General features: G+C 61.2%; 47 protein-coding genes. 40 read left to right on the forward strand and 7 right to left on the reverse strand.

Annotated elements, in window-relative coordinates; genetic code table 11:
- The first annotated feature begins 291 nt into the window (after window positions 1-291).
- Window positions 292-780, forward strand: a complete 489-nt coding sequence (locus MHK00_RS09600; RefSeq protein WP_250411549.1) for a hypothetical protein — start codon at window positions 292-294, stop codon at window positions 778-780.
- Window positions 781-879: 99 nt separating this feature from the next.
- Here the strand turns inward: MHK00_RS09600 and MHK00_RS09605 are convergent, their stop codons facing one another.
- Window positions 880-2,382, reverse strand: a complete 1,503-nt coding sequence (locus tag MHK00_RS09605; protein ID WP_250411551.1) for an FAD-binding oxidoreductase — start codon at window positions 2,380-2,382, stop codon at window positions 880-882.
- An 11-nt stretch (window positions 2,383-2,393) separates the two neighbouring features.
- Entirely contained in the window at window positions 2,394-3,701 is a 1,308-nt protein-coding gene (locus tag MHK00_RS09610) for a class I SAM-dependent methyltransferase (protein WP_005322771.1), read from the reverse strand.
- Window positions 3,702-4,076: 375 nt separating this feature from the next.
- Between MHK00_RS09610 and secY the strand changes: the two genes are divergently transcribed.
- The 12 genes from secY (at window position 4,077) to eccB (ending at window position 13,816) form a co-directional block, all read left to right on the forward strand.
- Window positions 4,077-5,402: a preprotein translocase subunit SecY gene (gene secY / locus MHK00_RS09615; RefSeq protein ID WP_005322770.1), complete on the forward strand. Its 1,326-nt coding sequence runs from the start codon at window positions 4,077-4,079 to the stop codon at window positions 5,400-5,402.
- Entirely contained in the window at window positions 5,402-5,947 is a 546-nt protein-coding gene (locus MHK00_RS09620) for an adenylate kinase (RefSeq protein WP_005322769.1), read from the forward strand. The genes secY and MHK00_RS09620 overlap by 1 nt, the downstream gene beginning before the upstream one ends.
- 2 nt (window positions 5,948-5,949) lie before the next feature.
- Window positions 5,950-6,744 carry a type I methionyl aminopeptidase gene (gene map, locus MHK00_RS09625; RefSeq protein WP_250411552.1) on the forward strand — a complete coding sequence of 265 codons (795 nt, stop codon included), beginning with the start codon at window positions 5,950-5,952 and terminating at the stop codon, window positions 6,742-6,744.
- Window positions 6,745-6,809: 65 nt separating this feature from the next.
- Window positions 6,810-7,661 carry a L,D-transpeptidase gene (locus MHK00_RS09630; protein WP_005328012.1) on the forward strand — a complete coding sequence of 284 codons (852 nt, stop codon included), beginning with the start codon at window positions 6,810-6,812 and terminating at the stop codon, window positions 7,659-7,661.
- Window positions 7,662-7,924: 263 nt separating this feature from the next.
- Window positions 7,925-8,143, forward strand: coding sequence for a translation initiation factor IF-1 (infA, locus tag MHK00_RS09635; RefSeq protein WP_004566852.1), 219 nt, complete (start codon window positions 7,925-7,927; stop codon window positions 8,141-8,143).
- Window positions 8,144-8,326: 183 nt separating this feature from the next.
- Complete coding sequence (rpsM, locus tag MHK00_RS09640) at window positions 8,327-8,695, forward strand: 30S ribosomal protein S13 (RefSeq protein WP_005322765.1); 369 nt, start codon at window positions 8,327-8,329, stop codon at window positions 8,693-8,695.
- Between the two features lie 3 nt (window positions 8,696-8,698).
- A complete protein-coding gene (rpsK, locus tag MHK00_RS09645; RefSeq protein ID WP_005322764.1) occupies window positions 8,699-9,103 on the forward strand; it encodes a 30S ribosomal protein S11 in 405 nt (134 codons plus the stop codon).
- Window positions 9,104-9,124: 21 nt separating this feature from the next.
- Complete coding sequence (gene rpsD, locus MHK00_RS09650; RefSeq protein WP_005322762.1) at window positions 9,125-9,730, forward strand: 30S ribosomal protein S4; 606 nt, start codon at window positions 9,125-9,127, stop codon at window positions 9,728-9,730.
- Between the two features lie 114 nt (window positions 9,731-9,844).
- A complete protein-coding gene (locus tag MHK00_RS09655) occupies window positions 9,845-10,855 on the forward strand; it encodes a DNA-directed RNA polymerase subunit alpha (RefSeq protein ID WP_005322760.1) in 1,011 nt (336 codons plus the stop codon).
- 72 nt (window positions 10,856-10,927) lie between these two features.
- Complete coding sequence (gene rplQ, locus MHK00_RS09660) at window positions 10,928-11,425, forward strand: 50S ribosomal protein L17 (RefSeq protein WP_005322759.1); 498 nt, start codon at window positions 10,928-10,930, stop codon at window positions 11,423-11,425.
- Window positions 11,426-11,561: 136 nt separating this feature from the next.
- Entirely contained in the window at window positions 11,562-12,455 is an 894-nt protein-coding gene (truA, locus tag MHK00_RS09665) for a tRNA pseudouridine(38-40) synthase TruA (RefSeq protein WP_005328013.1), read from the forward strand.
- 74 nt (window positions 12,456-12,529) lie between these two features.
- Window positions 12,530-13,816 (forward strand): type VII secretion protein EccB, encoded by a 1,287-nt coding sequence (eccB, locus tag MHK00_RS09670; protein WP_150851298.1) that lies wholly within the window; start codon window positions 12,530-12,532, stop codon window positions 13,814-13,816.
- Here eccB and MHK00_RS09675 read toward each other — a convergent pair.
- Both MHK00_RS09675 and eccD read right to left on the reverse strand, forming a co-directional pair.
- Window positions 13,806-14,948, reverse strand: a complete 1,143-nt coding sequence (locus MHK00_RS09675) for a S8 family serine peptidase (protein ID WP_436232076.1) — start codon at window positions 14,946-14,948, stop codon at window positions 13,806-13,808. The two genes, eccB and MHK00_RS09675, sit on opposite strands and share 11 nt — an antisense overlap.
- A 5-nt stretch (window positions 14,949-14,953) precedes the next feature.
- A complete protein-coding gene (gene eccD, locus MHK00_RS09680; RefSeq protein ID WP_250411556.1) occupies window positions 14,954-16,381 on the reverse strand; it encodes a type VII secretion integral membrane protein EccD in 1,428 nt (475 codons plus the stop codon).
- Window positions 16,382-16,535: 154 nt separating this feature from the next.
- On the opposite strand from eccD, the gene eccCa reads away from it, so the two are divergent.
- The 11 genes from eccCa (at window position 16,536) to MHK00_RS09740 (ending at window position 28,197) form a co-directional block, all read left to right on the forward strand.
- On the forward strand, window positions 16,536-20,255 hold the full coding sequence (gene eccCa, locus MHK00_RS09685) for a type VII secretion protein EccCa (RefSeq protein ID WP_250411558.1): 3,720 nt from the start codon (window positions 16,536-16,538) through the stop codon (window positions 20,253-20,255).
- Entirely contained in the window at window positions 20,256-21,392 is a 1,137-nt protein-coding gene (locus tag MHK00_RS09690; RefSeq protein WP_250411560.1) for a type VII secretion-associated protein, read from the forward strand.
- 142 nt (window positions 21,393-21,534) lie between these two features.
- Entirely contained in the window at window positions 21,535-21,849 is a 315-nt protein-coding gene (locus MHK00_RS09695; protein WP_005328030.1) for a WXG100 family type VII secretion target, read from the forward strand.
- A gap of 69 nt (window positions 21,850-21,918) precedes the next feature.
- Window positions 21,919-22,206 carry a WXG100 family type VII secretion target gene (locus tag MHK00_RS09700; RefSeq protein ID WP_005322746.1) on the forward strand — a complete coding sequence of 96 codons (288 nt, stop codon included), beginning with the start codon at window positions 21,919-21,921 and terminating at the stop codon, window positions 22,204-22,206.
- 405 nt (window positions 22,207-22,611) lie between these two features.
- The gene (gene rplM / locus MHK00_RS09705) at window positions 22,612-23,055 is read left to right on the forward strand and encodes a 50S ribosomal protein L13 (RefSeq protein ID WP_204610199.1); all 444 of its coding nucleotides are present in this window, start codon (window positions 22,612-22,614) and stop codon (window positions 23,053-23,055) included.
- Window positions 23,055-23,588: a 30S ribosomal protein S9 gene (rpsI, locus tag MHK00_RS09710; RefSeq protein ID WP_204610198.1), complete on the forward strand. Its 534-nt coding sequence runs from the start codon at window positions 23,055-23,057 to the stop codon at window positions 23,586-23,588. The genes rplM and rpsI overlap by 1 nt, the downstream gene beginning before the upstream one ends.
- 401 nt (window positions 23,589-23,989) lie before the next feature.
- Window positions 23,990-24,316: a type II toxin-antitoxin system HicB family antitoxin gene (locus tag MHK00_RS09720; protein ID WP_005322743.1), complete on the forward strand. Its 327-nt coding sequence runs from the start codon at window positions 23,990-23,992 to the stop codon at window positions 24,314-24,316.
- Between the two features lie 48 nt (window positions 24,317-24,364).
- Window positions 24,365-25,708 carry a phosphoglucosamine mutase gene (gene glmM / locus MHK00_RS09725; protein WP_250411565.1) on the forward strand — a complete coding sequence of 448 codons (1,344 nt, stop codon included), beginning with the start codon at window positions 24,365-24,367 and terminating at the stop codon, window positions 25,706-25,708.
- Window positions 25,709-25,853: 145 nt separating this feature from the next.
- A complete protein-coding gene (locus tag MHK00_RS09730; protein ID WP_239193036.1) occupies window positions 25,854-26,135 on the forward strand; it encodes a hypothetical protein in 282 nt (93 codons plus the stop codon).
- On the forward strand, window positions 26,132-27,937 hold the full coding sequence (locus MHK00_RS09735) for a hypothetical protein (RefSeq protein WP_250411567.1): 1,806 nt from the start codon (window positions 26,132-26,134) through the stop codon (window positions 27,935-27,937). The genes MHK00_RS09730 and MHK00_RS09735 overlap by 4 nt, the downstream gene beginning before the upstream one ends.
- Window positions 27,937-28,197, forward strand: a complete 261-nt coding sequence (locus MHK00_RS09740) for a hypothetical protein (RefSeq protein WP_250408740.1) — start codon at window positions 27,937-27,939, stop codon at window positions 28,195-28,197. The genes MHK00_RS09735 and MHK00_RS09740 overlap by 1 nt, the downstream gene beginning before the upstream one ends.
- Window positions 28,198-28,201: 4 nt before the next feature.
- Here MHK00_RS09740 and MHK00_RS09745 read toward each other — a convergent pair whose 3' ends face one another.
- Window positions 28,202-29,035, reverse strand: coding sequence for a dienelactone hydrolase family protein (locus MHK00_RS09745; RefSeq protein WP_250411569.1), 834 nt, complete (start codon window positions 29,033-29,035; stop codon window positions 28,202-28,204).
- A gap of 203 nt (window positions 29,036-29,238) precedes the next feature.
- Between MHK00_RS09745 and MHK00_RS09750 the strand changes: the two genes are divergently transcribed.
- The 12 genes from MHK00_RS09750 (at window position 29,239) to MHK00_RS09805 (ending at window position 44,103) form a co-directional block, all read left to right on the forward strand.
- A complete protein-coding gene (locus tag MHK00_RS09750; RefSeq protein ID WP_250411571.1) occupies window positions 29,239-32,043 on the forward strand; it encodes an FAD-binding and (Fe-S)-binding domain-containing protein in 2,805 nt (934 codons plus the stop codon).
- Between the two features lie 96 nt (window positions 32,044-32,139).
- Complete coding sequence (gene glmS, locus MHK00_RS09755) at window positions 32,140-34,011, forward strand: glutamine--fructose-6-phosphate transaminase (isomerizing) (protein ID WP_005322735.1); 1,872 nt, start codon at window positions 32,140-32,142, stop codon at window positions 34,009-34,011.
- Window positions 34,012-34,203: 192 nt separating this feature from the next.
- Window positions 34,204-35,727: an ABC-F family ATP-binding cassette domain-containing protein gene (locus MHK00_RS09760; protein WP_250411573.1), complete on the forward strand. Its 1,524-nt coding sequence runs from the start codon at window positions 34,204-34,206 to the stop codon at window positions 35,725-35,727.
- An 82-nt stretch (window positions 35,728-35,809) separates the two neighbouring features.
- Window positions 35,810-36,913 carry an alanine racemase gene (gene alr, locus MHK00_RS09765; RefSeq protein WP_250411588.1) on the forward strand — a complete coding sequence of 368 codons (1,104 nt, stop codon included), beginning with the start codon at window positions 35,810-35,812 and terminating at the stop codon, window positions 36,911-36,913.
- Window positions 36,903-37,403, forward strand: coding sequence for a tRNA (adenosine(37)-N6)-threonylcarbamoyltransferase complex ATPase subunit type 1 TsaE (gene tsaE, locus MHK00_RS09770; protein ID WP_250411575.1), 501 nt, complete (start codon window positions 36,903-36,905; stop codon window positions 37,401-37,403). The genes alr and tsaE overlap by 11 nt, the downstream gene beginning before the upstream one ends.
- A gap of 89 nt (window positions 37,404-37,492) precedes the next feature.
- Window positions 37,493-39,082: an aspartate:alanine exchanger family transporter gene (locus tag MHK00_RS09775; protein ID WP_250411577.1), complete on the forward strand. Its 1,590-nt coding sequence runs from the start codon at window positions 37,493-37,495 to the stop codon at window positions 39,080-39,082.
- 163 nt (window positions 39,083-39,245) lie between these two features.
- Window positions 39,246-39,755 carry a hypothetical protein gene (locus MHK00_RS09780; RefSeq protein ID WP_005326856.1) on the forward strand — a complete coding sequence of 170 codons (510 nt, stop codon included), beginning with the start codon at window positions 39,246-39,248 and terminating at the stop codon, window positions 39,753-39,755.
- Window positions 39,755-40,462: a tRNA (adenosine(37)-N6)-threonylcarbamoyltransferase complex dimerization subunit type 1 TsaB gene (gene tsaB / locus MHK00_RS09785; protein ID WP_005326854.1), complete on the forward strand. Its 708-nt coding sequence runs from the start codon at window positions 39,755-39,757 to the stop codon at window positions 40,460-40,462. Before MHK00_RS09780 ends, tsaB begins: the two co-directional genes overlap by 1 nt.
- A complete protein-coding gene (gene rimI / locus MHK00_RS09790; RefSeq protein WP_005326852.1) occupies window positions 40,459-40,947 on the forward strand; it encodes a ribosomal protein S18-alanine N-acetyltransferase in 489 nt (162 codons plus the stop codon). Before tsaB ends, rimI begins: the two co-directional genes overlap by 4 nt.
- 9 nt (window positions 40,948-40,956) lie before the next feature.
- Window positions 40,957-42,000: a tRNA (adenosine(37)-N6)-threonylcarbamoyltransferase complex transferase subunit TsaD gene (gene tsaD / locus MHK00_RS09795; protein WP_005326850.1), complete on the forward strand. Its 1,044-nt coding sequence runs from the start codon at window positions 40,957-40,959 to the stop codon at window positions 41,998-42,000.
- Between the two features lie 91 nt (window positions 42,001-42,091).
- Complete coding sequence (locus MHK00_RS09800) at window positions 42,092-42,520, forward strand: hypothetical protein (protein WP_005326848.1); 429 nt, start codon at window positions 42,092-42,094, stop codon at window positions 42,518-42,520.
- Between the two features lie 122 nt (window positions 42,521-42,642).
- Window positions 42,643-44,103 (forward strand): purple acid phosphatase family protein, encoded by a 1,461-nt coding sequence (locus tag MHK00_RS09805; RefSeq protein WP_250411579.1) that lies wholly within the window; start codon window positions 42,643-42,645, stop codon window positions 44,101-44,103.
- A gap of 31 nt (window positions 44,104-44,134) precedes the next feature.
- Here MHK00_RS09805 and MHK00_RS09810 read toward each other — a convergent pair whose 3' ends face one another.
- Both MHK00_RS09810 and MHK00_RS09815 read right to left on the reverse strand, forming a co-directional pair.
- Entirely contained in the window at window positions 44,135-44,770 is a 636-nt protein-coding gene (locus MHK00_RS09810; RefSeq protein ID WP_250411581.1) for a response regulator, read from the reverse strand.
- Entirely contained in the window at window positions 44,767-45,909 is a 1,143-nt protein-coding gene (locus MHK00_RS09815) for a sensor histidine kinase (protein WP_250411583.1), read from the reverse strand. The genes MHK00_RS09810 and MHK00_RS09815 overlap by 4 nt, the downstream gene beginning before the upstream one ends.
- Window positions 45,910-46,021: 112 nt before the next feature.
- Here MHK00_RS09815 and MHK00_RS09820 point away from each other — a divergent pair, with 112 nt between their 5' ends.
- From MHK00_RS09820 to groL, 4 genes are all read left to right on the forward strand, one after another.
- Window positions 46,022-46,627, forward strand: coding sequence for an ABC transporter ATP-binding protein (locus tag MHK00_RS09820; protein ID WP_005326841.1), 606 nt, complete (start codon window positions 46,022-46,024; stop codon window positions 46,625-46,627).
- Window positions 46,611-47,852, forward strand: coding sequence for an FtsX-like permease family protein (locus MHK00_RS09825; RefSeq protein ID WP_250411585.1), 1,242 nt, complete (start codon window positions 46,611-46,613; stop codon window positions 47,850-47,852). Before MHK00_RS09820 ends, MHK00_RS09825 begins: the two co-directional genes overlap by 17 nt.
- Before the next feature lie 186 nt (window positions 47,853-48,038).
- Window positions 48,039-48,332, forward strand: a complete 294-nt coding sequence (groES, locus tag MHK00_RS09830) for a co-chaperone GroES (RefSeq protein ID WP_005322702.1) — start codon at window positions 48,039-48,041, stop codon at window positions 48,330-48,332.
- An 8-nt stretch (window positions 48,333-48,340) separates the two neighbouring features.
- Window positions 48,341-49,957, forward strand: a complete 1,617-nt coding sequence (gene groL, locus MHK00_RS09835) for a chaperonin GroEL (RefSeq protein ID WP_250411586.1) — start codon at window positions 48,341-48,343, stop codon at window positions 49,955-49,957.
- The last annotated feature ends 184 nt before the right edge of the window (window positions 49,958-50,141 follow it).

The following is a 50,141-nucleotide window of genomic DNA, read 5'->3' on the forward strand; positions in this document are numbered from 1 at the left end:
TGAACTACCAGCCCGAACCAACGACGCAAACCGCGCCACAACAGCAGAATCCGGAACCCATTTCGACTCCACACAATCACCTAACCCATGTCAGGTGTTTCCACGACCGCTAGAAATCAAGCATCCCAGTGCCGCTATATAACGCGGCGCCCGGGCTATGCGCGCCATTGGTGCTGAAAATAATTGACAGCAAACCTTTATTAATAAATAAGGCTCGGGGTATGGCGATTTATATTCACGAATGTTAGAGTCTCCCTTAGTTCAAAATCATCAAACGTTAAGGAGACTCTTATGTCGTCTATTTCTTCCCTGCTCGCCACCGCAATTGCTGCGATTATGCCGTTTGCTGGCTCTACCGGCCCAGTCGATGCTCAGGACCAGCTGTCCCAGCCTGATCCTGCTGAGACCACCCAAACCGCGCCGGCCGAGGCTGGCGAGCAGACCGCTCAGGACCAGCAGCCGGGTGCGCACGCTGAGAAGGGCCGTATTACCGGTGACAAGGAAGATGTCATCAACGGTGAGGGGGAAGGTGCCGACCAGGTCGATCCTGGCTTCAACGGCGGCAACCTGCAGAGCGGCAAGCTAGCCGTGCAGCGCGAGCTGGCGCTTGCTACCCAGGAGGCTGGCCACGAGTTCATGAACATCGAGTTTAAGGATGACCACTCCGCCCACCTGACCTTCCCGGAGACCTATAACCCGGACAAGGACGAGGCCGCTGTGCAGCGCGTCATGGATGCGCTGAAGGTTAACGGCTATGAGAACATCACCGCGGCATATTAGAGCGCGGTCGTCCTAGATAAGGGAAAAGGAAGAGGGTGGAACGCCTAGGAAGGGCGCTCCACCCTCTGTGCGTATCAGGCCGTGCGGGGTGGGGGAGGGCTAGGCCTCGTCCACGGTCTTTTCGTATAGCCCAGGGAAGCGGTCATCCGGGTCGGTAACCGCCTTAATAGTCGAAGGAAGGCTTCCACCGTAGAGCTCTTCAAACTTCTCCCGGGAATAGAAGGCCTCGGAGTAAAGGGACTTGTGCCCGCCTAGCTCGTTGACCTTGGATTCGATGACTTTATTGAACGCGCCATTATTCGGGGCGGATGGATCGACGTGGTCGCCGTCCACGCCGGACCAGAAGCCGACGTTGACCCAGGTCTGTCCGGGACGAAGGGGGTAGAGCGGCCATGGGTCTCCGGAGTCAGAGGCGATGTCGCCGGTGGCTACGAGCTCGTCCACGCCATCGCGCAGACGGATGGGGCACAGCCATACCGGCTGAATATCGGAGGCGTTAAAGAACCAGTGGAGGAATTCCGGCAGGTTCTCCGGTGTGACCTCAATATCCTGCACCACGCGCTCGGCGCGCGGCTTGCCGTGCGGCTTTTTGATGAAGTTATACTCCAGCTCGTACTTGCGGTCGAGGCGGACTAGCTTCCAATAGAAGGAGCTGCGGCGAAGCTCACGCGGCCACACCTTACGCACCTTCGGGTTCTGCGCACCAAAAGCGCGCGAGCACCAGAACCAGTCGGTATCCCAGCGCCAGATGTAATCCCGGATTGTGAGGCGATCGCGGCGGATGCCAGAGGCGTGCTGGAGGCTGCGGTAGTAAATCTTGTCCCGCGTGTAATCGGAGGTTGGGCCCTCTTCATCGGTAAAGCGGGCGAAGACGAGGTAGGCCTCGTCCTCGGAGAAGACCACGCCGTCGAGGCCGTGGACGGGCTCGCCGCGGTGGGTGTGGGAAGAGGCGACGTCGGCAAGCACGCGGCTTGCCTCCTCCACGGTGTGGAACCGCTCTTCGCGCAGCTCTACATAGGCGGGCACGGGTTCCAGCTCAATCTTGAGGCGCACCGCATAGCCCAGCGAGCCATAGGAGTTGGGGAACAGGCGGAAGAGATCGACGTTGTCTTCGCGGGAGCAGGTGAGAATCTCGCCGGTGCCGGTGAGGACATCCATCTCCAGCACGGACTCGTGTGGGAGACCATTGCGGAAGCTGGTGGATTCCACGCCCATGCCAGTTACCGCACCGCCCAAAGTAATGGTCTTAAGCTGCGGGACGACGAAGGGCATGAGGCCATGGGGCAGGGTGGCATCCACGAGGTCCTCATAGGTACACATGCCCTGCACATCGGCCGTGCGAGCAACTGGGTCGACCTCAATGACGCCGCTAAGGCCAGACACGTCGAGGCCCTCCTGCTCCTCGCTGCGGCTGCGGAAGAGGTTGGAGGTCTTCTTGGCTAGGCGTACGCGCTTTCCGGCCGGGACAGCACGGAAGCTCGCCAGCAGCTTATCGACGCCCTCCTGGTGCGCCTGCCACCCCACCGGCTCAATGGGCATGGCATCCACCGGCCGCGGCTGGGCGGCGGCGAGGCTTTCGCGCAGGTTATCAATGAGAGTCATGGCACCCCTCCTTAAAAGCGGCTATCTTCCCACCAGCGGCGCTCAGGCACGCCGGCGCGGGAGCCGGCCTCACCCAGCTTGACGCCGAGGAAGTGGTACAGGTTGATGATATTGCGCTCAAAGCCCCACTCGGAACCGGCCATATAAATGCCATAGAGGCGAGCGGTGGGCAGTCCTACGGTTGCGCAGGCCTCGTCCCAATTCTCCTTCAGATTCTCGCACCAATCATGCAGCGTGCGCATGTAGTCAAAGCGGAGGGACTCGGTGTGGATGACTTCGAAGCCATTGTCCTGCATCGCCTTGGTGACATTGCCGGAGCCAGTGAGCTCGCCGTCCGGGAAGATATAGCGGTCAATGAAGCCGCCCTTGGGGGTCTTGTGATTATCCGGGTAGGTGATGTTGTGGTTGAGCATCAGGCCACCGACCTTCAACTTGCCATGCAGGAACTTGAAGAAGTCGTTGTAGTTCTTCACGCCAATGTGCTCAATAATGCCGATGGCGGAGATAGCATCGAAGCCCTCTTCGGTGATATCGCGGTAGTCCATGAAGCGGACCTCCGCCAAGTCTTGGAGGCCTTCCTCCTCAATCTTGCGCTGGCCCCACTCGGCCTGTTCCTTGGATAGGGTGACGCCGACGGACTTCACGCCGCGGCGCGCCGCGTAGCGCACCATACCGCCCCAGCCGCAGCCCACATCCAAGTGTCGGTCGCCTTCCTTGAGGCGCAGCTTGTCAAAGATGAGGCGGTACTTATTCTCCTGCGCTTCCTCCAGGGTGGCATCCGGGGAGGGGTAGTAGGCGCAGGTGTAGGTCATCGAATCGCCCAAGAAGAGCTCGTAGAAATCATTGCCAACGTCATAGTGATCAGAAATGACATCGGCATCGCGCTGCTTCGAGTGCTTGGAAAGGCCGTCGTGTAGCTTGCGGCGCAACCAGGAAGCCCGCTCCACCTCAGGGACCGGCTGGATCTGGAAGGCGCCCATGGACGCTAGGGAACGAACAACGCGGGCCAGGGTCTTGGCATCCGGCTTCTGGAATTTGTCATACATGGCATGCAGCGCGTCAAAAATGCCATAGGGGTGGGCCGGGTGATCGCCATGCACCGTAATGCCGTCCGTGACATAAGCGCGCGCAAATCCCACGTCGCCGGGGTGGGTAGCGATAAAGGAGAGGCCCTCGAGGCTATTAATAGTCACCTTGTACTGGGCGTCTTCCGGTCCGGTCGCGGACCCATCGAAGGCCTCCCAGCGGAAGGGGTTGGGGCTAGGGACAAATACGTCGATGATCTCAGCAACGGTCATCGGCGTGAATTTCTTGCTCATAAGTACTTCTTTCGAAACATTTGGTTCACACCAATAACGGCCTCGAAGCGCGAAGGGCTGTGAGGTCGGAGATATTTCAGGAGAATTGCGTGTGTGCAATACCCCCTCATGGTAAACCCCAGATGCAAAACGCGCGAAAGGACAAGCAATCATGGTCACACTATTGGGTCTTAATGTGGCTATGCGGGGCAAGGCTGGTAGGGTAATGGGGTCATAAGTGTTCAACCGTCCCTGAAGGAAACCTGAATTTCCCCTAAGCTTTCTGGCGCAGGGGGTGCGGTTTCCTAGGGGTAGATGAGTTTCCACCTCCGTGAATGAATGCGAAACCCTCCCTAGATTTCGCGTTCGGCAGCGGTAGGCCAGGAGGATTTTGTAGTGTCCGCCATTGTCCAGGCTTTTAAGGATGCCGACCTACGTAAGAAGATCATCTTCACCATCGTGATGATCATCGCGTACCGCGTCGGTGCACAGATCCCGTCCCCGGGTGTTGACTATGCGTCTATTGCTGGCCGTTTGCGCCAGTTGACCGAGCAGTCCGGTGACCTTTACTCCGTCATCAACCTCTTCTCGGGTGGTGCGCTGCTGCAGCTGTCGATCTTCGCCATCGGCATCATGCCGTACATTACGGCGTCGATTATTGTGCAGCTGCTGACCGTGGTCATTCCCCGCTTTGAGGAATTGAAGAAGGAAGGCCAGTCCGGTCAGGCCAAGATGACCCAGTACACCCGCTACCTGACCCTCGCGTTGGCGTTGCTGCAATCCTCCGGCATTGTCGCGCTGGCAGACCGCGAGCAGCTGCTGGGCCAGGGTGTACAGGTCCTGGCAGCTGATCGTAACTTCTTTACCCTCATCGTCTTGGTCATCACCATGACCTCCGGCGCTGTGCTGGTGATGTGGATGGGTGAGCTCATCACCGAAAAGGGCATCGGTAACGGTATGTCCCTGCTCATCTTCGCTGGTATCGCAACCCGCCTGCCAACCGATGGTGTAAGCATCCTGCAGAACAATGGTGGACTCGTCTTCGCCATGGTCGTAGCCGGCTTGGTCATCCTGGTTGTTGGCATTACCTTCATCGAGCAGGGCCAGCGCCGCATTCCGGTGCAGTACGCAAAGCGCATGGTCGGCCGCCGCCAGTACGGTGGTTCCTCTACCTACCTGCCGCTGAAGGTCAACCAGGCCGGCGTTATCCCGGTCATCTTCGCTTCCTCCCTTATCTACATGCCGGTTCTTATTACCCAGATTGTGAACTCTGGCTCCCCCGGCACCCCGGATAACTGGTGGCAGCGCAATGTCATCGCGCACCTGCAGGCACCTTCCTCCTGGCAGTACATCGTGCTGTACTTCGTCCTGACCATCTTCTTCGCTTACTTCTATGTCTCGGTCCAGTACGATCCGGCAGAGCAGGCGGATAATATGAAGAAGTACGGCGGCTTTATCCCGGGTATTCGCCCGGGCCGTCCGACCGCGGAGTACCTTGGTTATGTGATGAACCGTCTGCTGTGCGTGGGCGCCCTGTACCTGGCAGTTATTGCCATCCTGCCGAATATCCTCTTGGATCTCGGCGTGGGCCGCTCCTCCGCCAGCGGCACGTCCGCCTTTGGTGGTACGGCCATCCTGATTATGGTCTCCGTCGCTTTGACTACGGTCAAGCAGATCGAGTCCCAGCTACTGCAATCCAACTACGAAGGACTACTTAAGTAATGCGTCTTGTACTTCTAGGACCTCCCGGTGCCGGCAAGGGCACCCAGGCAGCTATCCTCAGCGAGAAGCTAAACGTTCCGCACATCTCCACCGGCGACCTGTTCCGCGCCAATATCGGCGAGGGCACCCCGTTGGGTGTAGAGGCAAAGTCCTACATCGATGCAGGCAAGCTGGTACCTACCGACGTCACTGCCCGCATGGTCGAGGACCGCCTTAACCAGGATGACGCCAAGAATGGCTTCCTGCTGGACGGCTTCCCACGTACCACCGAGCAAGCAGACATCCTGGAGGAGCTGCTGGCTAAGAAGGGCGAGAAGCTCGACGGAGTTCTCAACTTCGAGGTCTCTGAGGATGTTGTGGTTGAGCGCATGATGGCCCGTGGCCGCGCCGACGACAACGAGGAGACCATCCGCACCCGCCTCGGTGTCTACCGCGAGGAAACCTTCCCGCTTATCGAGCACTACGGCGATGCCATCATCTCCATTAAGGCCGAAGGCACCGTGGAGGAAATCAACGCCCGTGCGATGGAAGCACTGGGTAAGTAAGCATGGCTTTTCGACGCCGCAGTAAGCGCATCCCCGCCCGCACCCCGGGCGAGCTAGACGCCATGCAGGCCGCCGGCGAAATTGTTGGCAAGGCACTGCAGGAAGTCCGCGCTGCTGCGGCGTCTGGCGTATCTACCCTCGAGCTGGATGCGGTGGCTGAGCAGACTATTCGCGATGCCGGCGCCTATCCCACCTTCAAGGGGTACGAGGGCTTCCCGGGCTCCATTTGTGCTTCCGTTAATGACGTCATCGTGCACGGCATTCCGGATAAGGAAACCATCCTGGCAGAAGGCGACTTGGTGTCCATCGATTGCGGTGCCACGCTGGACGGTTGGGTAGGCGATAGTGCCTGGTCCTTCGCAGTGGGCGAGCTGGATGCTGATGTCGCGGCCCTCAACAGGGCCACCGAGTATGTCCTTATGGAGGGCATGCAGGCTATGGTTCCGGGCAATCTGCTTACCGACGTCTCCCATGCCCTAGAGCAAGCCACCCGCCGGGCCGAGCAGAAGTTCGGCGTGGATCTGTTCATCGTGGATGGCTACGGCGGTCACGGCATCGGGCGAACCATGCACGAGGATCCTTACCTGGCCAATGAGGGACGCCCGGGCCGTGGCCCGCTGATCCAAGAAGGCTCTGTGCTGGCCATTGAACCCATGCTAACTTTGGGCATAGAGGATTCCGCCGTGCTAGAGGATGACTGGACGGTCGTTACCCTCGATGGCTCCTTTGCCGCTCACTGGGAGCATACGGTGGCCGCGACCGCCGATGGTCCCCGTATTCTTACCCGCCGCTACTGACATTTATTCCCCGATATTGCCTGTTGCACTAGGCATATGCCCCTGAAAGGTTTATACTCACAGCCATGTCTAAATTTAGCTTCCGCAAGATCCGTGCCACGGTTGCAGCGCCCGCAGTCGCTGGCGTGATGGCCTTGAGCACCACCGTTGCGGCTCCTGCCGCTTCCGCCCAGGAGATTCCGAACCTGGATCAGCTCAGCTCCAAGGCAAATTCCGACCTCGCTCAGTTCTCTTCCCAGTCCGGCTTGGACCAGCTCACCGCTGAGGCAAAGAAGCAGCTGGATAACTTCTACGGCCAATCCCGCGAGCAGGCCTGGAATACCCGCAACCAGATCCTGGACCAGGCAGAGAAGTTCTCTCCGGAACTGGCACCTAGCGTCCAGACCGCTGTGGACGGCGCCGTAGAATTCCTCTTCCCAGGCTTGATTGCACAGAAGAATGAGGAAGCGCGCAAGGCCCGCGAGGCCGCTGCTCGCGCCAACGCTGAGCGCGTCGCTGCTGAGAAGGCTCGTTCTGAGGCTGCGGCACGCAAGGCGGAAGCACAGCGTCGTGCTAACCAGTTCGACCGTGGCCCGTGCCCGGCCGATGCGAAGGTTTGTGTCGACCTCAATGGTCGACGCACCTGGCTGCAGGATGGCGGCAAGGTGTCCTACGTGTCCCCGGCAATGTCCGCCGGCATGCGCGGTCAGGAAACCCCGCGCGGCACCTTTCACGTTACCCGCAAGGTAGAGCATGAGATTTCCCGCGAGTTCAACAACGCGCCGATGCCGTACTCCATCTACTTCACCAATAACGGTCACGCCTTCCACTTGGATGACCCGGCTGTTGATTCCAATGGCTGCGTTCACCTTCCGCCAGACGCTGCAAAGCGCTACTGGGATAATGTACAGGTTGGCGATAAGGTCTTTATCTACTAAGGCCCGCGCTTAAGCGAAAGCCTCATCCCCCGAACCGGCTCCCGAGAAGGAGACCTGGTTCGGGGGATTTTGCTGGCTTAGGGTGAGTGGCGGGCGAGTGAGCGGGGCGTCGGAAAGCGCAGCGGTTTGGAAAACGTGTCGCTGCAGCGTATGCTGTTAAGTCGGTGTATAGCGTCAGCGAGGCTGGCGCGGATACGCCACCGCAGTAGACAACAAACATGCAGGTGACGGCGCACTTGTCCGTCGCCAGAAAAGTAGAGGTTATGGCTAAGGAAGGCGCAATCGAGGTAGAAGGCCGCATTATCGAGCCTTTGCCCAACGCAATGTTCCGTGTCGAGCTCGACAATGGACACAAGGTTCTTGCACACATTTCTGGCAAGATGCGTCAGCACTACATTCGCATCCTCCCAGAGGATCGCGTGGTTGTAGAGCTGTCTCCTTATGACCTGACCCGCGGACGCATCGTCTACCGCTACAAGTAAAGACAGTAAGCCTCCTCACCCAAGGGTGAACCTGTAGGTTCACCCTGTCCACCTCAGGCTACGGTGGCCTGAGCCCGCACTGGTAAGCAACCCAAGGATTCCCGGCACGGTCCGGGCGAAGCGTTGCATGGAGCGGGACGGATGGGGAGAAAACCGCCGTAACAACCCGAAAGGACACGCCATATGGCACGTCTAGCTGGTGTTGACCTTCCCCGCAATAAGCGCATGGAGGTCGCTCTCACCTACATCTACGGCATCGGTCCAACCCGTGCCAAGGAACTGCTAGAAAAGACTGGCATTTCTCCTGACCTGCGCACTGACAACCTGGATGATGACCAGCTGTCGGCGCTCCGTGACGCAATTGAGGCTACCTGGAAGGTTGAGGGTGACCTCCGCCGTCAGGTTCAGGCTGATATCCGCCGCAAGATTGAAATCGGAAGCTACAAGGGTCTGCGCCACCGCCGTGGCCTGCCTGTACGTGGCCAGCGCACCAAGACCAATGCGCGCACTCGTAAGGGTCCGAAGAAGACGATCGCAGGAAAGAAGAAGTAATTCATGCCTCCAAAGACTCGTTCCGGCGCGCGCCGTTCCGGCCGTCGCGTCGTAAAGAAGAATGTGGCCCTCGGCCACGCATACATCAAGTCCACCTTCAATAACACCATCGTCTCGATCACCGATCAGACCGGTGCTGTTATCTCTTGGGCATCCTCCGGCCACGTTGGCTTCAAGGGTTCCCGTAAGTCGACTCCGTTCGCCGCTCAGATGGCAGCCGAGAACGCTGCACGCAAGGCAATGGATCACGGCATGAAGAAGGTTGACGTATTCGTCAAGGGTCCGGGCTCCGGCCGCGAGACCGCCATCCGTTCCCTGCAGGCTGCAGGCCTCGAGGTTTCCTCGATCACGGATGCAACCCCACAGCCGCACAACGGCTGCCGTCCGACCAAGCGCCGCAAGGTTTAAGGGAAAGGAAGAGGTAAGAAAATGGCTCGTTACACTGGCCCCGCTACCCGCGTATCCCGCCGTCTTCGCGTCGACTTGGTCGGCGGCGATATGGCATTCGAGCGCCGCCCGTACCCACCGGGACAGGCTGGCCGCAACCGCATCAAGGAATCTGAGTACCTGCTGCAGCTCCAGGAGAAGCAGAAGGCAAAGTACACCTACGGTGTGCTGGAGCGTCAGTTCCGTCGCTACTACGCAGAGGCTAACCGCCTCCCGGGCAAGACCGGCGATAACCTGGTTATCCTGCTCGAGTCCCGCCTGGACAACGTAGTTTACCGTGCAGGTCTGGCACGCACCCGCCGCCAGGCTCGCCAGCTTGTCTCCCACGGTCACTTCACCGTGAACGGCAAGAACATCAACGTTCCTTCCTACAAGGTCACCCAGTACGACATCATCGATGTCCGTGACCGCTCCAAGAAGATGGAATGGTTCGAAGATGCTCAGGACGCCCTCATCGATGCCAACGTACCGGCATGGCTGCAGGTTGTTCCTGATACCCTGCGCATCCTCGTGCACCAGCTGCCCGAGCGCGCTCAGATCGACATTCCGCTGCAGGAGCAGCTCATCGTCGAGCTTTACTCGAAGTAAACTGTTATACCGCACGGCCTGTAATGGCCTGGCGGATAACCAGGAATCTTCAATCCCGAAGATTTTTACCCCTCTACCGGCGTCAAATAGCGGTCGCCGAAAAGGAGAATTTCAATGCTCATTTCCCAGCGTCCTCAGCTCACCGAGGAATTCATCGACTCGTCTCGTTCCAAGTTCGTCATTGAACCGCTCGAGCCGGGCTTTGGCTACACCCTCGGTAACTCGCTGCGTCGTACCCTGCTGTCCTCCATTCCGGGTGCAGCGGTAACCTCCATCAAGATTGATGGTGTTCTCCACGAGTTCACCACCATCAACGGTGTGAAGGAAGACGTTTCTGAGATCATCTTGAACATCAAGAGCATGGTGCTTTCTTCCGACTCCGATGAGCCGGTTGTTATGTACCTGAGCAAGGAAGGCCCGGGCGATGTCACCGCGGGCGATATCCAGCCGCCGGCTGGTGTGGAGATCCACAACCCGGATCTGCACATCGCTTCCTTGAATGACACCGCCAAGCTGGACATTGAGCTCGTCGTCGAGCGCGGCCGTGGCTATGTCCCAGCCGCTCCTACCTCCGGTGAGATCGGCCGCATCCCGGTCGACCAGATTTACTCCCCGGTCCTCAAGGTCTCCTACAAGGTCGAGGCAACACGTGTTGAGCAGCGCACCGACTTTGACAAGCTGACCATCGACGTCGAAACCAAGAACTCGATTTCTGCCCGCGACGCCCTGGCTTCTGCCGGCGGCACCCTGGTCGAGCTCTTCGGCCTGGCTCGCGAGCTGAACAACGCTGCCGAAGGCATCGAGATCGGACCCTCCCCGCAGGAGACCGAGTACATCGCTGCTTATGGCATGCCGATCGAGGACCTGAACTTCTCCGTCCGCTCTTATAACTGCCTGAAGCGTCAGGAGATCCACACCGTGGGCGAGCTCGCTGAATGCACCGAGTCCGACCTGCTGGATATCCGCAACTTCGGCCAGAAGTCGATCAATGAGGTAAAGATCAAGCTGGCTAACCTGGGCCTGGCTCTCAAGGACACCCCTGAGGACTTCGACCCGACCCAGCTCGAGGGCTACGACGCAGAAACCGGTGACTTCAAGGATCCGGCTGCCGAGGATTCCGAGTAAAGAACCCCGCTGACTTGCGGCAATAACCTAATTGCCGCGCGCTCAACTTTTACCGCATACGAGGAGTACACAATGCCAACCCCTAAGAAGGGTGCCCGTCTCGGCGGCTCCGCCAAGCAGCAGGCTCACATGCTGAGCAACTTGGCAGCCAGCCTGATCGAGCACGGCGCTATCAAGACCACCGATGCCAAGGCGAAGGTTCTTCGCCCGTACATCGAAAAGATCATCACCAAGGCTAAGTCCGGCACGATTGCTGACCGCCGCGCAGTCCTGAAGCTCATCCCGCGCAAGGATGTTGTTTCCTACCTGTTCGACGAGGTTGCCCCGAAGTTTGAGAACCGTGAGGGTGGCTACACCCGCACCATCAAGCTGGACAACCGCGCCGGTGACAACGCCCCGATGTCCCAGATCTCCCTCGTTCTCGAGGAGACCGTGACCTCCGAGGCTAACCGCGCTACCCGCGCTGCTGCATCCAAGGCCGCTGAGGCCGAGGAAGCTAAGGCAGACGAGGCTGCTGAGACCGAGGCACCTGCCGAGGAGACCGCAGCTGAGGAGTCCGAGGAGAAGTAATTTCCCTTCGGCCCTAGCGCTTCGCCGCCGCCTTTCCCCATCTGTGGGAGGGCGGCGGCTTTTTCATGTCCGCATCCCAGCAAGGGGGCGTTGCACGGCCGACCCAGCGCCGGTGGGGAGAAGATGCTCCGGTAGCATGAAGCCCACTATGACAGATGCAGCATCGACTTCCCCCGAAGGGCCGGCGGACGGGTTCGTTCGCCTGCGCTTGGACTTGGCTTATGACGGCACGGACTTTCATGGCTGGGCCAAGCAGAAGGGCGGTCTGCGCACGGTGCAAGGCGTATTGGAAGAGAAGCTGGCGATGATTGCGCGCACGGAGGTGCCGCTCACGGTCGCTGGCCGCACAGATGCCGGCGTCCATGCCCGTGGCCAGGTGGCGCACGTGGACGTTCCCACTGAGATGCTGGCGCAGCGCTCGGTGGCGGGGGAGCCGGGGAAGCTGGTGCGTCGGCTAGCAAAGCTTCTGCCAGAAGACGTTCGGGTACACGGGTGCGAGTTCGCACCCGCGGGCTTTGATGCGCGGTTCTCGGCGCTGCGGCGCCACTACGTCTATCGGATTACCACCAATCCGCGCGGCGCGCTGCCAACCCGTGCGCGGGATACGGCCGAGTGGATTAAGCCGGTGGATATCGATGCCATGCAAGAAGCCGCTACCGCCCTGGTGGGCCTGCACGATTTTGCGGCCTTTTGTAAGGCCAAGCCGAACGCCACGACCATCCGTGAATTGCAGGAATTTTCCTGGCGCGATGTTTCTACGCCCGAAGAACCGGAGCTTTATGAGGCCCGCGTGAGTGCCGATGCTTTTTGCTGGTCGATGGTGCGCTCGTTGGTGGGTTGTTGCCTGCGCGTGGGCGAGGGGCGGCGCGATACCGACTTCGCCGCGGCACTGCTGCAGGAGACGAAGCGCTCTTCCAGCATCCCCGTGGCCCCGGCAAAGGGACTCTCGCTCGTCGCCGTTGACTACCCAGCGGCGGACAAGCTAGCCGCGCGCGCCGAGGTCACCCGCGAAAGGCGCAGCGCTGACTAACGCCCAAGTGGCAGCGGTCGCCTACCTGGGATAGCCTGTGTGCTGGGTGTACACAGACTTTTCGGGGGAAAATCATGGCACGTCCGCTGCCTACTACCAAGGCCCAGGTATCGGGTCATAAATTCTTGCGCCGCCGCGTCGAGCATGGGCTCGTCTTAGGCGATATCCGCATGATTCACGATCCTTTGGCTAGGCGCCGCAAAGCGCTCCTTTTCGGCGGGGTCGGCGTCGCCTTCCTTGCGGTGGGCTCTGGCATGTTGGCCTGGCTGCAGCCGAGCCCGCAGCCGGGTGATGCGCCGATTGTGCGCTCGGAGCAGGGCCAGCTCTTTGTGGATGTCAATGACACCTACCACCCGGTTTTCAACCTGGCTTCGGCGCGCATTATCGCCGGGCAGGCGGCCGAGGCGCAGACCATTGGGGATGAGCACCTGCAAGAAGCGCTACTGGGCTCACCGGTGGGTATCTCGGATGCCCCTGGGTACCTCGCGGCGGCAGGCGAGAATCCCCAAGAGCGATGGGCAGCGTGTTTGGCCGGCAAGGATGAGGCGCCGTCTACAGATAACCCGACCAGCATTGGCGGTCACCAGGTAGCGTCGCAGGAGGTTATTGTCCTTGCCGAGCCCGAGCAGAAAAGCCTCGGTGAGGAGCGCGCCGCACTGGTGGAATCCGAGGGCACGCAGTGGCTTGTCACCCAGGAAGGCCGCGTGGCGCTGCCAGATCCCTCCAGCACCGAAGGGCGTGTCGTGCGTCGGGCGGTGGGCGTGGACGATAGTACCCACACTTGGCCCGTGCCACCCGAGCTGCTCAATGCCTTTGCGGAGCTGCCACCGCTGAACTTTCCGGCCGAACCACCCGAGGTCGTCGATACCGGCCAAGGTTTGTGGGCGCGTACGTCCGAGGGCGTAGCTGAGCTCACGCCTACGCAGGCGGAGATACTCACAGGCGTGGGTGCCAAGGAGACAACAGCCACGCCGCAGGAGATCGCCGCGCTTGCCGACGCCCCCTTAAACCTCAACCTTCCCTCCACGTCCTTCCGCTTCCTAAGCCCGGACGATGGCTGGATGTGTGCTGCTAACGAGGGCGGCGGGGTAGTGGTACCTGCCCAAGCGGGCACTGTCGCCTTGGCAGGTGAGTCGGTGGCCCATCGCTTTGGTGGGCTCAACGCTGGTGGCGTAGGCGTAGACAGCGGCCATGGCTATCACGTGGTCTCACCCACGGGGCAGCGGCACGAGGTCAAGGACAAAGAGACTTTGGAAGCCCTTGGCACCGGAGTGGGCGCGCAGGTGCCGTGGGAGATCCTGCGGTTGCTGCCGGAAGGCTCCGCGCTCAACCGTGAGCAGGCGCTGCAGGTTAGTTCTTAGGCCGCAGCCCGCGCCACACCGCCCACGCAGCAAGCGCCAGCGCTAACCCACCCAGCACCCAGGCACTGCGTGTGGGGGCGCGCGAGTCGACTTCGTCGGCGGGGTGGATGGTCATAGCTCGGGTATCGACGCCCGGGCCCGCTTCCACGTGGGTGAGCACGGTGAGCGGGTCGATGAAGCCGTGTCCTGGCTCCGCGGCGTCCTCCAAGCGTTTGCGGAGGGCGGCCGGGCTATCGTCTGGAAAGCGCTGTGCCAAGAGGGCAGCGGTGCCGCTGACCACCGGCGCGGCAAAGGAGGTGCCATGGAACTGCGCCGTTCCGTCTGTGCCTTCCTTACCATCGGCCCATCCACCCGCGGGGTTGAGCGCTAGCGGAATGAATCCTTGCGCAGCAAGCTGAGGGCCGTCAGCCGAATTCAGCGAATAGTCAGCGAGTTCGTGTGAATCCGCGAGGGCGCTTACTGAGAGCACCGTAGGCGAATCCGCCGGAAAGACGCGGTCACCCATCTCACAGCTGCCAGAGGACGCATTGCCGGATGCAGCGATCACCACGGCGCCGGAGTCTTCCGCATGCGCTAAAGCACGATCCAATCGGGAAGTATCGACCTGCGCGGCCACATCCGGCGGGACACAGGAGACAACGGAGATGTTGATGACGCGGGCACCGGCAGCGGCGGCGTCATCGATGGCGCGGGCCAAGGTGTCCAGCGATCCGGTGGTACTGTCTTCCGCTTCCTGGCGATAGTGCGCGCTGGTCTGGCGCACAGCGTAGATTTCTGCACGCGGGGCGATACCGATATCATGACTGGCGATGACACCGGCCACGACGGTGCCGTGCAGGTCGCAATCGCGATGCGGCTCTGGTTCCTCCGGCGCGACAAGATCCGCGCCACTGCTGAGATGCCGCAGTTGGTCGTGACGGGCCACGCCAGTATCGATAACGGCTACTTTGACGCCTTCCCCGGTAGCAAAGGAATGTAGACGGGCCCGGTAGTCTAGCTGATCCTCGCTTGGTTGGGGCGAAAGCGGTGAGGAATGCGCGGCGGCGCATTCGCGGTCCGGTTCGCGCGCGGCCGCGTAGGGAGCAGCGGTCAGTCCTGCCGCGAATGCAACTACTAATGCGGTGGGTAGCACGCGCATTATCCGAGCCCCCTAATGAGCACGAAGATACCGGCTAGGTGTGCGGCCAGCGGCAAGCTAGCGGCAATGGCCAGGGATTCTACGCGCTCAAACCACGCGATGGTGGTGGGCTCGAGCCCCGCCACCTTGGGCGCCCACAGCGGGGCGCTCAGCATGGCGAGGAGAACCAGGCAGGCAACAAGGATTGGTGCCCAGGCATCGGCAAGCCCAGAATCCGCTACCGTGTGGGTAGCGCACAAGCATGTAGCGAGACAGGCGGTCATCGCCAGCAGCATCAGGGCCCAGCTAGCCAACGCACGACCGTGCCGGGCGGCATGCATAACGACGGCACCCGCGGTGGTCACGCAGAGTGCTTGGACGAAGCCCGCGCCGGTGTGCTCAGCACCAAAGAGCACCGCAACGTACTCGGCGAGAGAGTCGGGCGCGCCGTTAGTCGGCGCCAAGGCCGGACCACTGCCCGTCAGCGAGAGGGAAATAAGGGCCGGAATGAGACAGAGTGCCAGCCCACAGCACATTCCCTCATAAGCGCTGCCGGCGCGCCGGGCACGGATATCGACATCCGGCTGGACGGCATCCGAAACAGCGAGGTCTTGGCCGGCCGTGGGCAGCTGCGGGACTTTGAGCCCAGCGGTGGCGACGGTCAGTGCAGGAGCTGCGGCCAGCAGGATTATTCCGGCGATCACCACGCAGGCGGCAGCCGCCGTACCGTGGCTGCCCTGGAGACCCGTACCTGGTCCGGGCAGCAGGTAGCCCAATGCCGCGACCAACGACAGCACCGAGACGGTGAGTGCCACGGCGGTAGTGCGAACCGTGCTCAACCCGGTGACATGGCAGGCAAGCAGCACGATGAGGAGGGCGACGCAGGCGGTGAGTGCGGCAAAGGGGGCTTCGCCAAGCGAGGGCGAAATCACCACCCAGCCACACGCCATGCCGGCCACCAGGCTAAGGTGCACCAGCGATAGGGCCCGGGTCCACAAGGCGAGCAATAAGGCTCCAGCGGTCAACGCCGCCCACGCCGCGAGGGGAAGGGTGCTAACCCACACTAGGACGAAGGCGGCAAGCATTCCTGCCCATGCCCAGACGGTGGGAAGGGCGGCGGTAGTATCCTCCTCAGCCTCGGCGGCGAGCGATTCCGCCGCATCCCGAATCACCGGTGCAGGCCGGCGCTCGCGCGGACTAATAACCAGGATGGAGCCTTCCGTGAGCGCAGTGGCAGCCAATGGGGCGGTGAGATCGATGGCGCGGCCGGAGGCTGTGCTCGCGCGCCAAGGCTCAGAAATGGTGGGCGCATCCACCAAGTCAGTGATTTCCGCCAAAAGCTCTCCCACGCTGGAGCTTAGCGGTAGCGCCACGTCCGCCTCCTTGTGGAAAGCGCCGGCATGAATGCGAACGGTAAGGCGCAAATGATGCGCCGTTGCAGTAGTCATGATGTCCCCCGAAAAATGTATGGATTGTGGGCGTCCCCCTTGCCCAATGCCACATATTGTGGCTTACTAGTGGCGACGTGTCCACCGCAGCGCGGGGAATCTTGGCAGGGGGCCAAGGGCGCTTGGCGCGTGGCTCGGGGGAGGTTATTTAGGCATGCTTGGGATCGGGGATACCCGCGTCATTGAGCCGTTGACCATGCCATTGCGGGATGCTGCGCCGCCGCTGCCCACCGGCAGCATCGAGGCCGAGGAGGTCCCGGAAGCGGTGCGTCCACAACCGGTGCCGCTGGTGCGGCTGCTGCTTCCGGTGGTGATGATTGCGGCGATGCTCGGCATGGTCGCCCTCATGGTGTTAGGCGCTGGGGAATCCCGGCAGATTAGCCCGATGGCCTTGATGTTTCCATTGATGATGCTGGCGAGCATGGCCATGATGTTTGGGCCCAATAACAGCGGGCAGGACCCGGATGAAACCCGGCGCACTTACCTGCGCCACATCAAAGCGTTGCGAGAAAAGGCGCTGCGCAATGCCTCGGCGCAGCGTGCACATGAAAGTTATCGCCACCCGGCACCGGTGGAACTCAGCACTCTAGTCGGCTCGCGCCGTATGTGGGAGCGTGGCCCGGATGACTCGGACGCCCTCGAGGTACGCGTGGGAACTGGACCAACGACTTTGTGCACCCCCATCAACGTGCCGGATTCGGGCGCCACGGAAGACTTGGACCCGGTGTGTGCGGTGAGCATGCGCCAGACCATTAAGGCGGTGGGCACCGTTCCCGATATGCCGGTAGTTATCCAACTGCAGGCCTTTCGCTTCTTGTCCGTGTCCGGAATGGCGTCGACTCGGGGCGAAGAGCCCGCAGATCCCTCCCGCGATATGGTGCGCGCAATGGTGCTGCAGATGGCGTTGGCGCATGGCCCGGAAACCTGCGGTATCGAGGCCATCGGTGGCCAGTGGGAGTGGCTGAAGTGGCTGCCCCATGCGCGCACACCGGAAAAGGCGCGCTTTCGCATCCTCATCGTCGATGGTGTGCTGACCACGGGAACCGAAGACTTCTTCCACGATAATTCCTATACCACCATCATTGAGGTCGGTGGGGCGCCGTCTTCGGCGCTGGGGGTACGCGCCGAGCACGAAGGACTAAGCCTCGTGGCAGGGGAGCAGCTGCAGGTGGTCACCGCGGCAGGGGTGGAAGACCTTGGTTCTCCCGACGGAATGAGTACGGCCGGCGCGACATTGCTCGCGCGCAGTATGGCCTCCTACCGCCGCCCCGATAGCACTTCAGGCAGGCGCGGCAGTGACCTTATGGGCCTTCTGGGCTATCGCGATGTGGAAGAGCTAGCGGCCAGTGGCATGTGGCATGGCCGGGAGGGCTCGGCGCGTCTCATGGTGCCCATCGGCATCGATACGGTGGGCCAGCCCGTCACGGTAGATCTCAAGGAATCTGCCCACGGCGGTATGGGCCCGCACGGCCTGTGCATCGGTGCGACCGGCAGCGGCAAGTCGGAGCTGCTGCGCACCCTTGTCACCGCGCTGGCGGCTACCCATAGTCCGGACGAGCTTAACCTCGTGCTCGTGGATTTCAAGGGCGGCGCGACATTCTTAGGATGCGACCGCCTGCCGCATACCTCCGCGGTGATTACCAACCTGGAGGAGGAATCTACTCTGGTAGAGCGCATGTATGATGCCATCTCCGGCGAGATGAACCGCCGCCAAGAGCTGCTGCGCACCGCCGGAAACTTTGCCAATGTCGGCGAGTACAACGCTTCTGCCACCGCCGTGCGTGAGCACGGGCCGCTTCCGGCCTTGGTCATTGTGGTCGATGAGTTCTCGGAGCTTTTGGGCCAGCACCCGGATTTTGCGGAACTCTTCGTCGCCGTCGGCCGCTTGGGGCGCAGTCTCCACGTGCACCTGCTTTTGGCCTCCCAAAGGCTCGAAGAAGGCCGCTTGCGGGGGTTAGATTCCCACTTGTCCTACCGAATCGGCCTGAAAACCTTCTCCTCAGCGGAATCCCGCCAGGTCTTGGGCGTGACCGATGCCTACCACCTGCCTGGCCAGCCCGGCGCGGGCTACCTCAAATCCGATGCCGAGGCCTTGACCCGCTTCCAAGCTTCCTACGTGTCCGGGCCCCTGCCGCGCCGGGCGCTTGCCGACGCCTCCCTGGACCACCCCGCAGCCTCCCGCGGCCGCGTGCAGCTCTTTGATGGCTGGTCCCAGGAAGAAGACAATGCTAGCGCTGCAGTGGTTCTCGATGACTCCACCACTGTGCTTACCGAGGTCGTGCGCGCCGCGGCGGAAGAGGCCCACCTGCGCGATCAATCGGCGCACCGCATTTGGTTGCCGCCGCTACCGCCGGTTATTGAGCTATCCGCGTTGCCAGGGCTTTCCGGTGCAGATGACGCGGGTGCAACCGCGCCTGCGGCGGACCAGGGACAGCTGCGCGCGCCCATCGGCATTATCGATAGGCCGTATTACCAACGCCAGGATGAGTTGATTATTGATTTCACCCAGCACGGCGGACACATGGCCCTGTGTGGTGGCCCGCAGTCCGGTAAGTCGAGTGCGCTGCGCACGATCGTCTCTGCGCTAGCTCTACGGCATGATCCGCAGGCGGCACGCTTCTACGTCATCGATCTTGGCGGCGGTCAGCTAGCATCCCTGGAGCGACTGCCCCACGTGGCCGGAGTTGCCGGGCGCGAGGAGGGCGAAAAGGTACGGCGCATCGTCGACGAAGTAGCTGGGTTTATCCGCCGTCCAGAACGGTGCGCAACCTTCCTTGTCATTGATGGCTGGCACCACATCGGTACCTCGAATGCGGAGTTTGAAGACATAGCGGAGAAGGTTACCGAGATCGTCGCCGATGGCGCCTCCGCCCACGTGCACGTCATCATTGCCACTTCGCGGTGGACCACGATGCGCCCCGCTATCCGCGATCTCATTGCCAACCGCCTCGAGCTGCGCCTAGGCGAGGCCTTGGATTCGCTCATCGACCGCAAACTACAGCAAAAGCTCCCCAGCGCGCCGGGCCGCGGGCTCACCTTGACGGGTGAGAATATGCTCTTAGCTCGCACCTCCAACCAGGACATCGCTCACATCTGCCGCGTTCATGCGGAGGCTCAGCCGGTTCCTCAGCTCAAGATGCTGCCCGCCGTGCTTACCCCGGCCGCCCTCGCAGCTCAAGGGGATGTGCCCACCGGCGAGATTGCCTGGGGCATCGGCGGGCGCGACCTCGATACGCTGACGTGGAATCCATCGCGCGAGCCGCACCTAGTGGCCATAGGCGCGCAGGGCTGCGGCAAATCCACCTTCTTGGCGCAGATCATGTGCGGCATTAGCGCCTTTGCGCGGGAAGACGCCCGGCTCGTGGTCATCGACCAGCGCCGAGCCCACCTGGGAACCTTGGACCAGAACATGGTTGCGGCGTATGCCGCGACGCAGTCGAGTGCGCAAGAGACCATTGTCGATACAGTCCGGACCCTGGAATCTCGCCTGCCTGGCCCGGACATTACCCCGGCGCAGCTCGCCGCACGAGATTGGTGGCAGGGCCCAGACATTTACCTAGTCATCGATGATGCGGACCTGCTGAGCGATATCGCTCTCTCGCCGCTATTGGAGTTGCTTCCCCATGCCCGCGACATTGGCCTGCACCTTGTTATCGCTCGCAAATCCGGCGGCATCGGCCGTGCCCTCTTTGGCCAATTCTTTTCCGCGGTGCGCGATCTGCAGCCGGCGCTGCTGCTTTTCGACGCCGACCGCGACGAAGGAACCATCTTCGGACTCAAGCCCTGCCACCAACCACCCGGCCGCGGTCAGTGGAGCATCCGCGGTGAAAACCTCGGCGTCGCCCAAGCGGTGTACCTAGAAGGAGAGAAGTAAATGACCACCAATCTCAGCGCGAATGCGCCAACCGACACCCCTATCCCTACTGGTGGGGAGACCACCGCCAGCCCCATTACCGTCACCATCCTGGATGCGGCCACCATCTTTGAAGGGCCCGAAACGGTCTACCGCTATGACCTGCCGGGAACCGGCATTGTGGAAGGCTGGGCCTTAGGCCAAGTCATGGATCAGATATCCAAGATGGCGGGATCGTCCTGGCCCGACGTGGAAGCCTGCGTGGTGGCAGATTCTTCCGGCACGGGCATTGCGCAGGAAGCCACCACCATCATCTGCCGGCAATTGGAAGTCACCGGGGTGCGCCTCATCGACCCAGAACCAGCCATTTCCCCGCTAGCGGCCCCGGACCCACTCGGTCCGCCTCCTCAATCGGTTCCTGAAGTCAGGGATTCAGTCACGGATTCGGCGCCTCCCACTACGGTGATGGAGGCGCCTGCCTACGACGAGCCACTAACCCCACGTTGGACCGACCGCCTGCGCGGTTGGCTCGGAGCCATCGATATCTTTCATGTGGCAATTGCCGTGGTCATCATCGCCGTGGCTGGGGCTTCTTGGTGGGCCATCGGTGCCCAAGCTTCAGACGATGACGACGCCGCTTCGGATACCGCGCACCCGCAACCCCGCGCTGCCGAGCCAAGCGGCGATGGTGCGGCGGAGTCCGCGCCGGCCTCCCCGCAACCGGGAATGCCAGGCGCGTCAGATTCCGGCAGCGACGAATTGAACCCAGGCGAAAAGCGCTTAGACGTGGAAGGAATGTCAGTAGTAGTCCCCAGTGGGTTCCACACCAAGGTAGAAGATGGTCTGGTCACCGCCACCGGGAAAGACCCGAACCTACGCATCCTGCTGGCGGCGGATGAGATGTTTAACGTGCCGGCGGATGCCCTGTTCAAAGAAATTCACGCGCAGGTCGACGAAGATCCGACGCTTCGCGATGCCACCGATGAGGCAGGGCGCCTGACCTATACCGAAGACCCCGGGGACGGCTCCTTGGTGGAATGGACCACTTGGGAAGACCGAGGCCACCAGATGTCCGTGGGGTGCCATACCCGGCATAACTCCAACGCCGTTCAAAAGGCTGCCTGCCGCATGGCCACGGAAAGTCTGGTTAAAAAATAGTCTCAAAAACTTTCCCTCAGCCGGGAACCGTTTGGCGGAAAGTTCAGTCCAATAAAAGTGAGAAAGCACAGATGCGAAGCACAGCTGCTTTTTCGGGGGAAATACACACAATCTCATCCGCCCTAAGGAGGGGCGCACTCTTATGTCTCAGACTTTCAAGACACAAGCCGATGTCATGGTTGCCACCGCTGGCAAAGTCGATAACACCAACGATGAAGTCCAAGGCGAGCTCACCCGCCTGCAGGGCGTCGTCGACTCCGTCCGTGGCAGCTGGGTTGGCCAGGCGCAGGTCTCCTTCGATGACCTGATGCAGCGCTACAACACCTCTGCACAGCAGCTGCGCGAGGCCTTGGCCTCTATCTCTGACAATATCCGCAGCAACGCCCACAACTTCGACAACGTGGAAGCAGAAAACACCCAGGCCTTCTCCAACGTGGGCGGCGGCCTCGCCCTCTAAACCGCTCCGCACAGTTCACTACTCCGCAGCCCAAAAGCTATAGATTCACAGAAGGGAATCCACCACCACATGTCCGAGATCAAGTACGAATTCGGTGCCATTTCTTCCGCCGCAGCCGATATCAACGCCACCTCTGGTCGCATCAACAGCACCTTGGCAGACCTGAAGGCGCGCCTACAGCCGATGGTAAGCACCTGGGAGGGTGAGTCCGCCGTGGCTTATAACCAAGCGCAGGCGAAGTGGGATAAGGCATCGCAGGAACTCAACACCGTGCTCGCCACCATCTCCAAGACGGTTTCGCAGGGCAACGATGCAATGAGCGACGTCAACCGTCGCGCCGCCGCAAGCTGGGGCTAAATCCACACCCTGATTGCACGGTTCCACGCTGTCCCCGTCGGAGCTGCGGTGCCACTGACCACACCCGCGTGGCAGGAGGCGGACGCAGCCGCAGCCTTGGCCACGAAACCAGCGTGGCTACTCCTTTTCTAGCTCTATTCTCTTGCAATCTCTTCCACTCTTTGAAGTCGTACCTTTCTAGTCCGTACCCACGAACCGGCACCTCTCGTTTGAGCCGCGGAAGGTGCCGGTTTCGGTGTTTTGGTCTTTGGGCAGGTGAGCAAGTAGGGTAGGAAACCTATGTGTTCGCTCGTCGGCAAGCAGCTGGCGAAGCGCTCCCTGCAGGTCTCCACCGGCCGCTGTACGGGAGTGAATGGATGCTTAGCGCTGGCCGGCAGTTCCGAGACAGACTTTCAAGGAGTCAAATTGTCTACTTTCCACCCAAAGAGCGGTGACATCACCCGCAAGTGGTACGTCATCGACGCTACTGATGTGGTGCTGGGCAAGCTCGCTTCCACCGTTGCAGACCTGCTGCGCGGCAAGCACAAGCCACAGTTCGCACCGAACGTTGATGCTGGTGACCACGTCATCATCATCAATGCTGACAAGATCCACGTTTCTTCCGTCAAGCGCGGCCGCGAGATGCGCTACCGCCACTCCGGTTACCCGGGCGGCCTGAAGTCCATGACCCTGGGTCAGTCTTTGGACGCCAACCCGGTTCGCGTTATCGAAGAATCCGTTGCCGGCATGATGCCGCACAACAAGCTCTCCCGCGCTTCCATCAAGAAGCTGCACGTCTTCGCAGGCGAAGAGCACCCGTACGCCGGCCAGAAGCCGGAAACCTTCGAGTTTAAGCAGGTGGCACAGTAATGTCTGAGCAGAACATCGACAACAACGTAGCCGACGCTGCTGACATCGCTGCAGCAAGCGCCGCTACCGAAGAGTTCACCAACACCATCGGTGATTCCATCGCACCGGCCGAGACCGAAGAGGTCGAGGCTGCCGCTCCGGTACACGAGGGCCCGATCCAGACCGTCGGTCGCCGTAAGCGCGCCGTCGCACGTGTTCGCCTCGTTGCTGGCTCCGGCCAGATTGTGGTTAACGGCCGCGAGTTCGGCGAGTACTTCCCGAACAAGCTGCACCAGCAGGATATCCTCACTCCGCTGACCCTGCTGGAGCGCGAGAACCAGTTCGACCTCAAGGTCACCGTCAACGGTGGCGGCCCGACCGGTCAGGCTGGCGCCCTGCGTCTGGCTATCGCTCGTGCACTGAACATCTACAACCCGGCTGACCGCACCGCCCTCAAGAAGGCTGGTCTGCTCACCCGAGATGCTCGTGCAGTTGAGCGTAAGAAGGCTGGTCTGCACAAGGCACGTCGCGCACCGCAGTACTCCAAGCGTTAATCTCGCTTATACTGCGCGCGCAAGCGCTACGCAAAGCCGCTGCTTCCTTTGGGAGGCGGCGGCTTTCGTCGTTTTGAGCTTCGGCAGAGGAGGATGACACCTCTGCATGATAGTACTATATGTGGTACTGATTAATTGTGGGTAGCAGCGTAGAAGAAATCTTGGCCAAAATGAAAAGAAGCCCAGTGAACATAGCTTTTTCGGATCTAGTAAGTGTGTGTGACTATTTTTTTGAGCGAAGAAGCAGCAAAGGTACGTCGCACAGAACTTATAAGACGCCATGGCGTGGAGATCCCCGAGTGAATATTCAGAACGCGAAAGGCAAAGCGAAAGCTTACCAAGTTCGCCAAGTTCTTAAAGCGGTGCAAAAACTACAAACCGAGCAAGAAAGAAAATAAAAGATGGACGTCAGCAAATACACCTATCAAGTCTTCTGGTCTGAAGAGGATAATGAGTTTGTGGCGACGGTTGCCGAGTTTCCTTCACTATCGTGGCTGGATTCTGACCGTAGCTGTGCAGAGCAGGAACTTCTGAAGTTGGTTGCGGAAGTAGTAGAAGATATGCAGGTGTCTGGGGAAGTCATCCCACAACCGTTGGGGGCTCGGTCATATTCGGGAAAATTCAACGTTCGAACCTCTCCGTCGCTGCATCGCAAGCTAGTGATGGAAGCAAGGACGGAAGGAATTTCACTCAACGCCTTGATAAACCAGAAGCTTGCCTCCGCCTAAACCGCCCCAACATGCAATCGATGGGCACAGGAGTGCATAATTGATTGCATGACTCGACTTTTTGGAACCGATGGCGTTCGCGGCCTCGCGAACAAGAAGCTGACCCCAATTCTGGCCTTGCAACTAGGCCAGGCCGCTGCGGAGGTATTTACCGCCAAGCGTGAATCCTATGAGCGCCGGCCGCTGGCCATTATTGGCCGCGACCCGCGTGTTTCTGGCGAGATGCTGGATGCAGCGATTGCGTCCGGGCTGGCTTCCCGCGGCGTGGACGTGGTGCGCGTGGGCGTGCTGCCGACGCCGGCGATTGCCTACTTGACGGATGATTATGGCGCGGATCTCGGCGTGATGATTTCCGCTTCCCACAACCCGATGCCAGACAACGGCATCAAGTTCTTCTCCGCAGGCGGTAAGAAGCTGCCGGACGAGGTAGAAGATCAGATTCAGGCCACCATGGAAAACCTCACCGAGGATGGCCCGACCGGCACCAAGTTGGGCCGCATCATCTCGGAGGCCCCGGACGGACGCGAGCGCTACCTCAACCACTTGAAGGAAGTGGTCTCCACCGACCTCAGCGGCATCAAGGTGGTCGTAGACACCGCCAATGGTGCGGCCTCCAAGGTTGCTCCGATCGCCTATGAGGCGGCTGGTGCAGAGGTTATTGCTATCCACAACAAGCCGAATGCCTTCAATATCAATGAGGACTGCGGTTCGACGCACATTGAAAAGGCACAGGCGGCCGTCGTCGAGCATGGCGCCGATCTGGGCCTGGCCCATGATGGCGACGCCGACCGTTGCCTGGCTGTGGATGCCGAGGGCAATGTTGTCGACGGTGACCAGATTATGGCGCTGCTGGCCGTAGGCATGAAGGAGGATAATGACCTGCGCTACAACACTCTTGTAGCAACCGTCATGTCTAACCTGGGCCTGAAGCTAGCCATGCAGGAGCAAGGCATCGAGGTGCGCCACACCGCAGTAGGCGACCGCTACGTGCTGGAAGAGCTTAACCGCGGCGATTTCTCCTTGGGCGGCGAGCAGTCTGGCCACGTCGTGTTGCCAGATGATTGCACGACTGGCGACGGCACGCTTACTGGCCTGTCCATCATGGCGCGCATGGCTAAGTCCGGGAAGTCCCTAAAGGAATTGGCATCGGTGATGACCGTGCTGCCACAGGTGCTCATTAACGTGCCGGTTTCTGATAAGGGTGTCATCATGGACGCCCCTGAGGTACAAGAAGCCATCGCCCAGGCCGAGGAGGAACTCGGCGAAACCGGCCGTGTTCTGTTGCGCCCCTCCGGCACTGAGGAGGTTTTCCGCGTCATGGTGGAGGCCGCCGATAAGGAGCAGGCCCGCAAGGTTGCCGGGAGGCTTTCCGCCATCGTTTCCTCGGTCTAGCGCAACCGCCGGGTGCGGAAGAATTTTGGCATCCTAGGGAACCATTTGGCGCAATCCCCAGTCCAATGAAGGTGAGAACTTTTACCGCATATGGATTTGGGGGAATACACCAGTGTCTGAGGTTTTTCTTCGCCCCTTGGAGGCGATGTCCGCACTACGGCAGGTCGTAGCCGATAACGACGAACAACGCGATGCTCACCGGGCCGAGGTGCCGGATTTTCCGGTGGCCGCGGCTGGACGCAACTTTGGCGGCCACGGTGAGCGCATTCGTGATGTCTTGGCGCGCATCCATGAGCGCGGCGGGCAGAGGTTGGATAATTTATCCGCCACCGCCCACGCCGCCCATGAACAGGTGCGCGCCTTTGCCGATTTTGATGAGTCCTTCGGCAGCTCCTTTGCGCGCGGCGGGGAGGCGGACAGCAAGTGAGTACGCTGACAAAATCCCTGCTGGAGGACTATTCCAACGCGATTTCCCAATTCCAATTCGCATGCTTGGGAAGCTACTCGGGCCCCAGCATGCCGATGAACCTACTGGGGGAGCTAGTCGGTGCGGTGGATGGCATCGCGCCCGAAAACCTGGTGAAAAACACCGTTGCGGCCGTAGGCGGTAACCGCCCGAAGGGAGGCGGGGCTGGACTAGCGGGCTATTTGCAGCAAGATGATTCCGAGGTTGCTCAAGGCGCCATGCGCGAGCACCTGTGCGGCGTGCAGGAAGATTTCGACATTGACCGCCAGGATGCTGCCCATCTCACCAGTTCGGCGGAGCAGTGCTCGGGCGCTATTGCCGACGTCGTCGATGTTTCCGACACCGCCCTAACCGAGCTCATCTCTGCGGTCATCCCACTACTGAATATCTTGTCCATGGTGGCTACCAAGCACCCGCTGGCCAGGTTTATTATCCCGATTCTTTCCACCATCGGCGGGCGCGTTATCGAAGAGACGAATCACAATATCGCTAGCACCTGCCGCGACCGCGATGATGCGATTGAGTCCTGCTATAACGAGTTTGAATCGCGCTGCGAATGCGTCTGTGAGCGCCCAATGCCGGAAGAATGCCCGACGCCGGCTAAACCTACAGGAGGTGCCTGCCCGGCACCGGTAGAACAATGCCCGGAGACTCCTACTCCCACTAAGCCGATGCCGAAGGAAGAGTGCCCACCTCCGCCCTCGCAGCCCACCGAGCCAGCCCAGGTGGAGTGTCCGCCAGAGCCCACGTCTATGCCGGAGCCCGACTCAAAGCAAGAATCCAGCCAGACCACTTCCACGCCGCCACAGCCGACGCCTCCTTCGCCACCACCAGTTCCACCAAGGGAATGCCCCGAGCCCGAGCCGGAGCAATCAGCCAAGACGGAAGTGCACACGGAGACCACTGCAGAACACGGTGCGGGCTGCCACTGCAATGAGTGCACCGAGCAATCATTTACCGAGCGACCAGCGCAGTCCCAGCGCGACGTAGAGATCACCAGGCCGGCACAGGCGGAGATCATTCCGCCGCAGGAGCCGCCAGAACAGTCACAGCAAGTAGAAGAACCGTGCCCGGAACCTGAACCTCAGCCAGAGCCGAAACCTAAACCAGACATGGATACAGAACCTGCTTCTGACTCGGGCGCAGGCGAGGAAACGCTCTGCCCTGAAAATACCGCGGAAAGTACCGAAGAATGTGTGGAAACGACCCAAACCAGCACGGAAGGCTGTGGAATTGAATCCTCCTGCAGTGGCAGTCTCGGCCTAGTCGGAGCTGGAATCGCTTTGGTAGGCGTGGGCCTCATCGTGGAAGGTGCCGCGCAGTGCCTAGAGCACATGTCCGAGGCGGATTGCCCGGTGCAAGAGCCCGAACCGGACCCCGTCCCTGAGCCTCAGCCAGAGCCAGAATCAGATCCCTGCCCGGAACCTGAGCCCGAACCCGAGCCGGAGCCGGAGCCATGCCCCGAACCGGAACCAACTGGCGATGATGGAGTAATGGCACCGCCTCCTGAGCTGTCTCAGGTAGAGGAGCCAACGCCGCCACCAGAGAAGGTCGCACATCTCCAGGCGGCCGGTCCAGCAGAGGCACCGTCACCAGCCCCAGCTTCGGCTCCTGAACCAGCACCGGCACCGGAACCGGCCCCGGCACCGCAGCCGGCTCCAGAAGAAGCGCCGGCACCGGAACCGGCCCCAGCACCGCAGCAGGAGGCGGCACCCGCGCCAGAAGAACCGACCATTAAGGCACGAAAGGCAGGTCAGTGGTAATGAATAACGACTTCGCAGAATTTGCGCAGGGCTTTCGGGAAAGGACGGCTAAACGCCTGCTGGAATTTGAAAAAACGCTGGCGAAAGCGCAAGACGAGCTAGAAAAGTCCGCGGATAAGGCCATGCAGGAGGCGCGAAGGGAGAAGGGGCAGGTGGGGCGTCGGCAAGCGGCGACGGCGCCAAGGCCCCGATATGGCGCTGCCCCGGCACGCTCAAGGAACGCGTCGGGGCAGGTGCAATCTGTGCTGCGGCGGGGCTAATACCTTAGGCGTCGCGGGTGACGCCGGCGCGCTCGGCCAAGTCCTCGCCTACGAGGCTTTCGACCTTCTTGGCGCTCGCCTCTGGATCCGCAAAGGCGTCATAGGTGGAATCGCCATTGAGGGTGGCCAGCAGGAAGCCGGTGAGCAAGCCGCGGGCGATTTCGGTAGGGCCGGACTGGAAGGCGGCGGTGCCGATGGCCAGCTTGCGCAGGCGATCTTCGGTAAAGCCGGCGTGGCTGCCCTTGTCGATGGCGCGGAAGCAGACTGGGCCATTCCAGTTATGGGCCAGCTTGGCGGGGTTGCCGGCATTGAAAATGTCTTCCTGGCCGGCGCCAATGACCAAGCCCGGGGTAGTAATGCGGCGGGCTGCCTGCACCGCAGACGGCGCGGTGATGGAAGGGTAAATCGCGGCGACGGCGGCGACCTTCTGGTTATCCAAGGCGCCAAGCACGGCCGTGCCACCACCCATGCCGTGGCCAATCATGCCGAGCTTGCCCGGGGAGACCGTAATATTGCCAGCGCCAAGCTTTACCCCAGCGGCAATCTGCAGCGCGGATTCCATATCCGCGGCCAGGTTGCGGTGGTTAGGGAAGGGGCCGGTCTCGGAATCGGGGGCTACCACGACGATGCCCCAGCTAGCCAGGTGGCGCAGGGTGGCGTGGTAATCCTTAATCTTGTGCATCCAGTCATGGCCAAAGGCCACGGCGGGCAGGCTTTGGCCCTCCGCAGGGGTATAAACCTTGCCGGTGATTCCGGCATAGTCAAGGTCGCCAACCAAAACTCGGTTGCGACCGCGCTTCGACAACGTTGCTAGATGTTTATTCAAATTCGCAGACACGCATTCCAGGATAGAGGAAGATCACCCGCCAGGCGGGAAAGGGTGCGGGTTTATCTGAGAAATGTCTGCGTAGTATCCAGCCGAGCCGCGGGTGTAGTCGAAAGGCCTTCCTAAGCCCCTCCTAACTTGCGCCCCTGTGGGTAGGGGAGTGCAATGTGTGGGCAACTACATACTCTATTTTCTGGGAAGGCGGGCTGCGGTACATGACTACCGGCGTCGTTGATGCGGAAGAACTTTCTACTCGTTATGGGATGGATGTAAAGACCGAGGTCATTGACCGCGTGGCACATGCCTCCGATGCCTCGCACTACCTGTACACCCCCAAGGCAGTCATCGAGGCTCGCTCCGCCGAGCACGTGGCCGCCATCTTCCGTGCAGGCCGGCAGCAGAATGTTCCGGTCACCCTGCGCTCCGGTGGTACCTCCCTTGCCGGCCAGGCTTCCGGCGATGGCTACCTGGTGGACGTGCGCAAGCACTTCCGCGGCATCGAGGTGCTGGATGAGGGCAAGCGCGTGCGCGTCCAACCCGGCGCGACGGTGCGCCAGGTCAACGCCCGCCTAGGCCTGCGCAACCGCAAGCTCGGCCCGGATCCGGCCAGTGAATCTGCCTGCACCATCGGTGGCGTGGTGGCCAATAACTCCTCCGGCATGGCCTGCGGCACTGAGCTCAATACGTATAACACCCTGGAATCGCTGACCTTCGTGCTGCCTACCGGCACCGTGATCAATACCGCCGATCCGGACGCCGACCGGCAGTTCCAAGAGCAGGAGCCGGAGCTGGTGGACACACTGACCCGCCTGCAGCGTCGCGTGCGCGATAACCAGGAGTCCGTGGATATTATCCGCCGCCACTTCCAGCTGAAAAACACGATGGGCTATGGCCTGAATTCCTTCCTGGATTTTGATAGCCCGGTCAAGCTCTTTGAGCACTTGCTTATCGGGTCGGAAGGAACCCTGGCCTTCATCGCTGAAGCGGTATTCCGCACGGTGCCGATTTCTAAGCTGACCACCACCACGGTAGCGGTATTTGATGATCTCACCGCTGCCACCAAGTCCCTGCCGGCTCTGCTGGATACCGGGGCGGCCACCTTGGAGCTAATGGACTCCGCTTCTATTCGCGTGGGCCAAGGCTTTGACAAGGTTCCGCAGGCCATCACCGGTTTCGATGCGGACAAGCAGGCCGCACTGCTCATTGAGTACCACGCTGACGCGGAAGAAGAACTGCGGGAGAAGGAGGGCAAGGGCTCGCAGCTTCTGCGCGAGCTGCCGCTGCAATCGCCAGCCGCCTTCTCGGCCGATGCCGCTTCGCGCAATACCGCATGGAACTTCCGCAAGGGCCTCTACGCCCAAGTAGCAGAGGCACGCCCCTCCGGTACGACGGCCCTTTTGGAAGACATCGTGGTACCCGTCGGCGATCTGGCGGATACGTGTTCTTCCCTGCAGGAACTCTTTGCCCGCTATGGCTATGACGATGCCGTGATCTTCGGCCACGCCAAGGACGGCAATATCCACTTCCTGCTCACGGACCGCTTTGAAGGCGATGACGCCATCGGTCGGTATAACGACTTCAACGAGGGCATGGTGGACTTGGTTCTCTCGGCTGAGGGCAATCTCAAGGCTGAGCACGGCACCGGCCGCGCCATGGCGCCGTATGTGCGCCGCCAGTATGGCGACGAACTCTACGCGGTCATGCAGGAACTCAAGCGGGCTTGCGATCCCACCAATACGATGAATCCGGGCGTTATCTTGGACGATGACCCGGATGCGCACATCAAAAACATCAAGCTCAACCCCACCGTGGAAGAGGAAGTGGACCGCTGCGTGGAGTGCGGCTACTGCGAGCCGGTCTGCCCGTCGCGTGATCTCACGCTTACCCCACGCCAACGCATTGTGGTGCGCCGCGCCCGCAAGCGCGCGGAAGAAGCCGGCGATAGCCAGCTCGTAGCCGAGCTGGATGAGGCCTATGAATACATGGGCATCGAGACCTGCGCGGTGGATTCCATGTGCCGCACCGCCTGCCCGGTAGGTATCGATACCGGCAAGTTCATCAAGCGCCTGCGCCGTGAGGAGGCCCAACCAGCGCAGCAGAAGCTGTGGGGCGCTGCCGCCAAGAATTGGCAGGTCGTTAGCCAAGGAGCCGGGCTGGCGCTTACCGGCGCGCACCTACTGCCCACTGAGTTGGTCAAGAAGGTCACCGACGTGGGCCGCAGCCTCATCGGCACCGATAACCTGCCGCAGTACCAGCCGGAGCTGGGCAAGGGCGGCAAGTCCCGCGGCCGCTTGGCCGGGCGCGTGGGTGACCGCTACGCGCAGACCACCGGCATTTACCTTCCTGCCTGCGTGAACACCATGTTTGGCCCGCAGGGTGGTGGCAAGGGCACTACCGATTCCTTCGTGGTTCTCTTGGAGCGCGCCGGGGTAGCGCTGGAGGTTCCGGAGGGCATCGACAAGCTCTGCTGTGGCACCCCATGGGCGTCCAAGGGCATGCAGGCCGGCCACGATGCGATGGAGCAGCGCGTGCGCGATATCGTCATGGAGGCCACCGATGGTGCGCGCCTGCCGGTCATCGTGGACGCCAGCAGCTGCACCGCCGGATTTAAGGACATGCTGGAGTCGGTAGGCATTACCGTCATCGACGCCATTAGCTTTACGGCCGATACCCTCCTGCCGCAGCTTGCGGTCAAGAACCCCGCGGCCTCCGTGACCGTGCACCCCACCTGCTCTGCCTTCCAGCTGGGCATGATGGAAGACGTGGAGAAGGTAGCCCGCGCCGCAGCGGCCGAGGTACACATTCCCACTGACTGGAATTGCTGTGGCTATGCCGGCGATCGCGGCATGCTCCACCCGGAGCTAACCGACGCCGCAACGCGCGCCGAAGCAGCGCAAGTCAAGGAAATCGGGGCGCAGTATCACGCCTCGACCAACCGCACCTGCGAGCTCGGCTTGACCCGTGCTACCGGCGAGGATTATCACCACATTCTGGAACTTTTGGAGCAGGCGACGCGCTAGTTTTCCCAGCGCACTAGCGGGCGGGGCGCTATGCCCCCGCTTGCCGACGCCCCGCCCGCCTAGAGGTTTCTTCCCCGTGCTGTAAAATCAGCAACCATGTGTGGAATTGTTGGATATATTGGTCACGCTGGTGGTGACCGTGATTACTTCGCCCTCGACGTAGTCTTGGAAGGGCTGCGCCGTTTGGAATACCGCGGCTATGACTCCGCTGGCGTAGCAATGTACGCCGATGGGGACATTAGCTGGCGCAAGAAGGCCGGTAAGGTCGCTGCGCTGGATGCTGAGATTGAGGCCCGCCCGTTGCCAGACTCCGTGCTGGGCATTGGCCATACCCGCTGGGCTACCCATGGTGGCCCTACCGACCTGAATGCGCACCCGCACGTGGTCGATGGCGGCAAGCTGGCCGTGGTGCACAACGGCATCATTGAGAACTTTGCCGAGCTCAAGTCCGAGCTTTTGAACAAGGGCTACAACTTCGTTTCCGAGACCGACACTGAGGTTGCCGCTACGTTGCTGGGCGATGTCTTCCACAACGAGGCCGCTGGTGACCTCACCAAGGCAATGCAGCTGACCTGCTCCCGCCTCGAGGGCGCATTCACCCTGCTGGCCATCCACGCCGAGCAGGCCGATCGCATCGTTGCCGCTCGCCGCGACTCGCCGCTGGTTATCGGCCTGGGCGAGGGCGAGAACTTCCTCGGCTCCGACGTATCTGGCTTCATCGATTACACCAAGTCCGCCGTGGAGATGGACAACGACCAGGTCGTGACCATCACCGCCGACGAGGTAGAAATCACCGATTATGCGGGCAACCCTGCACAGGGGAAGCCTTTTGAAATCAAGTGGGATGCCGCCGCTGCCGAAAAGGGTGGCTTCGATTCCTTCATGGAAAAGGAAATCCACGACCAGCCCGCCGCTGTGCGCGATACCCTGCTCGGCCGCTTCGATGAACAGGGCCAGCTGGCTCTCGATGATCTGCGCATCGATGAGACCGTGTTGAAGTCCATCGACAAGATCATCGTCATCGCTTGCGGTACCGCCGCCTACGCCGGCCACGTGGCACGCTATGCCATCGAGCACTGGTGCCGCATTCCTACCGAGGTCGAGCTCGCCCACGAGTTCCGCTACCGCGATCCGATCGTGAACGAAAAGACCTTGGTTGTCGCCCTGTCTCAGTCCGGTGAGACCATGGATACCCTGATGGCCGTGCGTCACGCCCGCCAGCAGGGCGCCAAGGTTATTGCCATCTGTAATACCCAGGGCTCGTCCATCCCGCGCGAATCCGATGCCGCGCTCTACACCCACGCCGGTCCGGAAATCGCTGTGGCCTCCACCAAGGCCTTCCTGGCACAGATCACCGCCACCTACCTGCTTGGCCTCTACCTGGCTCAGCTGCGCGGCAATATGTTCGCCGATGAAATCCAGAGCGTTCTGGCTGAGCTGCGCCACATGCCGGACAAGGTTCAAAACGTCATCGACGAAGAGGACCAGGTGGCCAACCTGGCCAACTCCATGAAGGATGCGGAATCCGTGCTCTTCCTGGGCCGCCACGTTGGCTTCCCTGTAGCTCTTGAGGGCGCGCTCAAGCTCAAGGAGATCGCCTACCTGCACGCCGAGGGCTTTGCCGCCGGCGAGCTCAAGCACGGCCCGATTGCACTGATTGAGGAAGGCCAGCCGGTCTTCGTCATCGTGCCGTCCCCGCGCGGCCGCGACTCCCTGCACTCCAAGGTTGTCTCCAATATCCAGGAGATCCGCGCCCGTGGTGCCATCACCATCGTGATTGCGGAAGAGGGCGATACCGCCGTGGAGGATTACGCTAACCACGTCATCCGCATCCCGAAGGCGCCGACCCTCATGCAGCCGCTGCTGGCCACCGTGCCGCTGCAGATCTTTGCCGCCCATGTAGCAAAGTCCAAGGGCTACGACGTGGACCAGCCGCGTAACCTGGCCAAGTCCGTGACCGTGGAGTAATCCACGCCGAACGGTACTAGCTAAGCCCCCTTACTTGCCGCGTTTCTTGCGTGGGAGGTAAGGGGGCTTTGGCATTTCTTTGAAGCTTGAATCTGTTATGCTATTGGGAGCAATTGTTGTCGGTGAAAGGAGTAGGCAGTGCTCGTCCGTCGTGTTTTTGCGTAAAACACTAAAGGAAGAACGGATTTAAGCATGCCTATTTTATTGAACGACCTTTCCCTTGTATGGCCCAATGGTACAACCTGCTTCAGCGGCCTAAACGGTGCCTTTTCTGGCCCTTTAACTGCGCTCATTGGGGATAATGGTGCAGGAAAGACAACTCTGTTAAACGTCATCCTTGGCAAAATCTTGCCTACTGCTGGAACGGTGGAAAAGCCGGAATCGATAGCGTACCTGCCACAAGACCTTGCTTGGAATGAAAATGATGTAGTAGCAGACATCTTCGGTGCCACCCAAGTGCTCACGGCGATTTCCGCAGTCGAAGCCGGTGAGTATGAACCAGAACTCTATGAGTTAATTGGGGAGCAATGGGACGTCGGTGAGCGCATTACCGCTGCCCTTTCCGCCGCCGGATTGGATATCCCGTTGGGCCGCCCTATCAAAAGCCTCTCTGGAGGTGAAGCGGTCCGCGTCGCTTTGGTAGCGGTGTTCTTGTCCGAGCCGGATTTCATTATCCTCGATGAACCGACCAATAACCTCGACGGAACTGCTAAGAAGCATCTGAAAGATATGTTGGTAAATGCCGCGGCGCCGGTGCTAGTGGTAAGCCATGACAAAGACCTGTTGGATGTAGCTGCCGAGGTAGCGGAATTAAGGGATGGGAACCTACGCTTCTTCCAAGGCAACTATTCCGACTACCTAGCCACGATTAATGCAGAACAGGAAGTAGCTCAAAAAGCAGTATCTACCGCCAAGGCGACTTATAAGCAGCAACTCCGCGAACAACAAGCAATGCAGACACGGATTGCGCGTGATGCGCGCCGTGGAAAGAAGTTCGCGGAGTCGAAGCGCAAACCAGGCATGACGATGAAGCTTGATAAGCAGCGATCCGAAAAGACGGCATCGCGCAGAGCGCAGATCCATTCAGGCGCAGTTGAAGAGGCCCAACGCTCTTTAGCTCGAGCTGAGCGAAACATACGAGATGATGATTCGGTCTATATCGAGCTGCCACAAACTGAGCTGCCGGAAGGAAAGCGGGTTATTTCGATTCCTGGGCTGACGATTGTCGGCCCGGAACGGGTGCGCTTGTCAGGACCAAATGGAAGTGGCAAGACCACGCTCTTAAACCGAATTAACTCCGGTGAGGCGGGCTACGTGATCGGCAATTCGGGGTATTTGCGTCAACGAATTGGATTAGATCCTTCTCTAAGCGTATGGGACGTGGTTACTAACGCGAATCCACGAGAAGATCCGCAGTTCATCCGTGATCAGCTTGCTCAGTTGTTGTTTCAATCTGACTCGGTTCATGCGTTGACAGGGACTCTCTCGGGAGGCGAAAGATTTAGGGCGGAATTCGCCAGAGTGCTCTTAGCGGATCCGGCGCCGCAATTGCTAATGCTCGATGAGCCGACTAACAACATTGATATTTCAACTGTTGATTGGTTGGTCTCGGTCTTGAAAAACTATCGGGGCGCATTGCTAGTGGTGAGCCATGATGAAGATTTCTGCTCGCGGATCAAACTTACGAGGCAAGTTTCTATAGAGGACATTGGATGAGCCGACTCCAAGGTGGAGGTATCGCGAGTCAGTGCGCCACACCCTGCCCGAATTCAGCCCAAGGGTGAGCAGTGGCACAATGGTGGGCATGCTGAAAACCACGATTGATCTCTCCGCTATTGCGCACAACGTCCGCCTCATCAAGGAAAAGGTGGGGCCTGAGGTCAAGCTCATGTGCGTGGTCAAGGCCGATGCTTACGGGCACGGCGCGGCCAAGGTTGTGCCGGTGATGGCGCGCGCCGGCGCGGATTGCTTTGGCGTGGCCACCCTGCGGGAAGCCGTGAACCTGCGCCGCGCGGGCGTGGATGCGCCCATCGTGGCGTGGATTTGGCAAACAGATGAAATCCTCGAAGAAGCCTTGGCCAATGGAATCGAGGTAGCGGTCAACTCCCTTGAGCAGGCGCATAAGCTGGTCAAGGCCGATTTTCCTGCTGAGGTGTACGTCAAGGTGGAAACCGGCATGCACCGCTCCGGTGTGGATGAAGAGGATTGGGCAGAGACCTTTAAGGTGCTGCGCGATGCCCCGCACATCAAGGTGCTCGGGCTCATGTCTCACTTTGCGTGTGCCGATGAGCCGGATAATCCGCACAATGACGCCCAAGAGGAGGCGTTCCGCACGGCCCTGCAACTCGCGCGTGAGATTGGTTTGGAATGCCCAGTCAATCACCTGGCCAATTCGCCCGCAGTGCTGACGCGTCCTTCCTCCTATTTCGAGCAGGTGCGCGTAGGTGCCGCCTGCTATGGCTTGGAGCCTATTGAAGGACGCGAACATGGCTTGCGCCCGGCCATGACCTGGTCCGGGCAGATTTTTAACGTCAAGCCCATCAAACCGGGTGAGGGCACGTGCTATGGACTCACCTGGAAGGCGGATAAGCCGGGTTTCTTAGCCACGGTGGATTGTGGCTACGCAGATGGCCTGCCGCGTGGCTATCAGGGCGACCTGCGCGTGGGCATTGGTGGGCACCTCTACCCGCAGGTAGGAAGAATCTGCATGGATCAGATTGTCGTGGACTTAGGTGAGAACCCGCATGGCGTGGACACGGGGCAAGACGCCGTGATCTTTGGCAACGGGGGAGTATCGGCCACGGATCTCGCCGCGGCAGCAGGCACCATTAACTATGAGGTTGTCTGCCTGCCCGATGGCCGCACCGAACGCGAATATATAGGAGAAGAAGATGCGCAGTAGTTTCCCGGAAGCCGGCAGCCGCGACCTATCCACGGTGGAAGACACCTATGCCTTTGGTGAAGAGCTAGGTGCGGCGCTTGAAGCCGGCGATGTAGTGATCCTGGATGGTCCGTTGGGGGCTGGGAAGACAACGCTGACGCAGGGCGTCGCCAAGGGCATGCAGGTTAAAGGCCGCGTTACCTCGCCGACCTTTGTTATCGCCCGCGTGCACCGCTCCACGGTGGGTGGCCCGGACCTCGTGCATGTGGATGCCTACCGCCTGCTCGATGAAGGCGGTGCTAATTCCGGGGACCCGCTAGGGGAGCTCGACGCGCTGGATCTGGACACGGAGCTAGAGGACGCCGTAATTATTGCCGAATGGGGCGGGGGACTAGTAGAGCAGATTGCGGAGCGCTACCTATTTATCAGCATCGACCGCGAGCCGGCAGAATATGCCGGCGCAGAAGAGGATGTTCGCCGCTTCACATGGTCTTGGAAAAATGGTGCATAACACATCCTTGTATATAAAAGTGATTTAAGTGATGAATATCCCAGACAGCTGACTTGCTCTGGGTATAACCACTGCGTAATTCTATTAAGGTGTTGAATTTTCTCGCCTCAAGTCCTTTGCTATCTCTCTTCGTCATCATGGCGGTGGGTCTAGCGATTGGCAAGATCAAGATCTTCGGCATCTCTCTCGGTGCCGCGGCTGCGATGTTTGTGGCACTGGGTCTATCTACTGCCAATCCGGATATCCAAATTCCGCCGCTGGTCTATCAATTTGGCCTGGCGATCTTCGTTTATGCCATTGGCCTCAACTTCGGGCCTTCCTTCGTCCGCGAGTTTAAAACCCGCGGCTGGAAGCTCACCGTCTTCATGCTGGGCATGTTGGTTGTCTTGGTTGCGGTGGGCTATGGCCTCATCCGTGGCTTTGGCCTGAGCGTGCCAGAAGCCGTCGGCATGTTCGCCGGTTCGCTCTCCTCCACGCCGGGCATGGCCGCCGTGGTGGAAATGGTGGGCGATTCCACCCCGGTCGTCGGTTACTCCTTGGCCTACCCAGGTGCGGTAATCGGCGCGATCCTCGTCGCCGCCATCGGCGCCAAGGTTGTCAAGGTGAACCATGAGGAAGATGCCCGCGCAGAGGGCATGATTCCCGCCGAGCTCGTGGCCAAAGGCGTGCGCCTGACCAAGAACTTCAATGACACCGCTGGGCATATCTACCGCGTTACCGGCCAGACCGTAGTGGCTACTCGTATCATCTCTGACGAGGAGCGCCACCGCCTCGCCGTCCCGGAAATGCCACTGTGCGAGGGGGAGGCCTACCTGCTCAACGGCTCCGAAGAGGCCGTCGATAAGGCCATTGAGGTCTTGGGTGAAGAACACCCAGTGGAGCTGACCGAGGACGCTGGGCTTAAATACACCCGCGTTACCGTGTCCAACCCAGAGATTGCCGGTAAATCCGTCCGCGAGATCAAGGCCCTCGACCACGGCTTTATCATCGCTCGTATCCGTAAGGGCGATAAGGACCTCGTCCCGCACCCGGACACTGTGCTCAACTACTCGGATCGCGTTCGCGTGGTCACCAGCCCGAGCCGCCTGCCGTATGTGCGCAAGTACCTCGGTGACTCTGAGGCCGCGTTGGGTAATGCGGACCTGCTGTCCATGGCCATCGGCCTGTCCTTGGGTATGCTGCTCGGCCTCATTCCGATTCCGATGCCGGGCGGTTCCACCCTGCAGCTGGGCTTCGGTGGCGGGCCCGTGGTCGTCGGCCTGCTCTTGGGCTACCTCAACCGTACCGGCCCGTTGAACTGGCAGATGCCATTCCACACCCGTGAGACCTTGTCCAATATGGGCCTTACCTTGTTCCTGGCCGGCGTGGGTACCTCGGCCGGCGCCTCCTTCCGCGATGCTCTGACGGATCCATCCTCCCTGACCATCATGGGTGTGGGCCTTATCATCACCCTGGTCTCCGCCATCTTGATCGGCGTCATCGGCATGCTGGTGCTCAAGCTGAAGTGGGACGAGGCCATGGGCTGTGCAGCCGGCATGACCACCAACCCGGCCGTCTTTGCCTATATTCGTGACCAAACCGGTACCGAGCTGGCTGGCCGCGGATGGGCCACGGTCTATCCCACCACAATTATCGGCAAGATTATTGCCTCGCAGGTATTGCTCTTGCTGTTGCTATAGCGGCAATATCTCGCGTTAATTACTCACCCACAGGGTCGCCCGCCTACACTGGCAGGCACTACCCTGTGGGTTTTGTGTTGCGGTGAACCAGGTAGCATCGGTTGCCAGAATTACCGCCGCCCGCCTGAAACTTAAACATTTTTCAAGGAGCCATACTCACCCCATGACTAAATTCGCTCGCAACCTCACTGCCGTCATCATCGCCATCTTTATCGTTGTCATGATGGTTCTTCTTGCCTCCTCCACGCTGCGCGAGGAAAACCACCTGGAGGGCAACCTCTCCTCCACGCTGGCCAAGGCGCCAAATAACTTGGAGGTCATGACCGTCATGCCTACCGATGTCTATGGCGAGGAGTACCCCGCCATTGGTTTCATCTGCCCGGGCATGCGCGAAGACAAGGTCAAAGAGGCACAGATCGATACCGAGAACATCACCTTTGAAGATGGTGCGGTGCCGGAAGGCAAGAGCTACGCGGTAGCCATTTCCCAGAGCGCTAAGCCCTTCATCGAAGAGCTGGATCCGAAAAAGGTGGAGGTGTGCGAGATGATTGACATGCAGGTCAAGGCCATGGAGCAGCAGGGCCAGAGCCTTGATGGCGGCGTTCCCATGATCCAGGGCACCCAGCCGCTGGGCTTCCAGCGCGAGGATGGCACCTGGAAGATGGTTGCCTAATGCGCGTCCTCGCGATCGACACGGCCACCACCGCCCTGGTTACCGGGGTGGTGGATACCGTCACCGGGCAGACCACCGGGCGCGTGTTGGAGGATACCCGCGCGCATAATGAGCTGCTCATTCCTACCATCACCGAGGTCCTCGCAGAGGCGGGCATGGAATATTCCGACCTCGATGCGGTGGTCACCGGCGTGGGCCCGGGACCATTTACCGGGTTGCGCGTGGGTATGGCGACGGCCTCCGCGCTTGCCGACGCCCTTTCTATCCCCCTCCACGGCATCTGTACCCACGATGCCATCGCGGCCGCCGCCGACCTCCACGTAGAACCTGCCGCCGCGGCCGACGAGGCGACCGCCTTGGTGGCTACCGACGCCCGCCGCAAAGAGATCTACTGGGCCACTTACCGCGCTACCGACTCCGGCGTGCAGCGCATTTCTGGTCCTGCGGTGACGAAACCGGCCGAACTCGAGGTGGAACTTGCCTCCACCGCCGAGGTCATCATTCCTGACCGCCTTGCTGGGCAACTTCCCGAGCGATTCGCCGCCCTCCCGCACCGCGCGGCCCATCCGACCGCGTCGGCCCTCGTTGCCGCGGCCGACCTCGAGGCAGAACCGGCTCCCGTCGTGCCGCTGTACCTGCGCCGCCCAGATGCGGTCCCGCCAAAGCAGCAACAGCTTTCTGCCGCCATCCCGAAGGTCGAGCTGTGAGGCTGCGCGAGCTAACCCCGGCCGATGCACCCCGGTGCGCCGAGCTGGAAGAGGTCCTTTTTCCAGGCGAAACTCCGTGGTCCAGCCGGATCTTCCGGGAAGAAATGGCCCAGCCCTTCAACTTCTATCTCGGGGTGGAAGGCGCGATCGAGGAACCAACGCCCGTAAAGCTGTTGGGCTATGCGGGCATCGGCATGATGGGCCCGGCCGCGGACCCGGAGTTTGAAATCCACACCATTGGCGTCGACCCCGCCGCGCAGCGCCGCGGCATCGCGCGGATGATGATGGACAATATCTGCCATATCGCGGATCTCAAGGACGCCCCGGTCTTCCTCGAGGTTCGCGTGGGCAATGATCCCGCTATTGGCCTGTATGAGCGCTACGGCTTTGCCAAGCAGGGGATCCGCAAGAACTATTACCAACCTTCCGGGGCGGATGCGCACGTGATGGTGCGCCCGCGTCAGTCCGATCGCCCAGAAGATTAAGGAGCAGTCATGAAGATCATGGGTATCGAGTCCTCCTGCGATGAAACCGGCGTGGGCATCGTCGAGCTGCGCGAGGACGGCCACATGGAGATCATCGCTAACGCCGTTGCTTCCTCCATGGAGCAGCATGCGCGTTTCGGCGGCGTCGTCCCGGAAATCGCCTCCCGTGCCCACCTTGAGGCCATGCCGCAGGTCATGCAAGCGGCGCTGAATGAGGCGGGCATCGAAAAGCCGGATGCCATCGCCGCCACCGTGGGACCTGGCCTGGCCGGTGCCTTGCTGGTGGGAGCCTCGGCCGCCAAGGCCTATGCCGCGGCCTGGGGCGTGCCTTTCTACGGCGTTAACCACCTCGGCGGCCACGTTGCGGTGGCCAACCTGGAAGGCGAAGAGCTGCCGCACTCGGTGGCCCTCTTGGTCTCGGGCGGGCATACGCAGCTGTTGGAGGTAGAGGCCGTCGGCAAGCCCATGCGCGAGTTGGGCTCTACGCTTGACGACGCCGCCGGTGAAGCCTACGACAAAGTCTCCCGCCTCCTTGGTTTGGGCTACCCGGGCGGCCCGGTGATTGATAAGCTCGCTGCCCGCGGCGAGGCCACCATCGACTTCCCACGCGGCATGTCCCGCGCCGAGGATCTGCGCGGCCCACACCGCCACGACTTTTCCTTCTCCGGGCTCAAGACCTCCGTGGCCCGCTACGTGGAACGCGCCGAAAAGGCAGGGGAGACCATCAGCGTGGAAGATGTATGCGCCAGTTTCCAAGAAGCCGTGGCCGATGTCCTGACTGCCAAGGCCGTGCGTGCCTGCGAGGACACCGGCGCCCGCGTGCTGTTATTGGGAGGCGGCGTGGCCGCTAATTCCCGCCTGCGCGAGCTGGCCGCCGAGCGCTGCGCCGCCGCCGGGGTGGAACTGCGCGTGCCGCGCTTTTCCCTGTGCACCGATAACGGCGTGATGATCGCGGCCATCGGCGCGCAGCTCATCCACGAAGGCGCCCAGCCCTCTGGTCTCGGCGTAGGCACCGATACCCAGCTGGATGTAGAAGAGCCGCAGTTAACCTAAAGTTCTTCTCGCTCGCGCTGCAGGCGGGGCAGTGGGCCGGTACTCTAAAGAGCGTTCATGCCCTCTTGGCTTTCTGAAGGAGCTTTCTCTCATGACCGTCGGTTTCCTTGTCAACCCTGATCTCACCCGCCGCAAGCTCGAGTTCGAGCTGGAGCACGCCAACCAGTTCCTGGGCGGCACCACCGAGGATCGCGTCTCCGTTGTTTTCCAGGAAGACGGCACCACCTACGCCGCACTCTACAATCCCGAAGCCAAGGCCGAAGGCGCCGAGCCGAACCCGGTAGCCTCCCTGGCACGCAACGCAGCCGCCACCGGCAACGCCGCCTTCCTGCAGGACCCCATCCGCTCCATCTGCGGCCCCGTCATTTTCGTTGATGCCGAGGGCGAAGACACCACCATCGATACCGTCATCGAATCCGTGGAACAGGGCATTCGCGCAGTGAAGAACTACCGCGAAGATAACCCGGAGGAATACACCCTCTGGCGCGCGGCCGTTATCAACTCCGATAAGAGCCTCTAAACCCCAGCCCCTCACAGGTAGGGTTCAAACGCTTTTCGCGCGCTCGTAATACGGTGTTCACATTCTTATGGTGTTCTAGGGAGCCGTACCGCTTCTTCTAAGACTCCAAAGGTGAAAACTGTATGCTTCGTTCATCGCGCTTCGTCGCCTCCTTCGCCACCGCCCTCGCCGTGGGTGGCGCCGCCATCGTGCCCGCCACCCCAGCGCTGGCCGCTGACTCGCCCATCTACCGCACCATCCTGCAACCGGGCGAGGATGAATCCCAGGTCATGGTCACTTGGCGCACCAAGTCCAAGGCAGACGAGGTCCTCGAGGTCACCGGCCCAGAAGGCACCACGACCTTCCAAGCCGACGAGCGCGACTTTGGCGCCTTGCTGTACAAGTCCCAGTTCGCCACCGCTACCAACCTGCAGCCGGATACTGAGTACTCCTACCGCGTTGGTTCCGAGGAAGGCGGCTGGTCCGAACCAGAGACCTTCAACACCGGCTCCAATGGCGATGACTGGTCCTTCCTTACCGTCGCCGACCCGCAGATCGGCGTGGACCTCAAGGTGGATGACCAAGCCGAACAGTGGCGCAAGACCATTGGTCACGCGGCTTCCCACGTGCCGAATGCCAGCATGATCTGGTCGCTGGGTGACCAGGTTGAGGGCTGGGGTGCGCAGGTACCGCAGTACGATGCGTACTTCTCCGCCCCGGAGATTCGTCACATCCCTACCAACACGGTCCCAGGCAACCACGAGACTTATAACCTCACCATGAAGCATCATGATGAGCACTTCTCCAACCCGCATCAGGCGGACGATATCCGCGACCACTACTTCGAGCGCAATAACGTACTATTCATCGGCTTGGACTCCAATGCTTCTTCCGACGTCGATATCGCCCGCCACGAGCAGTTCCTGCGTGAGGCCATCGAATCCCGTGGCGCGGATAATGACTGGATCGTCGTAGGCATGCACCACGGTCCGTACTCCCAGGGCTCGCATCACTTTGATAAGGACGTCACCAACCTGCGCGAGAAGCTCACCCCGGTGCTGTCTGAACTCAATGTCGATGCCGTGCTCTCCGGCCACGACCACATCTACACCCGCAGCCACCTGATGAAGAACAACAAGCCGGTCCTGCCTGAAAAGAAGCCGCAGCGCGGCGACGTTCTCGAGCCCAAGGATGGCGAGGCGCTGTACTTGACCACCACCACCGCGGGCGGTGGCAAGTACTACGACTTCACCGACGTGAATAACAAAAAGCACAAGGGCGCGCGCATGGAGACCATCGATCCAAAGCTTGCCCACGAGTCCACCGCCATGTGGCGCCAGGACTACACCGAGGACTACATGCGCGTGGACGTCTCCGATGACAAGCTCACCTTCACCACCTTCAACGAAGGCGATAACACGCTGGTGGACAAGGTTTCCCTCAAGAAGAAGGATCGCGGCGCTGCGCCTGCCGACGACGCCACCGACCCCGCAGACTCCACCGAGTCCACCGACCCAGACACCCCAGAGGTGCCCAAGGATCCGGAGGGCGGCAGCTCCCTGAGCTCCAGCGATATTTTCGGCGGGCTCAGCTCGAAAAAGTAACTAGCATCGCGCCTGGGTGTGGCGGGTGTGGCTAGCGCTCTGTATGGCGCAGCCACGCCAATACGGCCTTGACCCGTCGGTTGGCGTCTTCGGGCCGAAACCCGAGCTTCATAAACACATTGGAGACATGCTTGCTTACCGCTCCTGCGGTAAGAACGAGCGTGTCTTCAATTTCTTTATTGCTCAATCCTTGGGCCATAAGCCCCAGTACCTCCCGCTCGCGGGCGGTGAGCTGGGCTAAACCAGTACGCCGCGCCGACAGCAGCGCAGTTACGACCTCTGGGTCCACCACGGTGCCGCCGCGGGCGACCTCGTCTAGCGTGCGCACGAATTCTTCTACATCAGAAACGCGCTCCTTGAGCAGGTAGCCAAAGCCGCCGTGCTCCAAGAGCCGGTCGAGGTAGCTTGCCGCTACGTATTGGCTCAGCACCACCACCGGCTGGGTGGGATTTGCGGCACGCAGGTCATGCACGGCGCGCAGGCCATCGTCGGTCATGGTCGGTGGCATGCGCACATCGCTGATAATCAGGTCGAAATCTTCCTGCCCGGCAATAGCGCGCAGTTCTTCGGCATCCGTGGCCGCCGTAACGCTATGCCCCAGAGCGCTGAGTAGCTGCTCGAGCCCCGCGCGCAGCAGCGCGGAATCTTCCGCCAGTAGTAGTTTCATTCGGCCTCCTTCAGCGGTAATTCGACCTGCAGTCGGCCACCGCGTTCGCGCGCAGCCGCGTCATCTGCTGCCGAAAAGTTCACCGTTCCGCCCAGTGCGGCGGCGCGTTCGCGCAGCCCGGCGAGACCGGTGCCCGGCTCACCTGGCTTCTTGGCTGCGGGGCCGAAGTCAGCTCCGGGGCCGGGGCAGGGTCCGGTGCCATTATCAACGATGTCTAGGCGCAACGTCTGCCCGAAAGCAACCGTTACCGTCGCCTGGGTGGCCGCGCCATGCTTGGAAGCATTGGTAAGCGCCTCGGCCACCGCGTGGTAAGCCAGCAGGGCAGTGGTTTCATCCACTGAGCGCTCGGCGCCTTCGACGTGTAGTTCTGCCTCCAGTCCGGAGTGGGCGAGGAGTTCGTCGAGGGCGGGGATAAGTCCGGCGTCAAAAAGCACCTGCGGGGCAATGCCGCGCACCGTCGCCCGCAGGGAGGCCAAGGCCAATGAGGCATTATGTTCCGCATCGGCCAGGGCCGGTTGCGCCTCGGGAGGGGCCTGCAATTTCGCCGCGGCCAGGTTGAGCTTGAGTGCGGTGAGGTACTGCTGTGGGCCATCGTGCAGCTCGCGTTCGATGCGGCGGCGCTCGCCGGAAAAGGCATCGATAAGCGTGGCGCGCGAGGCCGCCAACTCCTCGGCCGAAGGGCTCAACGCCAGCCGGGTTAGCGAGGTTGACGCCAAGACCAAGAGGCGGTTAAGTCCTACCAATAAAGCCACCAGCAGCGCCGCGGTGAGCCAGCAGGTAAAGAAAATGAGCGGCCGGTTGGAGGTAGACCACCCACCAAAGAAGAATTCGGTATTTGGCACGAACGGCGCAATTGCCAGCACGCCCGCCGTAAAACCCACAGCAGTCCACGCGGCAAAGCAGGCAGCCGAAATCAATAGCTGCACAATAAGGTGATAAAACTGCTGCCAATCAAACCAGCGGCCCGCGCGCCGGGGTGGGATCTGCACACCCATCCACCGCGCACCCAACCGGCCGACAAATTCCGCGGCTCGTCCCACCAGCGGAATCCACGGCAGCATCAGCACCGAAACCACCAACGCCGGGATAAATAGCGCGCCGAGGACGAGGCTCCACGCGCAGGCTTTGAGGGTTCGCATAACCCATGAGCCTAGCCGCCTTACCCAGGGTGGGGCAGTAGAGCTAGCTCTACCATTTTCTGGGCGGCCCACTCCATGTCTTTCTTCTGCGCGGCCGAGTGGAATCAAAGGCATGTTAAAAGCAGATAACCTCAGCAAGCGCTACGGCCGCCGCACTGTGCTCAATCGCGTCACTGTGTCCATCGCCCCGAGCGAATTCGTCGCCATCATGGGACCTTCCGGCAGCGGAAAAACCACGCTGTTGAACCTGCTATCCGGGCTCGATAAGCCCACCTCCGGCCGAGTCAATGCGCCGGGGCGCAAGCAGCGAGCCTTTGTTTTCCAGGACTATAACCTGCTGGAATCCCTCAACGCCCAGCGCAATGCCACCTTGACCGCGCGCTTTTCCGGCCGGCGCCCTACACGCGGCAAGGTGGCGGAGGTCTTTGACTCGCTCGGCCTTAGCGGGTTGGAGCGCCGCCTGCCCGCGCAGCTTTCCGGCGGGCAGCAGCAACGTGTGGCCGTCGCCCGGGCACTGCTGGCCCAGGCGCCCTATATCTTCGCCGACGAGCCTACGGGCGCGCTTGACGACGCCACCGCATCCACCGTCCTTTCCCACCTGCGCGCCGCCGCCCGCGATGGCGCCAGCGTGGTCATGGTGACCCACTCGCACCTCGCCGCTGAGGCGGCCGACAGGATCATCTCCTTAGAGGAGGTGGCCCATGCTGGTGTGGCTTAAGGACTTACAGTCCAATTGGCTATCGTGGCTGGCCGTGGCGCTGACCCTGGTGGTGTCTTCCACCTCGTGCACCCTGGCGCTGGCCATGCTGGTTGCCTCCTCCGGGGCCGAAGAAAATCCCGCCGGCCCGCTGGGTGGCACGGTGCTGGGCATGGCCCTGTGCGTGGTGGTGTTGGTGACACTATCGCAGATGCGCCTTATCATCGCCGAGCGCGAGCCGGTCTACCGTTCTTGGCGCATGGTGGGCATGCCCGGGTGGATGATTGTTGCCTTCATTCTGGGCCAAGTCGCAGCGGTCAGCGCGGCTGCCGGATTTCTCGGCGTGCTGCCGGCCCGACCTCTGCTTGACCCGTGCGTGCGCGCCCTGCGCAGCGACGGCATCCCCATGCCGGATATCGCCGTTACCGGCCAGGTCACCGCCATTGCGGTATCCGTCTGCACGTCCGCGGCCCTGGTTGGTGCGCTGCCTCCGCTGCGCCGCGTGTTCCGGCCGCGTACTCCCGCACACCCGATGTGGCTTCTGGTGAAATTCCTGCTTGCGGCCGCGGCTATCGGCGGCACGGTCTACGGGTGCCTGCACATCGATGACCCGGGTGACCTCTTGTCGGCCGAGATGGGGCTCGTCATCCTCGTCGCCCTCTTCTTACCTTGGCTCATGCCCGGTATCGACCAATGGACCCGCGCGGCCGGCATCGCTGGGGCCAACGTGCGGGTGCGCCGGCACTTTTCCACCCCACACATCGTGCCGTGGGTGCTCCTCGGCGGCTTTATCGTCGCCGTCGGCTCGGGCCTGCGCTTTGGAAACGATGCAGGCGTCGGCGGCACCTTGTCCTCGTGGCAGGTCTTTGTCGCCCTTTTAGGGCCGGTCTTTGCCCCCAGCATCGTGGGCGCCGTGCTTACCTCACTGCTCATGCGCGGGCGCATCGCCTCCGATATCCGCGGCCTCACGCTGGCTGGCGCCACTCCCTCGGCCTGGGCGCGCGTGCAAGTAGGGGAGGCGGCGTGCCTCACCCTGACTGCGGCCGGCGTGGTCTGGGCGCTGTGCTTGGCGACGCTCCTCCCACTCCACCACCTGCTCACCCCACAGGTTTCCTTCGGCCGAACGCTGGTAGACGAGCTGTGGTGGCCGGCCTTCGCCGTGATTTTTGGTGCCATGTTTATCGCCGTGGGCGTCGTCAAGCTGGCGCTGGCCGGCTTTGTCCGCGCCGGGCAACGAGAGCGCTGAAGGGATCGCTGAGGGTGTCGGAATGTGGGCCGGGTCATTGTTGAGGGTTAGCAGTCACGAGGGTAGAGTGCTAATCAGGTTGTTTGACCCACAGTTGTTCACCCGCGACGACGGCTGTGCTGGACATCCACAACCGGCACGCGCGCGCCATACCGGCGCGCATACGAACACTACGGAGGAAACATCATGGCAAACATTAAGCCTCTCGAGGACCGCGTCCTCGTACAGATCGTAGAAGCTGAAACCACCACCGCTTCCGGCCTGGTTATCCCGGATTCCGCCAAGGAAAAGCCACAGGAAGCTACCGTCGTTGCAGTAGGCCCAGGCCGCACCAACGACAAGGGTGAGGTCACCCCGGTAGGCGTCAACGAAGGCGATACCGTTGTCTTTTCCAAGTACGGCGGCACCGAGCTGAAGTACAACGGCGAGGAGTACCTGCTGCTGTCCTCCCGTGACCTGCTCGCCGTCATCGAGAAGTAGGCCCACTTATGGCAAAGCTCATTGCATTCGACCAAGAAGCCCGCGAGGGAATCCAGCGCGGCGTCGATACGCTGGCTGATGCCGTCAAGGTCACCCTCGGCCCGCGCGGCCGCAACGTCGTGCTTTCCAAGGCTTTCGGTGGCCCCACCGTCACCAATGACGGCGTGACCATCGCCCGCGATATCGACATCGAGGAGCCCTTCGAGAACCTTGGCGCGCAGCTGGTCAAGTCCGTTGCGGTCAAGACCAATGACACCGCAGGCGACGGCACCACCACCGCTACCTTGCTGGCCCAGGCGCTCATCTTCGAGGGCCTGCGCAACGTGGCGGCCGGCGCCAACCCGATCGAGCTCAACCGCGGCATCGCGGCGGCGGCCGAAAAGGCCGTCGAGGAGCTTAAGGCCCGCGCCACCGCGGTCAACTCCTCCTCTGAAATCGCCCAGGTAGCCACCGTCTCCTCCCGCGACCCGGAGGTCGGCGAGATGGTTGCCGGTGCCATGGACAAGGTGGGCAAGGACGGTGTGGTCACCGTCGAGGAATCCCAGACCATCGACTCCGCCGTCGATGTCACCGAGGGTATTTCCTTTGACAAGGGCTACCTTTCCCCGTACTTCGCTACGGAGGAAGAGACCTACCACGCCGTGCTGGACGACGCCGCAGTATTGCTCGTCCGCAACAAGATCTCCTCCCTGCCGGACTTCCTGCCGCTGCTGGAGAAGATCGCCGAGACCAACCGCCCGACCCTCATCATCGCGGAGGACATCGAGGGCGAGCCGCTGCAGGCGCTCGTCGTCAACTCCATCCGCAAGGTGCTCAAGGTCGCGGCCGTGAAGGCTCCGTACTTTGGCGAGCGTCGCAAGGGATTCATGGATGACCTGGCCGTCGTTACCGGCGCTACCGTCATCGACCCAGAGGTGGGCGTCAACCTCAACGAGGCTGGCCTCGACGTGCTCGGTTCCGCTCGCCGCGTGACCATCACCAAGGATGACACCGTCATCGTCGATGGCGGCGGCACCGCTGAAGCAGTAGAGGAGCGCCGCGAGCACATTCGCCGCGACATCGAGCGCACCGATTCCACCTGGGATAAGGAAAAGCTCGAGGAGCGCTTGGCTAAGCTCTCCGGCGGCGTGGCCGTCATCCGCGTCGGTGCGGCTACCGAGACCGAGGTCAACGAGCGCAAGCTGCGCGTCGAAGACGCCATCAACGCGGCCCGCGCGGCCGTCGAAGAGGGCGTCATCGCCGGCGGCGGCTCCGTGCTGGTCCAGATTTCCAAGGAACTCGAGTCCTTCGCCGAGGGCTTCGAGGGCGAGGCTAAGGTCGGCGTTCTCGCCGTCGCCCGCGCCCTGACCCGCCCGGCCTACTGGATCGCCGAAAACGCTGGCCTCGACGGCGCTGTCGTCGTCTCCCGCGTTGCCGAGATGTCCAACGGTGAAGGCTTCAACGCCAATACCCTCGAGTACGGCAACCTCATCGATAACGGCATTATCGATCCGGTGAAGGTCACCCACTCCGCCGTGGTCAACGCCACCTCCGTGGCCCGCATGGTTCTGACAACCGAGGCCTCCGTGGTGGAAAAGCCACAGGAAGAGCAGCCTGCTGACGCCGGCCACGGCCACCAGCACTAAACGGCTACCAACAAAACCCGCCCCGCTTCCCGCGTGGCGGGTTTTGTTGTACCTAGCTAGGGCGGCGGATTCTAGTGGTCGTGGAAACACGTCTTATGTTTCGGTTGAGTTTATCAGTGCGGCCATTTTCTCGGCTGGTGTTTGAAAGCCCAGGGTTTTGCGGGGGCGGCGGTTGAGTTGCATG

This window comes from Corynebacterium tuberculostearicum (assembly GCF_022347385.1).
In the GTDB taxonomy this organism is placed as follows: Bacteria; Actinomycetota; Actinomycetes; order Mycobacteriales; family Mycobacteriaceae; genus Corynebacterium; species Corynebacterium tuberculostearicum_M.

Excerpts from the sequence above, each read along its gene's own strand:
- MHK00_RS09600 (WP_250411549.1), top strand. The coding sequence starts at position 292 with ATGTCGTCTATTTCTTCCCTGCTCGCCACCGCAATTGCTGCGATTATG.
- MHK00_RS09605 (WP_250411551.1), bottom strand. The coding sequence starts at position 2,382 with ATGACTCTCATTGATAACCTGCGCGAAAGCCTCGCCGCCGCCCAGCCG.
- MHK00_RS09610 (WP_005322771.1), bottom strand. The coding sequence starts at position 3,701 with ATGAGCAAGAAATTCACGCCGATGACCGTTGCTGAGATCATCGACGTA.
- MHK00_RS09620 (WP_005322769.1), top strand. The coding sequence starts at position 5,402 with ATGCGTCTTGTACTTCTAGGACCTCCCGGTGCCGGCAAGGGCACCCAG.
- map (WP_250411552.1), top strand. The coding sequence starts at position 5,950 with ATGGCTTTTCGACGCCGCAGTAAGCGCATCCCCGCCCGCACCCCGGGC.
- MHK00_RS09630 (WP_005328012.1), top strand. The coding sequence starts at position 6,810 with ATGTCTAAATTTAGCTTCCGCAAGATCCGTGCCACGGTTGCAGCGCCC.
- infA (WP_004566852.1), top strand. The coding sequence starts at position 7,925 with ATGGCTAAGGAAGGCGCAATCGAGGTAGAAGGCCGCATTATCGAGCCT.
- rpsM (WP_005322765.1), top strand. The coding sequence starts at position 8,327 with ATGGCACGTCTAGCTGGTGTTGACCTTCCCCGCAATAAGCGCATGGAG.
- rpsK (WP_005322764.1), top strand. The coding sequence starts at position 8,699 with ATGCCTCCAAAGACTCGTTCCGGCGCGCGCCGTTCCGGCCGTCGCGTC.
- rpsD (WP_005322762.1), top strand. The coding sequence starts at position 9,125 with ATGGCTCGTTACACTGGCCCCGCTACCCGCGTATCCCGCCGTCTTCGC.
- MHK00_RS09655 (WP_005322760.1), top strand. The coding sequence starts at position 9,845 with ATGCTCATTTCCCAGCGTCCTCAGCTCACCGAGGAATTCATCGACTCG.
- rplQ (WP_005322759.1), top strand. The coding sequence starts at position 10,928 with ATGCCAACCCCTAAGAAGGGTGCCCGTCTCGGCGGCTCCGCCAAGCAG.
- truA (WP_005328013.1), top strand. The coding sequence starts at position 11,562 with ATGAAGCCCACTATGACAGATGCAGCATCGACTTCCCCCGAAGGGCCG.
- eccB (WP_150851298.1), top strand. The coding sequence starts at position 12,530 with ATGGCACGTCCGCTGCCTACTACCAAGGCCCAGGTATCGGGTCATAAA.
- eccD (WP_250411556.1), bottom strand. The coding sequence starts at position 16,381 with ATGACTACTGCAACGGCGCATCATTTGCGCCTTACCGTTCGCATTCAT.
- eccCa (WP_250411558.1), top strand. The coding sequence starts at position 16,536 with ATGCTTGGGATCGGGGATACCCGCGTCATTGAGCCGTTGACCATGCCA.
- MHK00_RS09690 (WP_250411560.1), top strand. The coding sequence starts at position 20,256 with ATGACCACCAATCTCAGCGCGAATGCGCCAACCGACACCCCTATCCCT.
- MHK00_RS09695 (WP_005328030.1), top strand. The coding sequence starts at position 21,535 with ATGTCTCAGACTTTCAAGACACAAGCCGATGTCATGGTTGCCACCGCT.
- MHK00_RS09700 (WP_005322746.1), top strand. The coding sequence starts at position 21,919 with ATGTCCGAGATCAAGTACGAATTCGGTGCCATTTCTTCCGCCGCAGCC.
- rpsI (WP_204610198.1), top strand. The coding sequence starts at position 23,055 with ATGTCTGAGCAGAACATCGACAACAACGTAGCCGACGCTGCTGACATC.
- MHK00_RS09720 (WP_005322743.1), top strand. The coding sequence starts at position 23,990 with ATGGACGTCAGCAAATACACCTATCAAGTCTTCTGGTCTGAAGAGGAT.
- glmM (WP_250411565.1), top strand. The coding sequence starts at position 24,365 with ATGACTCGACTTTTTGGAACCGATGGCGTTCGCGGCCTCGCGAACAAG.
- MHK00_RS09730 (WP_239193036.1), top strand. The coding sequence starts at position 25,854 with ATGTCCGCACTACGGCAGGTCGTAGCCGATAACGACGAACAACGCGAT.
- MHK00_RS09740 (WP_250408740.1), top strand. The coding sequence starts at position 27,937 with ATGAATAACGACTTCGCAGAATTTGCGCAGGGCTTTCGGGAAAGGACG.
- MHK00_RS09750 (WP_250411571.1), top strand. The coding sequence starts at position 29,239 with ATGACTACCGGCGTCGTTGATGCGGAAGAACTTTCTACTCGTTATGGG.
- glmS (WP_005322735.1), top strand. The coding sequence starts at position 32,140 with ATGTGTGGAATTGTTGGATATATTGGTCACGCTGGTGGTGACCGTGAT.
- MHK00_RS09760 (WP_250411573.1), top strand. The coding sequence starts at position 34,204 with ATGCCTATTTTATTGAACGACCTTTCCCTTGTATGGCCCAATGGTACA.
- tsaE (WP_250411575.1), top strand. The coding sequence starts at position 36,903 with ATGCGCAGTAGTTTCCCGGAAGCCGGCAGCCGCGACCTATCCACGGTG.
- MHK00_RS09780 (WP_005326856.1), top strand. The coding sequence starts at position 39,246 with ATGACTAAATTCGCTCGCAACCTCACTGCCGTCATCATCGCCATCTTT.
- tsaB (WP_005326854.1), top strand. The coding sequence starts at position 39,755 with ATGCGCGTCCTCGCGATCGACACGGCCACCACCGCCCTGGTTACCGGG.
- tsaD (WP_005326850.1), top strand. The coding sequence starts at position 40,957 with ATGAAGATCATGGGTATCGAGTCCTCCTGCGATGAAACCGGCGTGGGC.
- MHK00_RS09800 (WP_005326848.1), top strand. The coding sequence starts at position 42,092 with ATGACCGTCGGTTTCCTTGTCAACCCTGATCTCACCCGCCGCAAGCTC.
- MHK00_RS09805 (WP_250411579.1), top strand. The coding sequence starts at position 42,643 with ATGCTTCGTTCATCGCGCTTCGTCGCCTCCTTCGCCACCGCCCTCGCC.
- MHK00_RS09810 (WP_250411581.1), bottom strand. The coding sequence starts at position 44,770 with ATGAAACTACTACTGGCGGAAGATTCCGCGCTGCTGCGCGCGGGGCTC.
- MHK00_RS09815 (WP_250411583.1), bottom strand. The coding sequence starts at position 45,909 with ATGCGAACCCTCAAAGCCTGCGCGTGGAGCCTCGTCCTCGGCGCGCTA.
- MHK00_RS09820 (WP_005326841.1), top strand. The coding sequence starts at position 46,022 with ATGTTAAAAGCAGATAACCTCAGCAAGCGCTACGGCCGCCGCACTGTG.
- MHK00_RS09825 (WP_250411585.1), top strand. The coding sequence starts at position 46,611 with ATGCTGGTGTGGCTTAAGGACTTACAGTCCAATTGGCTATCGTGGCTG.
- groES (WP_005322702.1), top strand. The coding sequence starts at position 48,039 with ATGGCAAACATTAAGCCTCTCGAGGACCGCGTCCTCGTACAGATCGTA.
- groL (WP_250411586.1), top strand. The coding sequence starts at position 48,341 with ATGGCAAAGCTCATTGCATTCGACCAAGAAGCCCGCGAGGGAATCCAG.